Below are 47813 nucleotides of genomic sequence, written 5' to 3' on the forward strand. Positions count from 1 at the left end.
ATGACAAGGAGCATCTGGAATTTTCAGACGATAAGGGCAATGACTACGAGGTCTACTTCGTAAAGTCTGATGACGGAAACGACAAGACTACCGTTCCTGTACCTGCAGGTGTAAGATACGATATCTCAGGCAATAATGTAGACGGCTTCATAGTGACTGTATACAAGGGACAGAAGCCTATCGTGGAAGAAGCTCCCACAAAAACATTTGAGGACGCTTCCGAAGAAAATACCGAAAACAACACCGATGAAGGTGAAGATGAAAATTCGGAAGATACTGACGATTACAGCGAATATTAATGACAAAGCGGACGACTCAGATCGTCCGCTTTTTGCGTTGGATACAGTCAGTGCAAAGCCTGCGTCCCTCCCCCTGTTGTTGCTTGCAAGCATTGACGGGACGTCGAGGATGCCGTCCCCTACATATCATATCTTGTCTCTTGCATCGGGGTTGACGGGCGGATAATATCCGCCACTACAGTGCTGCTCACTTGCTAACGGCTAATGGCTAAGGGCTAAGGGCTAAGGGCTGCAATTATGAATTAAAAGTGCCGCTCCATTACGAAGCGGCACTTGTTTATATTACTTAATATCAGCGTGATGAGCCTGAAGTGACTTAACGCCGAGGTGAGTATTGTGCTTGATAGCCTTGATACCCTCTGCACTTGCCTTTGCAGCAGCCATAGTTGTCATGTATGGTATTCTGTGCTTGATAGCAGCCTTTCTGATATAGCTGTCATCGTGTACACTTGTCTTGCCGGCAGGTGTATTTATTATCATCTGAATCTCGCCGTTTGCGATCTGGTCTGCAATGTTCGGACGTCCCTCGTAAAGCTTGAATATCTTATCGCATGGGATACCTGCTTCCTTTATCATCTCGTAGCTTCTGCCTGTTGCAATGATGTGGAAACCGAGCTCGTTGAATGACTTAGCGATGTCTACAAGCTCAGGCTTGTCTCTCTCACATACGCTGAGGAGAACTGTTCCCTCAAGCGGGAGCTTGTTCTTTGTAGCTTCCTGTGCCTTGTAGTATGCTTCACCGAATGATGGTGAGATACCGAGAACTTCACCTGTTGAACGCATCTCAGGTCCGAGGAGAGGATCTACCTCAGGGAACATATTGAACGGGAATACAGCTTCCTTAACGCCGTAGTGACCGATCTGCTTGTCCTTGAGCTCAGGTACAGGAGAAGGTCTGCCTGTAAGTGAAGATGTGATTATATCTGTAGCGATCTTTACCATGTTGATATCGCATACCTTTGATACAAGCGGAACTGTTCTTGATGCACGCGGATTAGCTTCGAGCACGTATACTGTATCGCCCTCGATAGCGTACTGCATATTCATAAGTCCGCATACGTTCATCTCTACAGCTATCTTCTTTGTGTACTCCTTTATAGTTGCTACCTGCTTCTCTGTCAGGTTCTTTGAAGGAAGTATACAAGCGGAGTCGCCAGAATGTACGCCTGCAAGCTCGATATGCTCCATAACAGCAGGAACAAAGCAATGTGTACCGTCTGAGATAGCGTCAGCCTCGCACTCTGTAGCGTGGTTGAGGAAACGGTCGATGAGGATAGGTCTGTCAGGAGTTACGCCTACAGCAGCGTTCATGTATACTCTCATCATCTCGTCATCGTGTACTATCTCCATTCCGCGTCCGCCGAGAACGTAGGAAGGACGAACCATTACAGGATAACCGATCTTGTTTGCAATAGCGATAGCTTCGTCAGCATTTACAGCCATTCCAGCCTCAGGCATAGGTATGCCGAGCTTGTCCATCATTGCGCGGAAGTGATCTCTGTCCTCTGCAAGGTCGATAGTCTCGGGAGTTGTACCGAGGATATTTACACCGTACTTCTTGAGGTCGTTTGCAAGGTTAAGAGGAGTCTGTCCACCAAACTGAGCGATAACGCCTACAGGCTTTTCCTTTTCGTGGATAGCGAGAACATCTTCAAGTGTAAGAGGCTCGAAATAGAGCTTATCTGATGTATCATAGTCAGTAGAAACTGTCTCAGGGTTGCAGTTTACGATAATTGACTCAAAGCCAAGCTTTTTAAGTGCAAGTGCAGCGTGAACGCAGCAGTAGTCGAACTCGATACCCTGACCTATTCTGTTAGGACCGCCGCCGAGGATCATTATCTTTGGCTTATCTGTATTTACAGGGCTCTTGTCAGCATCAAGGTGATATGTTGAATAGTAATATGCAGCATTCTGAGTACCGCTTACGTGAACACCTTCCCATGCTTCCTTAACGCCGATAGCTGTACGTGCGTTTCTTATCTCTTCCTCTGTTACTTCAAGGATAGAGCTGAGGTAACGGTCTGAGAAACCGTCCAGCTTAGCCTGCTTGAGTACGTCATTTGCAGGAACAGCACCCTTGTTCTTGAGGAGTGCCTCTTCTTCGTCAACAAGCTCCTTCATCTGCTCGATGAAGTACTTCTTTATCTTTGTAAGGTCATGGAGCTCATTAACAGTTGCACCCTTGCGGAGTGCCTCATACATGACGAACTGTCTCTCGCTTGTTGGGAAACGAAGCTGTGAAAGGAGCTCTTCCTTTGTCATATTGTTGAAGTTCTTAGCAAATCCGAGACCATAGCGTCCTGTTTCAAGTGAACGGATAGCCTTCTGGAATGCTTCCTTATAGGTCTTGCCGATGCTCATTACCTCACCGACAGCCTTCATCTGTGTACCAAGCTTGTCCTCTGCGCCCTTGAATTTCTCAAATGCCCAGCGAGCGTACTTGATAACTATATAATCACCATCGGGAACGTACTTGTCAAGAGTGCCGTACTTTCCGCACGGGATATCTTTAAGTGTGAGTCCGCAGGCAAGCATAGCGGATACGAGAGCTATCGGGAAGCCTGTAGCCTTTGAAGCAAGTGCGGAAGAACGTGAAGTTCTTGGGTTGATCTCGATAACAACGATACGTCCTGTCTCAGGATCACGGGCGAACTGACAGTTACAGCCGCCGATAACTTCGATAGACTCGATTATCTTGTATGACATCTCCTGTAACTGAGCCTGTACGTCCTCAGGAATAGTGAGCATTGGTGCAGAACAGAAGGAATCACCTGTATGTACGCCGATAGGATCAATATTCTCGATGAAACATACTGTGATCTTGTTGTTCTCAGCATCACGTACTACTTCAAGCTCAAGCTCTTCCCAGCCGAAGATACATTCTTCAACAAGTACCTGTCCAACGAGAGAAGCCTGAAGTCCTCTTGCACATACGACTTTGAGTTCGTCAACATTATATACCATGCCGCCGCCTGCGCCGCCCATAGTGTATGCAGGACGCAGAACAACAGGATATTTCAGCTTTTCAGCTATCTTTACAGCCTCGTCTACGGAATAAGCAACTTCACTTCTCGGCATACCGATACCGAGTGCGCTCATAGCATTCTTGAATTCGATACGGTCCTCACCGCGCTCGATAGCGTCTACCTGTACACCGATTACCTGTACATTGTACTTTTTGAGTACGCCTGCCTGATCAAGCTCGGAACAGAGGTTAAGTCCCGACTGTCCGCCAAGGTTAGGAAGGAGAGCATCAGGACGTTCTTTTTCGATGATCTGTGTAAGTCTTTCGAGATTAAGAGGCTCAATGTAAGTGATATCCGCAACATCGGGGTCTGTCATGATAGTTGCAGGGTTTGAGTTAACAAGAACGATCTCATAGCCCAGCTGACGCAGAGCCTTACAAGCCTGTGTTCCCGAATAATCAAACTCGCAAGCCTGTCCTATGATGATAGGACCTGAACCGATGATCATGATCTTGTTAATATCCTGTCTTTTTGGCATATTATTCTCCTGACTCGTACAAAAACGTACGTTTATATATTTGCCATGTAACGTCATGGCGCAACTTCTTACCTTATATAATAACACAAATCTCCACAAAATGCAATATAAAAATTAGCTTTTACGATCAGTACAATTTTGGGAAATATGTGAAAAAGGCCGCCGTAAATGCATTGCTTGTATAGAAGTTTATAGTTATTTATCGGGGAAAACCTTTCTGAGGAAAGGTTCTTCCCCGAACCCCTTTCCAAAGACTTTTATCTGATTTTTTTCGGATAGGGCGCGCGAAAAATAAAAAAGACCTGCCGATTTGCAGATTGCGCCCTATCCGAAAAAAATAAAAACAGAAGTTTTAGGAGGGGAGTTTGAGGGGAGACCCTTTTTCAAAAGGGTCCTCCTCAATAGACAACCGTAGATTTCTTTACAGGCATTGCACTTATGACAGTCTTTTAGCATCACAGCTCCGAAAGAGCGTCGTTTATTATCTCTTCGGGGAAACCGATAACGCTCAGGAGCTTTATAGCGTTGCTTGAACGGCATATGCCCTTATGTATCCTGTAATCGAATACAACATCTTCCTCATCAAGCTTTTCGCAGAAATAATAGTTTTCGTACTGACCTTCAAAGGCTTCCGCAAGCTCGATATCATGCGTAGCCACCATGAGCATACAGTTTGACCTGTCAAAATAGCGCAGTATCGCCTTTGAGGCGGCTATCCTCTCCTTGGTGTTAGTTCCTTTGAGTATCTCGTCTATGGCAAAGAAGAGCAGTCTGCCGTCCTTTGCCGCCTCAGTCATACGTTTCAGATACTTTATCTCGCGGATATAGTAACTCTCCCCCGAAGCAAGGTCGTCGCGGACTGCCATTGACGTAATGACTCCGCAGTGGGGTATTGAAGCATGCTCCGCTGTACAGGTAAATATGGACTGTCCGAGGATAAGATTTATAGCAGCAGCCTTTATGAATGTGGATTTTCCCGAAGCATTCGAGCCTGTAAGGAGCATATTTTTCTCCTGTGTCAGGTCATTTGCAACAGGTTCGGAGATAAGCGGATGAAAAAGTCCTCTGTATTCTATACGCTTTTCGCTGTTTATTTCGGGTACGCAGTAGCCTTCAAGGCTTCTTCTGAACGAAGCAATGGCGATAGAACAGTCGATCTCGCCTACAAATCTGAATATTTTCATGTAATCCTGAGTTTTTCCCTCAAGCTCCTTTAAGCCTATGTTGTAAAGTATAAAATCTATCATGAACGGACCTGTAAAATATGCCATAAGCATAGTCAGTCCGTCATCTGACTTTGACATTGACTTTTTCATATTCAGAAGATTCATTATGGTTGCGGATCTTTTCAGCTTTTTAAAGCTTTCGTCCGCTTCCTTTGACAGCTCGGGAACTATTTCCTTTATGCCAAAGCCTGCATTGATAGTCATTCCCATTGAAAAAAGAGTTTCAAGCTTTCTGTCAAAGCTGTTTTTGAGGAACATATGAACTACTAAATTAAAAAAGTAATTGCATATGCCAAGCATCAACAGCAGCGGATTTTTAAGAACAATTCCAAGAATTACCAGTGTGATCAATGATATCAGCAGCAGCGGATATACGAACTTGTACGGAAGGTACTCCGAGTCGATATCCTCAGCTACATCTACCGAATAATAGGCACTTATAGGCTTGCCCACGCCGTGAAGGATCTTCCTTACCTTGTTGCGCTTTTCCTCGTTTTTATCAAAGAACTCCACCGTCTTATTGCTCAGCAGTCCGTCCGTATCTCTGTCGCTGAGAATATGCATGGACGAATAAAGGCACTGTTCACCTGCATAGCTGTCGGTATGGTCTGCACGGAAAAACACCGTTTTCATGTCAAGGTCTTCCCATGTTACATCATCTACAAGCTCGGACTCGGGATACTTCTTTTTCTCACTTTCAAACAGGCGCGAGATAGCTTCTAACCTGTCCATAACATCGTCCTTTACGCGGCTGCTGTCACCAAAGGAATGTCTTATGTAATAGTCAACGGCTCTTTTATTCCTTATACTGAATACGATCATGCAGATAACAAAAAGTGCTGCGATAACTGATATGATGATTACTACTTCCATTATTATTCTCCCTATATCAATACAAAATCAATTCCCGTTTCTTATAAAGCCCATGAGCTTTTCCATGTCGTCAAACTCATCATAATCGCCCATAATACCCTCGCGATGATAAACTATTCCTGCTTTCTCGTTGCGTTCAAGGCAGTCCAGCAATTCGTCAACACCGTATCTCCTTGCGAATTCCGCAAATGCTCTTGCCTTGATCTTCTCGGCATACAGACCTTTTCTACAGCTTGCAGGCTCACATTCATAGCAGCCTCTGAGTCCCTTTGCTATAACGCATTTTCTGTTCTCGCACCATTCAGCGTCCCTGCACCATGAGAGCTCCTTAAAGCCGTCACGCTTACAGCCCTTGCACTCAGCATTTTCAGAGCAGAGACAGCAGGCAAGTCCGCACCTTGCTATACCTAATTCACGTTTCATAGTTCATTCCTCCGTATAAGTTCAGACAGTTATTTCGATAAGATTTCCCTCAATTGCAGCGATACAGCTCTCATAGTACCCGTCACCCGTAGTGCGCGGACCGCTCTTTACTTCGTAGCCTGCCAAGCGCAGACGCTCAGTAAGTTCATCAACTTTTTCCCTGCTGCCTACGCTGAACGCAATATGGGTATACCCCATGTGCTCGGCTGAAACATCTGCATTGGCTACCTGCGGTTTGTTCATCAGTTCAAGCCTTGCGCCGTCATCAAAGGTGATAAAGTAAGATCTGAAATCAGTTGTTTTATTGAGATAGCCGCTGTTTGAGTGTCCACCGAGATATTCCGTAAAAAAAACACGGGCAGCTTCAAGATCTCTCACAAACATGGCAATGTGTTCTATACGCATTTTTTCCTCCATTCCGGAACTTAGCCGTTAGCCATGAGCCGTTAGCCTAAAGTGTTCGCTTACGCTCACATTATTTAAATAATTCGCCGAAGGCGACACATTGGCTAATAGCTAAAGGCTAACGGCTAAGGGCTCTATTTGATATCATTATACAGCAATGCACGGAAAATTTCAATATATATGCTTGACGAACACTATATAGTTAAATTAATTCATCAAGCCACAGAAATAGCTCTTCTTTGTGAATGATGTGTAAAAATTTGTAATACTGTTGACATTCGTTTGTTAGCATGATACAATTATTTTAGGATATTATTGGAAAGGTAGTCAGATAAAATGGATAAAGAGATTATTATTGACAAACTTAAACACAAAAATGAGATCCTGCCTAATGAATTTGACGGAACATACCGCTCGGTACAGGAAGCGGTAGAATGCTATGCAAAGGTGAGAAAAACCGCTATAATCGACTACAATGACCTGGAACTGATGTATTATCTCTCACTCGGACTATGGAAAAGCGATAAAAAAGAACTGAAGCACTATATACAGAAAAGCCACCTGCTACACAACGACAAGCTGATTTTTGAGAAAAAGCTTGAAAAGATATGGAGCAAGGGCGCAAGGATGCTATACGGTCATGTCGTTGAAAAACAGGAAATGGAATTTCTTACATCTCATGTTTCATTCAAAGACCTCCACAGTACCAAAAATTCCGAGGCAATACAGTTCTTTTTCAAGATGTGCATAAACATCTCAGGCCTAGAAAATGACGGCAAGCTGCTTGATACAGCTCAGCAAATGCTAAATTCCAAAGTAAGGGATTCGGGACTTCCTGTATATGCTGTATCAAGGATACTTCACTGTCTGAAGCCATTCACTTTCGCTATCCTCTGCGAGAGTGTAACTGATTCCAATATATATAAGGCTCTCGATATAGGTGTCTGCTGTTTTGATGACATAACGCAGTATATCACAAACTGCCGCAAGATACTGGATTTCCGCAATTCTATCTTCAAATTCCAGAACATGAGAGTCTTTGATGTCATGTCTTGGGAAATGCTCTACGCTAAGGACGAGTTCGACGAAGACAATGCACAGTCCAGAGTGCGTCACCGAAAAAAATCTAAAGCTTCTCTCAATCAGATACTGTACGGACCTCCAGGCACAGGTAAGACCTACAATATTGTGAAATATGCGGTCGAGCTTATCGAAGGCGAAAAGATAGCCGAGGGCGAGACTTATGCAGCAATAAAGGAACGCTATGACAAATACGCTTCTTCGGGACAGATAAAGTTCACCACATTCCACCAGTCATTCAGCTATGAGGAATTTGTCGAAGGTATACGCCCTGTTGTAGTTGATAAATACGGCAACGATACAAATATCGCCCACGCTGATACTACTGTAGTTTACCGCCCTTATAACGGAGTTTTCAAGACATTGTGCGAGAAGGCTGCAAAGAGTCAGCACATGAACTTTGTAGCTATCATAGACGAGATAAACCGCGGTAATATTTCAAGGATATTCGGCGAACTAATCACCCTTATCGAAGAAACAAAACGCGGAACCGCTGTTATCCTTCCGTATTCGCAGGCTGAATTTTATGTACCTCAAAATCTGTATATCCTAGGTACTATGAATACTGCCGACCGTTCTATAGCTATGCTTGATACCGCTCTGAGAAGAAGATTTGATTTCATTGAGATGATGCCTGAACCATGGCTTCTCTCAAACTGTGAAGGAGTTGACCTTTGTGAATTGCTTACCGCTTTGAACGAGCGCATAGAATATTACTACGACCGCGAACACGCTATCGGTCATGCATACTTCATGAACAGCAAAGGCAGTATCAAGACCCTTGATGAACTGAGAGATGTCTTCGCCACAAAGATAATACCTCTTCTTCAGGAGTATTTCTTCGATGACTATGAGAGGATAAAGCTTATACTGAATGACAAAAATACTTTTATAGAGTGTATTACTCCGAAGTATATCAAAAAGTTCGATTCAGGACAAAAGCTTTACCGTCTCGGCAACCCAGAAAACTGGGATATGGATCACTTCATAAACATCTACCGCGATATTACCTGACGAACGGAGATCATTATGTATACAAGACTCTTTTGCGTATCAGTCAATGAAAAGATCGCGGACTTTTCTTCCGAAAACGGCGATCTTTCCGAAATGCTCGGTGAATTCGCCGAGAACTGTGCAGCTGACGGCAGAAAAGCCGTTGCTGTCAGTCACAGAAATGGCAAAAAATACTTCAAGGCAGGCTCTTACTGTGGATTTGCAAGTCTTATCGACGGTACTCTTGTGGAGATACTCCCTCATACAAAAGGCAGTATCGCTGATGCAAGAAAAGAGCTGTGTGCCGAGTTTTGCAGACGGTGCGGCTTTGCGTTCGATCCCTCAGGACTTGATCCCGAGATGAACTTCATGGAGTACTTCATATCAGTTTTTGCAGGAGAAACAATGAAGATCATCAAAAGCGGCGTGCTTTCAACATATGCAAGCCGCGAAGAGAACATGACAACGGTACACGGAACTATCCTCTTCCCTGAGAATATACGCCGAAATCTTATACACCGCGAACGTATTTACGTAAGACATGACGTTTTTACTCCCGACCGTGCGGAAAACCGCCTCATAAAAGCCGCTGCTGCAAAGCTCATAAAGGTGACAGGCAATGCACACAGCTCACACCTGCTGAAAGAAGCTCTGTCCTTTCTTGATGAGGTATCAAAGCCTTATAACATTGCCGCGGAGTTCAGCAAGTGCATAAATACCCGCAACACAAAGAAGTACAGCACCACCCTCAATATATGCAGAATGCTTCTGGATAAAAGAGAGGGAACTGCTTTTTCGGGTAAGTACATTTCCTGCGCTCAGTTCTACGATATGCCTGTTCAGCCGTCAGGCAGACATAAGGCATCATAAGTTAAGATGTAAAAGAAAAGGTCGGGCAAATGCCCGACCTTAAATAATGTCAATATATTGTTCCGTTTTTATGGTATCTTATCTGAGCTTCACTAAGCTTCATTCCATTGCAATGACTGACGTGATCTTCATCAAGTCCGTCATCTTCCCAATCACAAACAGGACATATAAAATATTGACCTCTCTCCGACAGGGTATTATTATGACAGCACGGACAAACGTATAATTTACGATCATCAGCTTTATCAGGATCAGTGATACCTACAGTTATTCCCGTATAAGCACGGTACATCTCAATAAGCTCTTTGTTATTTGCTTCCGATAATTCAGAAGCAATAATGTCCTTTATCAACGGAGCATAAAACTCACTCATTATATCATGCTGCGGAAAATATTCATTCAATAATTCTTCTTTTAGTTCATAAGGATAGTCTTTCCAAGCTGCCTCATCTGCTGTCAAGCCCCAGTTGTTATTGATAATAAGATCACGTTCATCATGATCTGCTTCCTTATATTTTATTTCAAGAAGTTCATTGATAAGTGTTTTTCTGTCTTTATTGTTTTCCATTGTTTAAACCTCTGGCAAATTCATTTGCAGTTGAAAATGGAGCATTTCAATTCAGAATACTTTCTATAAGCTCTTTGCTGCATACTATTTCCATTCCTGTTATTTTATTACCAGATATGTCAAATGCAATATACAGCTCTTCACTTGGACTATAAATATACCTTGTGCAGCCTGTAATATGATCTTCCGTAAAGTCTTCTCTTCCGAATGCTTTATAAATATCACTGATATCAGAATTGAACGAAACAGGAAATCCCATCTCTTTCAAAATCGAATTACAAAGCTCCGCCTCTTCTTCATCTTCTATATCAAACAATCTTATTGCATCAAAACAGGTACTGTTTTTATCCATTCTGAATAAAACTATCTTCCAGCCAATTATTTCGGCAACGCCCTTTTTCTCTGCATATTCAAATTCCGACTCATGATATATCATTTTTTCATCAAAGAGATCTGAAAGCTTTATATCCTTTTTTATCATGGTTTTACCCTTCCGCGACCTGTATGTTAATTATGCAGTAAAATTTCCAACTATATTATTTTACCACATATCCACATAAAAAGCAAGAAAATGGTCGGGCATTCGCCCGACCTTATATAATTTCAGTTTCATATGGAAGCTTCAAGTCCTACCGCAATATAATATGCGCATTTAAGACTTTCCGCAAGGTATGTCTTGTCCTTTCCGTACTTTTTCCTATACAGTATAGCCACTGCTTTTTCGCTGCACAGCTCTTTCAGAAAATCCGCAAGAGTTGCTTCATTTTCTTTCAGCTTCAATCCATATACTGTCTCACCGTTCGCAGTTCTTTCTCCCAAAGTTACCTGTTCAAGGGGATCATCAGAATAAAACATACTGAATAAATATTCGTATATATCAGAAAAAGCTTTCTGGTCTTTAAAGATAGTCCCCTTTTTATGAGACTGCACTTCGCTCAGTATATACGGGATAAAAATACTGTTGTACTGTATTATCTCTTCTCCGTCAAACATCGCTCTCTGCTCATCGGTAATACCGAATATACTGTCAAGTCTGACATAAAAGATCTCAAGTTCATACATTAAAGCAAAAGCAACATCAATAAACGCACATATCTCAGCTTCTGTATATCCGCCGAGTGCAGCGCAGAGCTTTTTTCTGATAGAGCTGAAACTTTCAAAGCGATAAGAAATATCAGATAAAATATCCTCAACAGACATTACCGACGTTCCCGGCATATATCTTGTATTATTATCTTCGGTATATCTTTTTATACTGATATGCCTGAATCCAAGCTCCAAAAAAGTTCAATCAGCGTCTTTAAGATCAATGATACTTTCACTTTTGTATTCTGAAACAACACGCATTTCATCTGAAATAACCCTGCAATTGCAAGCTCTGTCATTAAAACGCATTATTGCTTTTAACAGTTCTTTATTTTCCATATTTTTCGCCTTAACCTAAGTTAAACTAACTCTGTTGATTCCAAAAAAGCGTCTTGCAGGCTGTCTTCGACCTCGACATCATCTATTCTCAGTTTTATTTCATGTTCAAAATCACCGAGCGAAACATTTCCGTCTATTATTCCAAGAATATTTGAGATCGTATCGATCATTACCTGCTTAAAGATCTCAATAATTGTAAGCTTTTTATCCTTATCAACCAAGTTGTACAAAGTTATAACTTCCTGCCAGTATTTATCAGTAACTTCTGTTAACGGAGTATCTAAAATTTCTTTGTACATTGTTAGGTTTTCCTTGACTATACCGTCAAGCAAACAATCAACAAATTTTTCTTCCATTTACTTTTCCTCATTTCAGGATACTATTTTTAGATATATGCTAAAAACACGCCTAAAAACTCAGTCTTGCATATTAAATAGTTTGCGACCACAAAACGGACATATCCTCATATCTGAATTATCTGTGTAAACCTTACAGTATGCGCACCATTTTCCCTGCTCGTTAGTATTAATATCATGCTGCTCAGGTTCTAATTTCTTAAAGATATAATCAGAACAGTATTCATACCAATAATAATATTCTGGAGACAATTCATAAGAAACCGTGATATGTTCCCATTTCAAACCATTATGATAAACGGCTTTTTCTTCACTTTCCTTGATTATTTCATCAATATCTTTTTCAGGCCAATCCGTATCATCAAAGAATTCTTTTTCAAATACTGCCCAATCTTCCCATGAATTAACGGTACTCATTCTTTTTTCTAAATATGTAATATCTAAATTATAATTATCCATAATCATTTTAATCTCGGAAGCCTGGAAGTTCCCTTATCAGGAAGTCCGTTTGTTTTTAATCGTTTATCAAAACACTTTTTTATGTGCTCAATTACTATTTTAACACTTAATAGCGGAAAAAGCAAGAAAATGGTCGGGCATTTGCCCGACCACAATTTCAGATAATCATTTTTCTGTGAGGTAGATTTGTAAGCTTTAATTTTTCTTCCTGTTCCTTGACGATAACTCTCATTTTTTCACACTCGTCAATACTCTGTGGCAGAGTCTCTGTAAATTCTTTTCTTACAGCTTCAGTCCCAAACATTTCAGAACAATCATTAAGTTTATTCTCAATAAATCGTTTTACATCATTGAATACTTCTTCTACCCCAGACCATACAGCAAGATAAGCCATTATTTGCAGCAAATTTGACTTAAAGCAAGTTATGTCAAAATGTTTTTTTAAACTTTCTATAAGAGCTATCAGACTGACATCACCATCAATCGGAATATACGAAGATTCTTTAAACTTTTTTGATACTTCGAGATACTCATTTCTTGTATCATCAGCATAAATGTACAAAGCATCGATCGGTACATTTAATGATACCGCCTCTGAATCCTTGCATAGATTATGTATATGAAAGACAGGCTCATAAACCGTCTTATCTGATTTTACAAGCAAAGCTATTCCAACAGCCAATGGTCCACATATATTCATTAGCCACATTGGTTTGTATACACCCATACTCGGGAACTGTTCATTCCATTTTTGAGTGATCTGTTTTTTTAATGATAATGTCAGTGATTTTCTCATTATGGATTTATCTCCTTTACTGTCAATAAAAACAGTATTGCCGTTTGCATCGCGGAGCATATCTCCTGCTTCAAGGAACTTAGCCTTTGTCCAGCCCTGTCCCCCTACCCGAAATGGGTGCTCCTTTGCAGTTTATGTGCTCAACTATCATTTTACCACATATAGCCACAAGTTGCAAGAAAAAGCAGCAAAGCACTCGGCTTTGCTGCTCAAAATCAAACATTAATAGTTGGAGTCCATTTATTATCGCCCAACAGTCGGTCTATGATATGCTCCAATTCCCATACAGCACACACTTCCAGCTCTTTACATTCTTCATAATCGGAAGGTATTATCATACCCTCCTTATAAATAGAATACTCACCTGAAATCGGATCTTTTATGCTCATCGAAGGTGCCGTTACCTCCTCAATTGAACTGTACGCCCTTTTTTCAACAAGCTTCATTTTTCTAACTCCGCTGTCGTATACTCCTACAATAAAAGCATAGTCCTCAGTCTGAGGTATATCTCCTTCGGACACACCGATATGCTTGTAAAAAGCTACAGCAGTTTCCTGAAATATCCTACCGAAGCCGTATCTTCCGTCAGGCATTTTGAAGCAACCTATATTACCGACTATTCTTCTCAAAGCTTACCAAACTCCTTTATTGATACAAGTACATATCATGAACCCAAAACTTCTTTAATATAAGCGTATGCATCAAAGCTGTTGTTAAAAAATAATAGATAATTATAATTTGCATAATAAGGCGTTTTTATCAACATCGCTGCATTTAAAGAAAGCACTTTATCTATTCCGACCAGATCATTACAATAAAACTCAATGTCCTCAAAGTCTTTAAATGATAACTCTTTTTCGGATATAATAAAACCACTAAAACTATCTGTATCGGAATATAAAACATCTTGTGAGATTTTCTTATTATCATATATTGAATATACATGATAACCCATTCTCTTTGTTATATTATAGATAGTTTCTTCAAAGCATATATCCGAATTGTTAAAGCCGATATCAAAGTCACTATCAATAGGATCGGGTTCGGTAATATTTGAATACATAAGATAGCATAGATTAAATGCGGCAAACTGCTTTTCAAACTCCTTGAAATGCGGATTAGGCTGCATTTGATTTCCTTTGCTTTTTATCAAACATTTTCTGTGATAAGCACAGAATATGATCTGAAACATATCAGCAATATTCGGATCATAAATATTTACATTATTGGCAATGCAATAATCAATCCTATACTTATCGTTTTTAGTTAAACATTGTAAGTTCATGTTTTTTTCCAGTTTTCAATTTCTGACATAAAATCGTCCCACATTCCATTTCTTTTTATTTTATCCTTCAAGAAAATATGTCCAATTGTTTTTCCGCCATCCATAGAATAATTAATATGCGGAAATCTTGAAAGACCATCGCCCGTCATCCAATCGCCATGATTCCAATAAGCCTTATTTCCATTTTCCAGATTACGCCAACCCTGCCAAACTTTATTTGAGCTTTTAGCAGAAGGTAAACCCATAATTTTTTCAGTATTATTACCAACTATATTTTTTCTTGCATAATTTTTAGCACTTCCTAAATCATCAGCAAGGTAATTGACTTTATGATAACCTTTTTTAGTGTATTTTTCGGCTATTTCCTCAACACATACATTATGCACCAGAATACTTGAATCAGTTACATAATATGTATGGAAGTCAGCAACTTCGAGATTATATACAAGAGTATACTGATCTGACGGAAGCGGAACTATCTCTACGCTGTCAATAGCAACAGTATTGCCGTTTGCATCGCGGAGCGCATCTCCTGCTTCAAGGAACTTAGCCTTTGTCCAGCCCTGTCCCTCTACCCAGAATGGGTGCTCCTTTGTAGTTTATTTGCTCAATACTATTTTAACACTTATCAGAGCAAAAAGCAAGAAAATGGTCGGGCATTTGCCCGACCTTATATCATTTCAGTTTCATATGGAAGTTTCAAGTCCTGCCGCAATATAATATGCGCATTTAAGACTTTCCGCAAGATATGTCTTATCCTTTCCGTACTTTTTCTTATACAGTATATCCACTATTTTGTCGCTGCACAGCTCTTTCAGAAAATCCGCAAGAGTTGCTTCCTTTTCCTTCAGCTTCAATCCGTATACTGTCTCACCATTTACGGTTCTTTCTCCGAACGTTATCTGTTCAAGAGGATCATCAGAATAAAACATACTGAATAAATATTCGTATATATCAGAAAAAGCTTTCTGGTCTTTAAAGATATCTCCTTTTTTATGGGACTGCACTTCACTCAGTACATACGGAACAAAAATACTGTTGTACTGTATTATCTCTTCACCGTCAAACATCGCTCTCTGCTCATCGGTAATACCGAATATACTGTCAAGTCTGACATAAAAGATCTCAAGTTCATACATCAAAGCAAAAGCAACATCAATAAACGCACATAGCTCAGCTTCTGTATATCCGCCGAGTGCAGAGCAGAGCTTTTTTCTGACAGAGCTGAAACTTTCAAAGCGATAAGAAATATCAGATAAAATATCCTCAACAGACATTACCGACGTTCCCGGCATATATCTTGTATTATTATCTTCGGTATATCTTTTTATATTGATATGCCTGAATCCAAGCTCCAAAAAAGTTCGATCAGCGTCTTTAAGATCAATGATACTTTCACTTTTGTATTCTGAAACAACACGCATTTCATCTGAAATAACCCTGCAATTGCAAGCCCTGTCATTAAAACGCATTATTGCTTTTAACAGTTCTTTAGTTTCCATATTTTTCACCATTTTTATATACTGTTTTAGCGTCTCTTTTTGACATAACCAACGCTGGTAACTTTCTCATTGAATTTTGAAAGCAAATCATAGCCAACGCCCATAGCACCATTTTCGGTGGTTTTGAATATGACCTTGTTCATAACACTCTTTTCATCCCCGATAAATTCGTGAAGAATTCCGTTATCTTTCAGCCACTGAGTAGTTCCTTTTTTAACTTTGATAGTAACCATGCATTCTCGACCTGATTTACCCCAACTCTTAGCGATCTTACTGCCGTATTCGCTTCCGCTTTCTGCGATCCACTTAGCACCCTTGCTGCCATTCTTACCGGGAACAAGTCCTTTGGCATTTTTCATCGCCTTTGCCTCAGCTTCACTACAGTATCTTACAAGCTCTTCGCACGCATTATGTACAAGGATAGAAGAATCTGCAACATAATATGTATGGAAGTCAGCAACTTCGAGGTTGTATACAAGAGTATACTGGTTTTCATGAAGCGGAACTATCTCTACGCTGTCAATAGCAACAGTATTGCCGTTTGCATCGCGGAGCTCATCTCCTGCTTCAAGGAACTTAGCCTTTGTCCAGCCCTGTCCCTCTACCCAGAATGGGTGCTCCTTTGTAGTCTCGATAGTTTCACCGTTTACGTTAACGTATACAAGAGTATCCTTGACATAAGTATATGTTTTCAGTACTTCCTTGTATGCTGTTGCGCCTGTTTCAGGATCAGAAGCAAGTACCTTATCGCCGACCTTTATGGTCTCGATAGCCTTGCTGCCGTGAATAGTTGCGACCAGAGTTCCGGCAACGAAACAACCCTTACCTGTTACGGCACACTTAGCCTTGTTGAATACAGCAGGTGCCTTTGCCATTGCAGCCTTGCCGATTGCACCTTCGACTATTCCGACAGAAGCTCCGCCCAATGCATATGCAGCCTTGTTCGCGACGCTCTGCCAGTCTCCGTTTCGTATATCCTTATAGAGAGCACAAGCAGAATTGTACTTCTCAACTACCGCGCTCTTTACAGTGCCTACAGGGTCATTTACAAACGACTTTACGCCGCTTACGACTGATTTAGCCGTCTGAACAGGGTGCCTTACAGCACTGATCTGCGAACCGAGAGTATCGACTACGCCCTGACTGTAGCTTGCAAATACCTGTCCCGCAGGGCCGCTGTTCTGGAGAGATTTTATACCTGTTTTCCAGTCGTCAGCTCTGTCCTTGCCCCACTGCTTTATAGCCTTGCCTGCACTTGAAGCAGCCTTAGTCACCTTAGAAGTGACCTTTTTAGCTGTACTTGTGACCTTCTTAGCAGCCGACTTAAAGAAGCTCTTGATAGAGTGTCCGCTTGGATCACAGTTGAGTATCGGGTTGTTATGGCAGTATGTGTAAAGGTTAAGGCTGAGCGGATCGCCTGCTGAACCGCTTACACTGTCGCGTGTGATAAATCTTCCGTTATCAGGTGAATAATATCTCGCTCTGAGATATATAGTATCAGATTCTGTATCAAAGTACTCTCCGCAGTATCTGAATACGTTTACATCGCTCTCGTCAATGTTCTTCTCAACACCGAAAGCATCGTATCTGTAAGTCTTGACATTGTTTGCAGAAGCATCTGTAATGCTTACTACATCGCCGTGAGCATTCTTACGGTAATAGTTGTAATCCGACTTTACGCCGTTTGCATAGTTGTATTTTGCTGTGATGCCTGCTCCGAAGAAATAGCATTTTGCAGAATACGGGCCTGATTCATTGACATCAGCGATTATCTGCTGATTGCCGTCCCATACATGACCTACAGTATGACCGTTTACAGTCTTTGTAGCTCTGAGACCGTTTGCGTCGTAAGTATAGCTTGCAACATCTTCACCGTCAGTATATCCGATAAGCTGATCGAATACGTCGTATGTGAAGTTCTCGGTCTTTTCGTTTGATATCTTTGTGAGCTGATTGCCGTTTGCGTCGTAGGTATATGCAGTTATCGCTGTTTCTTCAGTGTCTGTTTCCTCATTGATACCTGTCTTGGTCTCGCTCTGGAGAAGAGCTGTGTACTTGCTGTCGGGATCATTGTAATTATAGACAGTAGTGAAGTTCTCTGAACCTGTTGCTGTCATTCTTAAACGGTTGCCGTGATCGTCATAAGCATATGTATACTTATCTGTCAGAGCGCCGTTCTCGACTTTTTCCTCAGTTAACTGACCAAAACCGTTATAAACATAAGATGTCTTTTCTATTATATCATTTTCTGATACAGTTTTGCAAGAGTCTGAACCGTCAAGATAATATTTATATGTTGATGAAGCTATTTCATCTTCGCCGTTGAAGCTTCTTATGTCAACAACAGCGTTCACGCAGTTATATGCGTATTTTGTGGTTATGCCGTTTGCAAGTATTTCCTTGCTCTTGTTGCCGTTTGCATCGTATTCATAGGATACGATCTCTTTGCCTGATTCGGATATGGTTGAGATACGCATCTCATCATCGTATGTGTAATTAACATCTGAATAGATGATAAGATTTCTCTGACCTGTTATGGCTCTGCTGATATAGTCAGAAATACCAATGTAGAAATATCCCTTGAAGTTGCCGTTGCCGTCAGTCTCGCTGACAACACGTCCCATTTTGTCGTATTCATATGATGTTGTTGCACTGCCGACCTTTGCCATAACGGTTCTGCCCATTCTGTCAAAGCGATACTCTGTAATAACTGTATCATCTTCGTCTGAACCGTTTGTAGCCTCTGATCTTATTATCCTATCAAGGTCATCATATGTATTTACAGTGATATTGCCGTTAGGATCAGTTGATCTGATAACATTGCCGTTTACATCGTAAACTACTGTGCCTGAGTCATAGCCTGTGCTGTCTGTTGTTTTAAGAGGTCTGAGATACTGGTCATACTCATACTCTGTGATAAGGTAATCTGTGTCATTTTCAGATGACATACCTGTGTATCTCTTTGTGACGTTTCCTGCATCATCATAGAAATACTTTGTGATGTTCTCGTTATTGCTTGCAGGATCAACAAGCTTTACCTCGATAAGGTTGCCTTCTGCGTTGTACTTGTTTTCGGTTATCCTGTACTTTTCTGTTGCAGAATCCTGCTCAGCTGCGGGCTCGATAGTCTTGATAACATTGCCGTTCTTGTCGTACTGTATCTCGGCAACTGCATATCTTACATTTCCGTCGCTGTCCTTTGTGAAAGGAGTATAGGTCTTTGTAAGTGCGCCGAGGAAGCCGTACTCATACTTTTCAGTATTGCCGAGAGCGTCTGTCTGTCTTGCAAGAGTACCGTCTGCATAGTAGCAGCTCGTTCTCTTTACGACACCGTTTACAGATTCGGAAACTGTGTTTCCTCTGAAGTCCTGAACTGTTTCGGAAACCACCTGCTTATCAGCTGTGATGTAAGCATAGCTTCTTTCCTTGAGCCCGTGGAGATGCTTTGTTGTGTATTCATCGAGAGATGTGTATACGTCGTAATCAGCCTCTGTATACTCATACTCGTTCTTTGAAATTATCTGTCTCGGTGAAGAAGCACCGTCCTGGAAGTATTCAGCTAACTCTCTCTGGAGAGCATCATACTCTGTACTGCTGATAGAACCGTCAGGGTTGATAGTTCTTACAGCATTGCCGTATGCGTCATACTCATAGTATGTAACATTGCCGAGATTGTCCTTGATAGAAACAGGAAGGTTTCCGCGGTTGTAGGTATATTTCGAGCCTACGCTCTTGTCTGCGGAATGTTTGGGAGTATATTCAGCTGTCTTTCTGCCCAGCTGGTCGTACTCAAATACTGTGACTATACCCTCTGTGCCAGTACCGTAGGAAGTTACCTTTGTGATATTGTTGAGTGCATCGTATTCATATACATCTCTTGTGTATACGTCATTTGCAATATCGGTATACTCTCTTACCTCAGCAGGCTGGAGAGACTCATTATAAGTATATGAGATCTTGCTTACTAAATTGCCGCTGCTGTCCTTTGTAACAGCTGTCTCAACAAGTCCTTCTGCGTTATAGATGTTCTCGCAGACATTGCCTTCGGGATCGGTAGTCGATCTGATAAGACCTGCAATTACTGCTCCCTTATCTTCGCTGAACTCATAGTAGTCATATGTTGTTACAGCATAGCCGCTGAGATCTACCTTGCTGAGATCAAAGCCCGATGCAAGCATATCATATGCATTGGCAACAGGGTGGATACTGTTGCTTTCCTTTACAACATTGATACCATTTGCATCGTACTCATAGATAGTAACGTTCTTGACTTCGTCTATCTCTACAAGAGGATTGTTCTTAGCGTTATATCTTGTACGTGTATATGTGCCGTCAGGATTTATTGTCTTTGTAACATTGCCGTTTGCATCATACTCATACTGTGTAACGTTGCCTGCAACATCAGTTGCTTTCTTTATCTCGTCGTACTTGTTCTTGCCATCTTCATTCTTGTAGTATTCGGTCTTGTCAATGTATTCCTTGCCGTCAACGAATGTGTGGTTTCCGACGATAGCATAATCCTCATCATAGTCGTATGTTACCTTTTTGAGGAGCTTGATTCCGTCATACTCCTCCATGCCTGTCTGGCAGTTTTCCTTGTCGTAAACATATACCTGCTTCAAGCCCTGCTCGTTGACAGTATTGTCAACTCTGCCGTTGCTGACATAAGTAACGTTGAGTGTTACCTCATTGAAGCAGTTAACGATCCTGTTCAGCTTGCCGTTGTTGTCATAGTAATATGACTCCTTTGCGCCCTTTTCATTTGTATAGGACATGAGCTGATTTTTGTCGTTATACTCATAGGTAACTTCCTTATGAGCTGAAGGATCTTCGATCTTTGTTATCCTTTTGTGGCCGCCGTTATCGGTATAGTAGATATAGTACTTTCTGCCGATAGAGTCGGTAATAGTTCTCTTGTTGTCAACGATAGAAGATATTTCAAGCTTGTTGCCGTTTTCATCATATATCTTGTCGAGCATACCCTCTGCATTGAAGTGATACTTGCTGAATGCGGAGTTTGTAAGTGTATACTCGCCGCCTGACTTTTCAAGTGTGCTGTGAGCGTTTATGCACTTGAAGCTGTTTTCGCCCTTCTTCTCGAATGTGGTATTTGAGCCGTCGGGAAGAACTACCTGAACGTAATCGCTGTATTCGTTTGCAGCTATCTTGCTCACATCAAGGTTGAATTCCCAGCCTGTACCGAATGAGCCTTCCTCAGGACTTGTAGAATTATAGGAACGTAAAAAGTCTGCTCCTACACCGGGGGCTGTAACGCTGTAATCTTCAAAGTCTTTCTTATAGTTACCTGTTGCAGCGTTAACGCCGTCTGCACCTTCCCATGCCTTGCGGTAAGCTGTAAGATCACCGTCAGCAGGCTTGAACCACGGTCTGAACCAGTACATCTCTGTGGAATAGCCGTAAGGGAAGATAACGCCGAGGCTGTTGCCGTTTACATCCTTATAGTCGAAGTTGAAGCGTCTGCCTGTTGAAGTGTTTCCTGCGTCATCAGTGTATGTCTCTGTATTTGCCCAAAGAACAGTCTGAAGTCCGTTAGGATTGAAGAACTCAATGGAATGTGTTCCCGATGAGTAGATAGACTTGTCGCCCGAAGCTTCGTTTACATTCCAGTTAGCTCCGTAGAAGTGTATCTGTCCTGCTGTCCACTTGCCTTCCATATCTGTATCTGTAACGTATGTCCAGTTTCCGCATATAGTAAGTTCGTCGGAAGGATTTGTCATAAGGATAGTATCAAGACAGTGAGGCTGTCCGAAGTCGAAATTTCCACCAATGAAGATCGAACCGCCGTTCATATCGAGAGTCTGTCCCGGCTTTGAGTCTCCCCAGCCGTCAGGAGAAGCTGTTCTGAATACGAAATTGCGTCCTACCTGAAGCGAACCGCCGTTGAGATCAAGACGAGCACCAACGCCGTCTGACCAGTACTGCGGAATATCGGTATTGAACGACATATACTCTGCAACAGCGAGAGTATGACCGTTCACATCAAGGTCAGTATCATGGAGATTGAAGCTGTACGGGAAGCTTGCTCCGCTCTCAAGTCTCAGATACTTCTTGAATGCCTGATCACAGCCAAGATCGCTGCTGTATGCAGCCTCGAACCATGCAAGGTCATCTGTTCCGATAGTGCCGTCACAGTTCTTGTCCATGTACTCGAAGTAATTATCAGAGCGTTTGGAAAGATTTGCATAATATTCAAGACCGCTCTGGTCATCGGAGTTTACAACTCCGTCATGATTGAGGTCGAGATCATACCATTTAAGGATATCCGCACCTGCACTGCCGAAGATAAAGCTGTTGTATGCAGTACAGTCATCGTGATCTATGTCGCCGTCACCGTCAAAATCTCTTGCATTGGGAAGTGATGTGATAACATTGTCGACGTACTTTTCAAAGTCGGCAAAGTCGTTGGAATTTATCATTCCATCGCCGTTGAGGTCGTATGAAGCAGCCGCAGCACTTACAGTGACTTCTTCATCATTCTCGCCCATTTCGATAAACTTATCCTGCCAGTAGCTAAGCTCTTCCTGAGATACATTGCCGTCACCGTCATTGTCAAGGGCAGGAGAAAAATCACTTGCTCCCTTTATTGCACCAAGACAGCTTTCAACGTATTCAACATCGTAGGTGTTGAGCCAGTCATCGCTCCACTGGTTATCACAGTCAGGGTTATTTTTAGTATCACCGGGTACAAGTGTAAGTGTATCCTGTGAACCGCCCGAACCGAGGGCAAATGAGCCTGTGCCGAAATCCTTGAGATAGAACGGCAGATAGCCGTCACACTCAAACTTGACATGGTAAACATCAGATGAACCGCCTGCTACGGATATGCTGTAGCTGTCACCGTTATGGCAGGTGCGGTGTGTAAGCTCCTCCCAGTTACCGTTGAAAATGCGGATAAAAATAGGCGGATCGTCATTTCTGCCTACTCCTGCCACTTCGCCGAGAGCTACCTTACCTGCAATAGTCAGCGATGTGCTGATATCGCTTCCTGCTCCTGCGTAAGCAGATTTTGCCAACGTTCTCTTTGCAGACCTTGTGGAAGCTGATGTGTCAGTTGTTTCAAAGTAATCAACTGCTCCAAGCTCTGATGCAGCCTGCTTGAATTCAGCGGAAAGCTCTTTCTGACTTTTCCACTCTTCGACGAGCTCTGCCGCGCGGGCGATATTCTCGGGACCGAGAATGCCCTGTGCATTGCCGTCACCGTTGATCAGCACCTGTCCGACAAAAACAGCCGAAAGAGAGGCAGCGATCACACGATTGATTTTCTTGCTCATTAGATCAAACCTTTCTGAATAATTACTGTGCCTGTGATATGGATAATAGAAAAATTATTTCTGAAACACGGAATGTATATTGCGCGGTCTTAGCTGCGCATTATGTTACACATTCGTTAAAAGAATGAATTGACCGATCATATTTCACATCTATATCAGTATTTTTTTCCTACAGCCAAACAGTCACAAAGAACATTCTATCACAGCTGCCGCTCATTTTCAAATGTTTATTTTTTATCGGTATATATTGAAATAATATGATTTTACACAAGGCTGTATTTAGCCAAAAAATGAACTGTAGTCATTAATTTGCGACTCAATCCAAACATACGTTTCGGCATTTTTACGCAATGCACAAAAATGTATATCTGTAAAACTTCGCATCACTGTCGCAAATTTCACATCACAAAGTGACACTTATCGTCATTATTCACCTTTATCTACGTTATACGGTTAAATGAGCGGTCAGAACACCAAGTTTCTTACACATTATATATATAATCAATTCACATAATATACATCAGAAGCAATGTTTTCTGTAAAATGAGCAGCACATTGTCAATATGCTATATCAGAATAATGCATGGGTAAGCCATTTGTATTTTTGTGAAATACAGAGATTTTTGATTTATATATTTATCCCTAATCGCAAACAAAGTTGACAATAATTATGATTAAATGTATAATAGTAATTGCTGTGTAAACAGTAAATTTTTTATAGGAGGTTGCTTAAATGATAAAACGAGTCATTGCAGGAGCACTGAGTGCAGCTTTATGTACTACAATGGTCCTGTCAAACGGCAACAAATTCATCACAAGTATCGATCCTGAAAGCAAAAACAATGCTTCGATCGACCGTGTAAGCAATCTGGACTTTGAATCCTCCAACTCATTGGGTAACTTTATCACCCATGCGGCGGAAGAAGACCAGACTGTGAAAAAGCTCGCCAATACTGATGTCAGTGACAGCGATTACATGGTTACAGGTCTGGATTATGACCCTGCCACAGGAAAGATAGTTGTGACATCCACACAACCTTACGACAGCAAGTTCGTTATCACTTTCGTTGACGAAAAAAACGGTGAACTGTTCGCTTCCGTTGAGGGAACTGCCGAGGCAGGACGTTTAAAGCGAAGCGAAGCTTCTGTTGACGCTTCCAAGCTTGGAGAGTACTTTATTATAAAGGTACAGCTCTTCGACTTATTCAATCATCCTGTCGGCGATACTTTCGTAGTCAAAAAGTATACCGAGGAAGTTGCTGATATCCTTTCTAAAACTACTAAGGATTTCTCACAGGACAGAGTCGTAAACTTCGATGACGATGAAACAAACAACTTCGTTGTTCTCAGTGATGACACAGTTATCGCTGAAAGTGCGGACGGTAAGAACGAACTTGTTTCTTCCGACTTTGATAATAACGTTTTCGTTTTCAGCAATGCAGACGATACGGTCAAAAACCTCGAAAAGGGTGAATTCTTCTACATTCAGCCAAGTCCCGAAGCTATCGTATCTATTGCAGTTGAGGACGTAAAGATCGACGGCGATACAGTTACCGTATCAGGTAACAGCAACATTGACGATATGCTTGCATTCGTTAAGTTTGAGTCACATTCCGATCCAAGAGACGCTGTTCTCGATATGGAAACTGCTGATGAAGGTATCGTTCGTACAGATACAGATTTTGAAGAGACAGGTGTCATGACATTCGATATGGCACAGTATCTCCTTTCATATTCAAAGACCGCAAGCGAATCTTTCACTCTCAGCGGCGATATCCCGCTTGGTAATTCGGGTATCAGTCTCGGCGCAGAGGCAGGAGTTTCATTTACTCAGTCCTTTGAGTTCTACAAAGAGTGGGGATATACATACGCTTATTTTGAATTATCCACTGAGTTCTCATTCTCTATACAGCTCAGTGCTGATAACGGTGACAATGATGTCCTCAAAAACCTGAAGGAGAAGGAATGCGAGCCAAGAATAGGCAGCGTGGTCATACCTACAGGTATCCCTGGTGCAACAGTAAAGATATCTGTTGATTTCGTTCTCGAGCTTGAAGGCTCACTTGGCGTAACATTCTCGGGAACTACTACCCACGGCTTCCAGTACGATACAGATGACGGTATGGAGCCTATCGACAAGACTGAGGAAAAATCAAAGGGTATCACTGTAAAGCTTGAGGGTGAAGCATTTGTCGGTATCAAGCTCTCAGCTTCACTTGACGCAGTAGACCTCGGCTTTATCACTCTTCTTGAATTCTCACTCTATGCAAAGGCAGGTCTTGACATAACAGGTTCACTTGAATTCTCTTATGCAAAAAGCGGCGAGTCAAAGTCGTTCTCAAACACAGCCTTTGTATGCTTCGATACATCGGGCGATACGAAACACGCTTGTGATACGTGTCTCTCAGGTGATGTAAGCTTTGTCGTAACGGCAGGCGTTGAATTCAAATGCCTGAAGATCGTAGATATCGAATGCGAGATCGCATCATTCAGTATAAAGCTTTTTGACTGGTATCTCAGCCTTGATAATCTCGGACTTGTAGCAGGTGCAGCAGGTCTTCCTGCTTCATGGATAGCTGCCGCAGGTCTTGCAAAGTTCGGCATCGGTTCGTGCCCGAATATTGCATATAAGACTACATTCAATGTTACTGCTACGAATTCAGACGGCGATACATTCACTCCGAATGTTGAGATCATTGTTGACGGCGATGTTTCAACAGGCGTTGTCGGCGGCAGCAACGTAGTTGTATACTGTAAGAGCGGCAGCCATACTGTTGACGTTATTATAGACGGCAAGAATGTAAAGCATACTTCATTCCATATCAACAACAAGACAAAGGAACTGAACTACAGCTTTGATCTCAGCGATGAGGGCAACTACAGTTCAGACGGTGCAAGCAGCAGCGATGGTGCTCCTATCGTTACTACTACAGCTACAACAAATCACGTAAAGCGCAGCGTTACAACTGCAAAAGCACCTGATCCCGATCATTACTGCCTCGAATCAGGCTCGCTCGGCGACCACATAGTATATATGCTCTATCCTACAGGATATATGTATATCTTCGGTCATGGCGATATGTATGATTTCAACTATACACCTATCAGAAACATATCCAAGGTAAAGAACGTAGTTATGGAAAACTACGACACAGAGCACGGTTATGTTATCAATAACATCGGTGCTTCTGTATTCTACGGCGGTTCTAACATCGAGACCGTTGAAATGCCTAAGTCAGTAAAGAGCTTCGGCGACGCTGCTTTCTACAACTGCTCAAAGTTCAATCATATCATCTATGACCATGAGCACGATGATGATCCCGAGTCATTCGTACTTCCATACGATACTACATACATCGGAAACAATGCATTCTATAATTGCAGCTCTGCAAAATTCGGTGATGTAAAGTTTGCTGATACTCTTACATACATCGGAAGCAGTGCATTCTATAACTGTGTAGGCATTACAGGCATTACAGTTCCTAAGACTGTTACAAGCATAGGAGACAGTGCATTCAGATACTGTACTTCTATGGTATATGCAGATGTCAAGGACGGCGTAGGCAATATCGAAAGAGCAGCTTTCGCTAACTGTACAGCTCTTGAATCACTTACACTTCCTTACGCAGGCAGAAGCCTTGCTGAGGTAAATGAAGGCGAAAGTCCTTACCCTGTATCGTTCCTGTTCTACTACAGCGGTACAGGCACATACTCAGGCTACTACAGCGGTATCCCTGCAACTCTCACAAATATCGTTATCACAGGCGGTACAAGAGTACCTGACAATGCTTTCTACGGATTTACTTCTCTCAAGACAATTTCACTTCCCGAGAGCGTAACATCTATAGGAAATAATTCATTCTACAACTGTTCGAGCCTTGAATTCAACAAGGGACTTATGACAAACAAGCTCGTATCCATAGGACACAGTGCTTTCTATAACTGCTGCTCCGCTAAGTTCGACAATATCGAATTCCCGACATCACTTAAAACTATCGGAAACAGCGCATTCTATAACTGTACAGGCATCACAAGCCTTTATATCCCCGGCACAGTTGAAAGCGTAGGAGACAGTGCATTCAGATACTGTACTTCTATTAAGAGCATTGTTGTTGATAATGGCGTAGGAACTCTCAGCAGAGCCGTATTCGCTAACTGCACATCTCTTGAATCACTTACACTTCCTTATGCAGGATTAAATCTTGCCGAGGTAAATGAAGGTGAAAGTCCTTACCCTGTATCGTTCCTGTTCTACTACAGCGGCACAGGTACATACTCAGGCTACTACAGCGGTATCCCTGCAAAACTCAGCAAGATCGCTATTACAGGCGGTACAAGAGTACCTGACAATTCATTCTACGGATTTACTTCTCTCAAAACAATTTCACTTCCCGAGAGCGTAACATCTATCGGAAACAATTCATTCTTCAATTGTACAAGCCTTGAATTTAACAAGGAGCTTATGACAAACAAGCTCGTATCCATAGGACACAGTGCTTTCTACAACTGTAATTCAGCTAAGTTCGATAATATCGACTTCCCGACATCACTTAAAACTATCGGAAACAGCGCGTTCTACAACTGCACAGGCATCACAAACATCACTATCCCGGGTACAGTTGAAAGCGTAGGAGACAGTGCATTCAGATACTGTTCTTCTATTAAAAGCATAGTTGTTGACAAGGGTGTGGGAACTCTCAGCAGAGCTGTATTCGCTAACTGTACATCTCTTGAGTCTCTTACACTTCCTTACGCAGGCTTAAACCTCGCTGAGGTAAATGAAGGCGACAGTCCTTACCCTGTATCATTCCTGTTCTACTACAGCGGCACAGGTACATATTCAGGCTACTACAGCGGTATCCCTGCAACTCTTACAAATATCGTTATCACAGGCGGTAACAAAGTACCTAACAATTCATTCTACGGCTTTACTTCTCTCAAGACAATTTCACTTCCCGAGAGCGTAACTTACATAGGAAGCAATGCATTCTTCAACTGCACAAGCCTTGAATTCAACGAAGGTCTTATGACAAACAAGCTCACAGCTATCGGAAGCAGTGCTTTCTATAACTGTAATTCGGCTAAGTTCAACAATATCTGCTTCCCGACATCACTTACAACTATCGGAAACAGTGCATTCTATAACTGCACAGGTATCACAAGCATCATTATCCCCGGTACTGTAAAGACTATCGGCGACAGTGCGTTCAGATACTGTTCCAACATTAAGAAAGCTGTCGTAGAGGACGGTGTTGAAAGCATAAGCAGAGCCGTATTCGCTAACTGCACATCTCTCGAATCTCTTACACTTCCTTATGCAGGCACAAGCCTTGAAGAAGTAAACAAAGAGGACAGCAACTGCCCTGTATCTTATCTGTTCTACTACGGCGGTGAAGGTACATACTCAGGCTATTACGGCGGTATCCCTGCAACTCTCACAAGCATTACTATCACAGGCGGTACAAGAGTACCTGACAATGCATTCTACGGCTTTACAAACCTTGTTAATGCAACACTCCCAAGCGGACTGGATTCTATAGGAAACAATGCATTCTACAATTGTTCAAACCTTGAATTCAGCAAGGGGCTTATGACAAACGATCTTGAAACTATCGGAAATGCTGCATTCTATAACTGTAGCTCGGCTAATTTCAATAACATTGAATTCCCGACATCACTCAGAACTATCGGAAACAGTGCGTTCTATAACTGTAAAGGTATCACAAGCATCATTATCCCGGGTACTGTAAAGGCTATCGGCGACAGTGCGTTCAGATACTGCTCAAATATGGAAGAAGTCGTTGTAGAAAACGGTGTTGAAAGCCTGAACAGAGCAGTATTTGCTAACTGTACATCTCTTGAATCTCTCACACTTCCTTTCGCAGGCACAAGCCTTGATGAGGTCAACGGAGACGGAAGCACAAGCTGCGTATCTTTCCTGTTCTATTACGGCGGCGAAGGTACATACTCAGGCTATTACAGCGGTATCCCTGCAACTCTCGCAAACGTAACTATCACAGGCGGAAATAAGATACCAAGCTATGCATTCTATGGTTTCAGCAAGCTCAAGCACATTTCAATTTCCGACAGTGTAACATCTATCGGCAATAACGCATTCTACAACTGTTCAGATCTTGAATTTGATACAGATATCTTCAAAAACAGACTCGAATCTATCGGAAACGATGCATTCTACAACTGCTCATCTGCTAAATTCGGCGATATCGAGTTCCAGCCACCTCTCAGCTACATAGGTTCATCTGCATTCTATAACTGCACAGGTATCACAAGTATATATGTAAACGGCACAGTCGAGACTGTAGGTGACAGTGCTTTCAGATACTGCACAGGCATGACGACAGCTGTTATTGACAACGGTACAGGCAAGATTGAAAGAGCTGCATTCGCTAACTGCACAGCTCTCGAATCACTTACACTTCCTTATGCAGGCACAAGTCTTGATGACGTAAATGCTGAGAACAGCAGCAGTGCTGTATCTTATCTGTTCTACTACAGCGGTGCAGGTACATACTCAGGCTACTACAGCGGTATCCCTGCAACTCTTACAGATATCACTATCACAGGCGGCGAAAGAATACCAAACAACGCATTCTATGGATTAAGCAAAGTAAGCAGTATAACTATCCCGAACAAGATCAAGACTATCGGCAGCAATTCATTCTATAACTGCTCAGGTCTTGAAACACTTTACTACACAGGTACTGAGGAAACATGGCCAAACATTGCTATCGGCGGCGGCAATACTGCTATCGACGGCAAGGTGGTTTGCCTCGGTGCTAAGATCATCAATCATCCTGTCGGCGCAATTGCTGAGGACGGAAGCGATGTTGAATTCACTGTTGAAGCAGAGGGTGAAGACCTTCTCTACAGCTGGTCCTACTCTGTACAGAGCGGTATCAACTGGCAGGATATAAGAAACAAGAACTCCGATCCTTCAACTTTAGTTGTTCCTGCAAGTGCAGATAACAATGGTTATTCTTATCAGTGTATGATCGTCGACAAGTACGGCAATCAGATCTTCTCAGATGCTGCTAAGCTCACAGTTGTTCCTGCTGAGGATAAAACTCAGGAAACAGAAACACCTGATGAAACAGAAACAGTTATCGAAACCGAATCTGAGGAAAACGAAGAAGACACAGCTGCATGATATCTTCTCTGAAAGACAGATATCATAAAGCAAAATATCAATAAAAAGATCTCCCGTGTTACGGCAAGTACACGGGAGATCTTTTCTGCGTTTTTAGTTGTAATATAATAAATACGATATGTCATAGAACGATCAATTATTAAATTATTATAAATATTACCTGAAATAATATTGACATTTGTTTAAACGAGCAGTATAATAATATTGCTATTAATATTAGCAAATTATCTATTAATTCAGGAGGAAAAACACATGAAACTATTTAAGCACTTGACTTCAGCAACGCTCGCACTGACAGTTGCAGCAGGCGCAGCAGCTGCATCTATCCCTGCAAAAGCAGATGCAGCAGACGGACAAATCATCTATGATACTGTTCTCAACGAATGGCAGCAGCGTATCGACGCAGAAATGGTAAAGTTTCCGCATCTTTCATACTGGAACTACAAACAGACAGGTGTGATCAGTGAGGATACCTATTCCGAATACACACCTGACAAAAGGTACAGATCCTACCTTACCGAAGAAAAAGTAAAAGGATTAAATTATGACAGCAAATTCTTCTGCCGCAAGGCATATTACACAGACTGGACAAAAACTACAGAACCGGAAGTTGACAACGGTGAATGTGTAGGATTTGCACGAAAGCTTTCCAATGATATATGGGGACCTGTTGTACTTATCCGTCACAAAGTAAAAAAGAACACTTATGGTGCAAACAGCAATCAGGATCCAATGGCTGAGGACTATATACCTCAGATAGGTGATATCGTTCGTCTGGATTACAAGGTATCGACAAGTAAGGGCGATAAAACTCCCGGACACAGTATCTTTATTACTGATATCGATTCAAACGGTAAAATTACTTTTGCAGAGTGTAACGGTGAAATGAACGATTGCCAGATACGCTGGGGACGTGACCGCTATTATCACGCACTCAACTGGAAAGCTGTTGATCTTCCGGACCAAAACGGTAACCCTGTTAATATGATCATGTTTACAGGCAATACAAACTCTCAGGCAACTGTTACAAGAGAATTCTTCCTTGATCACGCAACATATTTCGAGCGTCCCGGCATCGCAGGCGATCTTAACTTTGACGGTCAGTTCACCGGTGAAGACGCAGAAATATTTGAAAGTACTGTTATGTATAACGGCTATACAAGCAACTCAGATCAGGCTCCATTAGCTTTCTATGATGTTAACGGCGACGGATACGTAAATGATGCTGATATCAACGCGATCCGTTACGGCAATCCTGAACGCAGACTTGTTAAGCTCAGTGAAATTTATAGTGACGTAAAATGCAAGTGGAACCGTATTAACAATGTAAGCGGATTCCGTTTTACTGACGGCTGCTACTATGTCAAGAACAACATTGGCGGAGTTTCATGGATCGGTACTGTTGATTCAGAACTTACCAGCGTTTCTGTTCCGTCAAGAGTATATTCTTCAAACGACAACTGCTGGTACACCGTTAATGAGATAGGTTACTATTCACAATTCAACAACAGTGGAAACAGATATCCTACCTGCACAGAAAATTGCGGCATAAAAACACTTACTATCCCTGATACTGTAAAGAGGATACATGAATATGCTTTCTCAAAGGGCGCACTTACAACTCTTAAATTTGCAGGTAATAATTCTCAGCTTGAAGAGATAGACCAGTGTGCTTTTTCTAACTGCAAATCACTCAGAACACTCGATCTTCGCCCTGCTAAAAATCTGAAGGTTATAGGTGCATTTGCATTTGACGGCTGCTCCAATCTCAATTACATAGACCTTCCTTATACAAAGCAGAATCTTTCACTTGGTACTTTCATGAACAGTGCAACCAGTCAGAGTATTTTCGGCAGCAATTTGACAAAAACCATTACACTGTATATCAATGATGAAGACAGGACCCTCACATCATCAAGCACTATCCAACCACTGATATTCGGAAGAAGCGACTACGATTACATGAAGAATAATAAAGTAAGAGTATACGGCAAAATGTTCAGGGCAAAATGCCGTGGTAATAACAACAACTTTATAGATATCGGTCAAAGAGGTATAACAAACGGTTTTCTGTATGTTAACTAAGACAAAAATAGGGACTTTCCGAACGGAAAGTCCCTATTAGTTTTAAAGCCTATATATTATTTATTATTATCATTATCTTCCGGCCAGGGCGACGTATAGTGAAATTTGCCTGAGTTCATATCCATAGCTACATAATCATCTAAACGCCTCATTAAATTGCCCTTGGAATCCATGCCCATTTTATTGTCAAACGGCATTATAAAATCATTATCATTATAATCAAAAACTGCTGCACACATATCGGATCCTCCTTCTTATAGCTTTGGATCTGCCATTAACGGAAATACGCGCATTATCATAGCTGTTTTTATTCAATAAACATTTAAATCACCCCTATACAAGTTCTGCTTTATATTGTATATTTATTATATCACATTTCCACATATTTGTCAATATATAGTTTGATATGCACAATCAGCATTAAGAAGGATAATTTATCAGCAGTTTCAGACGCGATCTTATTTTCTGCGCTTATTGTCAGCTTCTACAGAGCACTTCCAAGTCTTATTCAGTCCCTTTTTTGCTCTTACGCTGCTTACTGCGCAGCCTACTGCTTCGTAAAGCACTTCCGTACCGCAGCAGTCAGCATGATAGTCAACTGCATTCTCAGCTCTGATACCGATAGAGCCTGCGGTCTCGGCAGCATCGATATTAGCTCCGAGGAAAACGAACTCCCAGCCCTTTTCCTCCTGCACTTTTTCGATGAGCTTCTTCACGTCCTTGTGGCTGTACTTTCTGCTGGCGTTCTCCATACCGTCAGTTGTAATAACAAACAGCGTCTTTTCGGGCACGTCCTCTTCACGGGCATACTTATGGATATTTGCGATGTGGTGAACTGCGTCACCAACTGCGTCAAGAAGAGCAGTACAGCCTGAGGGAACATAATCCCTGTCGGTAAGCTTTGGAACGTCATTCAGCTTCACTCTGTCATGTATCACTTTGGAATCATTGCTGAAAAATACCGTTGATACAAGTGCTTCGCCCTCTTCTTTCTTCTGCTTTGCAATAAGGGAATTGAAGCCGCCGATAGTATCAGCTGTAAGTCCGCTCATTGAGCCGCTCTCGTCAAGGATAAATACCAGTTCAGTTAAGTTCTTTTTCATAATAAAACCTCCGTTTTGATGTATTTTGCGGAACCGCTTTTGCGTTTCCTTTACTGTAATTACAGTATACATCATCACGGAGGTATTTTGGTCGCTTCAAAGGCGACAAATCACGAACCTATCAAACTCTGGTCAAAGGCGAACAGTGCCTCGTTTATCTCGTAGATATTATAATTGCTGTGCTCGATAAAATAGCGGATTATCAGGTCGAATTTCAGACTGTCCGACAGTGCAAAGCCCGCCTTTTTCAACAGTTCTTCCGTTTCACTGAGGTCAAGTTCAAGAGCTACTGCAAAAGCCACAGCGGTCTGCTTTTTAGGCTTGTAGTTCTTGTCGCTGCGAATTTTTGAAAAGAGCTTGCGGTCAATATTGGCTTTTTTATAGGTCTCAACGTCTGTCATGCCCTTTTCGTCTATGAGCCGCAGCAGAGCTTCCGAGAAAGACTCGTCATGTGCTTTGAGCATATTTTCAAGGTCAGCACTTGTTTCACAGCAAGCATCTTCTTCGAGCATGATATTTGCGGAGCTTTCTTTCATGCTCTCCTTTTTTCTGCCGAATAACAAGCCTGGTTTAGCACTTGAAAACTGGTGCATTTCGACTGCACCAGGTCTGCCCCTGTTTCTTCTGTCATGTTCAGCACATTTCTTTGCGTAAGCATCGCTTATATACTGCCTTATTTCGCCGACAATGCCCGAGCTTACTTCAAAGGAGTCCTTATCGAATATGACAAGTGTTATCTCCATATCATTTTCTTCAAGGAAGCTTCTGAATTCGGACACAGCCGCGTCCAGAGCCTTGTCCTTGGGATATCCGTATATCCCCGAGGAAATAAGGGGAAAAGCCACGCTCTCGCAGCCCTTTTCCTTTGCAAGCTCAAGGGAATTCCTGTAGCATGAGCGCAGGAGCTCTTCCTCGCCGCGGTCGCCGCCGTGCCACACAGGACCTACCGTATGTATGATATATTTGCAGTCAAGAGCATAGCCTTTTGTAAGCTTTGCCTGACCTGTTTTGCAGCCGCCGAGAGTCCGACATTCCGCAAGGAGCTGCGGACCTGCCGCATGATGTATAGCTCCGTCAACTCCGCCTCCCCCAAGCAGTGAGGAATTTGCAGCGTTTACTATGGCATCGGCTTTGACTTTGGTTATATCGTTCCTGATGATATTGAAAGGCATACAAGCGACCTCCTTTTCACTCTGATTTATAAAATTATACCATATCTGACGCAGATTATCAATACTTATGCCGATATACAGCATTGCCTGTATACGCATATGAACTATCTGTTATCTTTGATTTTTTGTATTGTATTTGCAGCAAAAATGTGCTATTATATAAAGTAAGTTGTTATTCAACGGGCAGAGTGAACATAAATGAAGTTCCCTTGCCCACTTCGCTCTCAGCCCATATCCTGCCGCCGTGGGACTCGACTATGAACTTGCATATAAACAAGCCAAGTCCAGTGCCTGTTTCGGAGTGCTTTCCCTTGTAGTAACGCTCCCAGATATGCGGCATATCCTCTTCGGAGATACCGCTTCCCGTATCTTTTACGGTAGCTTTGATAAAATTGTCCTCTTTTTCTGCCTTTACGAGTATCGTACCGTTTTTCGTATGCTTGAGAGCGTTGGAGATAAGATTTACGAATACACGCTGCAATCTCGAACTGTCAGCCTTTACCTGCGGCAATTCAAGCGGAATACGAAGTGCGAGCCTGTTGTTGTTCTTGTTGAGCACGGCAAAATAGGTCTCAATGGTCTCGCGCACAAGGCTGTCCAGATCGCAGGGAGTAAGCTCCAGCATCATTCTGCCTTCCTCTATTCGGGTTGCGTCGAGTATCTGCGTTACCATAAGAGCCATACGGTTGGCTTCCGACGAGATACGTTTCAGTTTTTCCTGTACAAGTGCGGTATCACCGCTGTTTATAAGCTCCATTTCAGCATTCTGAGCATAGCCTGACATAGCTGCCAAAGGAGTTTTCAACTCGTGGGAAGCATCTGATAGGAAGGCTGTTTTCATTGCGTTTACCTTTATCAGCAGGTCATGCTCGGAAACAATGGGATCTGACAATTTCTTGGAAAGAATTACAAATACAATGGTGAAAAGGATCAGAACTCCGATTATCGAACTTACCATGATGAAAATGTACTTTTTGAAGAGATCGTCCATGTAACCCAGAAGTTCGGCGTTCTTTGCATTTACGCTTTCCTTTACAGGAACGATCCAGTCATTTACATCGTACATGACTACTCCAAAACAATGTTTGTAATATGAAATTGTAGAAGTATTAGTCCATGCAATAATATATCCGTTTCCGTTTTTTGTGTAAGCACCGCGTTCTTCATTAAAATGCTCATACATATAGTCGGAAAGATCAGGCTGATCTTCGTAATAATCCGATTCATACAGCTTGCGTTCATACGAAGAAGGCGAATGTATAGTATTATCACTGTTAAATGCAGCAAATACCTCGTCCATATCATAGACTGATTCATCAAAAAATGTCAGGCTGTAGGTCTGAAATGTTACACCGTCAAAAGTAAAAAAGAAGCGAGGATCGTCACTTGACAGCTCAGCCTGTGCCTGATTTCGCAGAAAGAAGCGCATATTTCTTTCAATACCCTCAACTTCACGCCAATTGGCATTTACATCAAACGGCTCAAAATCGTCAAATTCTTCATTGTATAAACATTCAGACATATATGAAGCGCTGCACAGGTTGTTCAGCTCCATCTGCAAAGAAGATACAAGCTGCTGATAGTAAATGTCAGCGGTCGTATTGAAAGTCTCATCGGTAAGCTTTGAAGTATTTGTGGTGACTGCATCGGCGGTCTTTCGATAAACCATATTAAAGATGAGAGTACATATAACCAAAACTGTCATAAGACAAATTATCATAGTCACTAAAAGCCGCCGCCTGAGTGTGCGGCTCTTGGATAAATTCTTTTTCATCTCATTCTGCTCCTTTCAGGATATAATTGCCTGATCTGTAAGGGCGTATAATTTCCTTTAATAACATTATACCACATATTTATGAATAAGTGAACAAAATTACAGGATTGTAATCACAGGGGGATACATTATGTCACACATATTATTAGTAGAAGACGACTCAGACATCATGCGTATCAACAGAACATTTCTCGAAAATGAGGGATATACCGTACATTGTGCGGACTCGGTACAGACCGCATCGTTTATGCTGGAGGAGTGCGTCCCCGATCTTGTGCTCCTTGACGTTATGCTGCCTGACGGCGACGGTATGGATTTCTGCAAGATACTGCGGCAGAAAACACAAGCTCCTGTTATATTCCTTACAGCCCGTGACGAGAACGACAGCGTTGTAATGGGCTTCAGAAGCGGCGGTGACGACTACATAACCAAGCCCTACGACCTTAACGTACTAAAGGCGCGTATAGAAGCTCAGCTGCGCCGCAATGTCAAGCAGTCTCCACAACACCCGAAGATAGAGCTTCCTTATCTTACTGTAGACCTTTTTGCGGGAACTGCAACGCTTGACGGCAATGAATACTCCCTGCCGCAGCGTGAATTGCAGATACTGTATATGCTGGCTTCGCAGATAGGCTCGCGTACAAGCTATCACGACATATACAAGACTATTTACGGCTGCGACATGGAGGACAGCAAAAATACCATAAGGGTAAATATATCCCGTCTGAAAAAGCATCTGAATATGGACGATATGAGCACATATGAGATAGCGTCCACCTCCGAGGGAGAGTACGTTCTGAGACGTGTCATGTTTTGAAAGCCTTTCCTGACTGCAATATGCTTTCTCAGACAATGAACATATATCCCGGAATAAAAAGTATAAAAGGAATGTGATAGCTGATATGAAAAAATTGTTTTCCTTTCTTGCAATGGTCTCAATATTTTCAGCAATGGTCTCGTGCAGCAAAATAAATAAAGATGATAATGCCAAAGCAAAAGAGTCTGTGTCTGCTGTAACAGCTACAGCATCGGGAGCTGAAAGCGCGTTAATAACAACGGCTGCACCCGACACAGAAAAAAAGGCTGCAAGAACGACTGCCAACAACGCAAGACACGGACAGGTCGAGATAACCAATGATATTCAGGAAATTACAGGCATCTGGCTCGAAGAAAATGTATTTTATCCGAGAACTCTTACTATAAATGAGGATGGCAGTTTTGAACTTAAAGACAGCGAAGGTTATATAAACGGGACCGTAAGGCTTATAACGGAAATATATCCCGAGGATTCTCTTAGCTATTATCAATTCTGTCACTCGGACGGAGAATTATGGGAATATTTCTTTAAAGACATCACTGACACAGAGAATGACCGTATTACAGCAGGTCAGGGCGAACTCTGCTTTATCCGGAAAACGTAAAGCCCTGATTCGTTCCTTTTTGATCTATATACTGCATTTTGTCTTTTCGGGTATATTCTTGGTATATTAAAAATAGACTAAAAATATCCTCAAAATATACCAAAAAAAACTTGTCATAAAATGAGTCTGTATGTTATAATGCGAATGTACTGAACAAGCTAAATGATCGTTTACTTATGTTTGATAACATTTTATGTCAATATCTAAGGTATCAGGTACTAAAACAATTCAAACCAAAAGCCATAGGCCGTAATAAATCAAAAAGGAGAATAAATATGCTATCAACTAATACTACCATTAACGAAAAAGAGATGTATCACTTTCCGACCGATACATATATGAGAAACACAGAGCTGCGCACAGATCAGCAGGAAATGGCTGTTATCAGATTTGTTCAGAAACTCGGGATACGTCCCAATCTTATCGGGTATCATCTTCTTATAAAAGCAATTCTCATGGCTTTAAGATCACCCGAGCTCCTGAAATCACTGACAAAGGAACTTTACCCCAAGATCGCAGATGATTACGGCAAAAACGTAAAAGCTGTCGAACGTAATATGAGAAAGGCGATAGACTCCGCTTACGAGTATGATCCGCAGCGTATCCGTTCCGTTTTTTATTATAAAGTGGACAAGCCTTATATCTCCGAAGTTCTTTCAATGGCTGTCGAGTCAATACGTCATGAGCTTTGAGCATTGATAATGATAGAAAAATATCTTAATTCCCACTTATCACGAAACTAAGCCTTTAGGCGTTAGATGTTAGCCTGATGTGTCGCCTTCGGCGAATAATTTATATAATGTGAGCGTAAGCGGACTCTTTCGGCTAATGCCTAATGGCTAACGGCTGTATTACATAGTGTGTCCTCGTAAAAGGTCAAAAGCCATAGTAATTCTGAGCCTTCTTTCAGAATCCTATGGCTTTTTAATTGACAATCCGCGTTATTTATGGTATGATGAAAACTAATCTGTATTTATGTATCATAAGATCATTTTGATAAGAAATTGTCTCATTTTTTCAAAAAAGCTGATTTAACATTAAATACAACAAGAAAACCGCCAAAGGAGTAAATACAATGGAAATCAACAAACTGAAACGTGATACCGTCGAAAGGCTTCGCAAGCTGAAAAAGGATAACGGTCTTACCAATTCACAGATCATGGATATGCTCGAAAAGAATAATTGTTATATTTCCGAAGCAACTATCAAGAAAGTATTCTCTGAAAACAACGATCCGGAAAGCTTTAAGTATCAGAGCACTATTGCTCCCCTTGCCGATGTGCTTCTTGATATGTACAGTGATGACAGCAGTTCTGAGGATATTGCAGTTTTAAAAGCACTGATACATGATAAAAATCAAATGATAAGTATTCTCGTGGTGAAAAATGAGGAGATCCGTGCTGACTATGAAAAACGCCTGAACCATTTGCAGAAACAGATCGGAATGCTTGAAGATCATTTGATATTCAGAGAAAAGCAGATAGATAAAAAGGATGAGATCATCTCTAAGCTGCTTAATAAGGTCATAGATTGTCCCGGTTCATGTAACAAGTTATGATTAATCCCCCCCTGTATCATTCTGAAAAGATACAAGGGGGATTTTTTCTGACCTGATATTTGTTTATCTGTTATCAGATGACATTATTATTGCAGCATTCTCAGAAGCCGCTGCTTTTATTACTCTTACTCTTGTTCTTCTTTTTTGCGGAGCTTTCCCGACATTATTACAGCACCAAGACCAAGAAGTGCAACAGCTGCTGCTCCTGTTAATGTACCTGTAAGTACAAGGGAATTAACGCCTGTCTGTGGGAGATTGACTGTGCTGCCGTCAGAGAATTTCTCGCCAACACCTGTATCGGGATCAACTGTGTATGCGTCAAAATCTTCGCCTTTTTCATCTGTGAATACAACAGTGACAGAACCTTCTGCGTTAGTCATTGAATGTGTATCAGCAGGTTTGATACCTGTTTTTTCTTCGTAATCCTTTGCAGCCATTTTCTGAAGCTCATCTGATGAGTATTTGTGCTCGGGCTCTATATAGCGGACAAAGTGTTCTGAGCCGTCCTGACCTGTATAAAGGTCATTGAGGGGAGTCAGTGAAGTTGCTTCAAAGCCTGTATAGAACTCATTGTTTTCGTCGTAAAGATTGAACCATGTCTGTATGCCGCCATTGGGATAACCTATATCTTCCACCCTAACAGTACCGTACATTGCTCTTCCTGTAATGAATATAAGGGTAAATGAACCGTCGTTTCTTATAACGAGTTGTCTTGGATAAAGTGTATCAACTTCGTCCCATGTACCTGATATCTCGGAAACATCGTGTCTTTCGACTCCGTAAAAATCACCGAATTCATATCTTTCGATATGCCATTTGCCGCTTACGCATTTGAGTACGGCTCTGCCAACACCGAAGAGTTCATCGCCCTTATTAGCTGTAGCTGTGCAGTAGTCCATAGCAGGGTCTGTGATGGTAACACCGTTCTCTGTATGGAACTGATAGAAAGAACGCGGTATAAATTGTACATAGAGCGAACCGTCCTTCTCAATGAAATAGCCATCAATGTATCTGATAAAAACTTCTTTTGCTTCTCCTGTGAAATTATCTGCAACAAATTCATTTAGATCAGCTATAGAAGTAAAACGGCTGTCAGTTACCTTTACATAACCGTTTACTTTTCCGTCATCGGTAGTATAAGCAGGACTCGCACCGGTTAATGCCATAATTACATTGAAGTTTTCCATAACTCTTATAGCACCCTTAGTCTTATCCTCTTTATCAAATGATGCACTCTCGTTCTTGTCATCAGTCTTTCCGCCTTCTGATTGCTCCTGATCAACATTAGCATTTGTATCGGCGTTTTTGCGTCTGAGAGTAAACTCGCCTGCCTTTAACTCATTGACTGTTTCGCTGTCAGTCTTTGGGAAACCTATCCATGCTTTTCCGCTTGCATTATAGAAATTGTAAAATTTTCCATCGCTGTTTTCGCTGAACATCTCGTTACCTATCTTGATAAAGCCCTGATCTGTTTTAGTATCAGGATATGTAACAGTATAACCACCGTTTGCGCTGATATCGAAAACTCTGCCGTCTCCGTTCACTTCTTCCCATTCGCCTGTTATTGCGGAAAAGTCAGCGTTTACTGATAAGAGCTGTGCCATTCCGCCGTTTCCGATGAGATATGTATTGGGGTTGTTCTGCTGACAGTAGCAGCCGATAAAGAACTCTTCGCCCTCATAGAATGCAAAGAACGGAACTTTGAACTCTCCCCCGAATGTATCATAATCTATCTTTACAGTTCCCGAATGTGTTTTGCCGTCAAGGTCGGTATATGTATATGTACCGTCCTCCTTTACGGTTATAATGCCGTTGTCAACTGCGCTGACATCAACGTTTTTGTTTTCAGCAGCAAGCTGATACTTCCACTGTCCAACAATGTTACTGATATCTGTTTCATCATAAGCTGCTTCTGCCGATACTGATACAGGTGCGGTGTCTGCTGCAAAAGCTGTAGCTGTAGGTACTGCTGCGAGCATTGCAAGAACTGCGAGACAAGAAATCATTTTTTTCATAAAAACTACCTCATTCCTTTTAAAATTGTTATATTTCGGCGTGTGCCTTTACTGTGATTATATAATAGCATATTTTTTCAGCCTTGTGTGCAGAATTACAAAATTGTAATTGGTAAAGCCATTTCACGGCGATATGCGCTATGAACTGATTTTTATACGTTTATCTTGCGTTTTCCATACCATCGTCAACTGTAAAGGAGCTTGCCTTCCAAAGACCATTATCCTTGACAGCTTTGACTGTTATATTGGAATATCCGCCGAAATTATCAAATTTTGCCATTATCGTGAAAGAAGTGTCGGTAACATCTTTAACAACAACATCGTCCGTGTACGGGAAGCCTGAACCTCTGCCGATCTGCATGAAATAGAGTGCTCCGTCTATTTCCTTAAATAAAGCTTCTTCACCCTCATAGAAACTGCTGTATCTGTTAAGAAGTGTGCCGCAGATATTATCGGTAATATATTTCTTTACATCTTCAACCGTTGTAAAACGGCTGTCTGTTACCCTTTCATAGACAGCATTGCCTTCCTGCTTTGAATCGGACGAATCTACAGCAACAGCTCCTCCGCCTCCGATCATATCAATGTCATTCAGGCTCTTGAGTATAGCAGAAGCCTCGTTTATCATCGCAACGTTGCTGCCTATGCCCTGATCGCTTGATTCTATCTCCTTGATATATTTTGCGCTTACATAACCCGATTTGCCGTTATAGCTTGTACAGTACCAGTCAGCTTTTCCGCATGAGTAAATATTTATCTGAGTTTTGTCTGGGATAGTGCCGATTATATCTGCTGTGGGGAAGGGCTCGTTTCTGAGGTTGAGAACGTCTCCCTGAGTATCAACATATGCGCCGAATAAGCGATCGGCTTCATTGAGGACAAGTGTATTTTCTCCGCTGTCTTTGGCTGATGCATCGGTTTTTGCGGAGTCCTTGGACTTTTCTGTAGCATTTGCAGCTGTTGTTTTTTCCTCTTTTGATGTATCAGCTGTAGTTGTTACAGCTGAAGATGTGGTTGATGATTTAGATACGTTTTCAGATGTTCCGCTGTTATCGGTACTTCCGCATGATACCATAGAAGCTAACATTGTAAGTATTGCAATACAAGAAATCATTTTTTTCATAAAAACTACCTCATTCCTAAAAATATTTTTCGGCTTTGTGCCTTTGCTGTGATTATATAATAGCACAGATCTTTCACTTTGTGTGCAGAATTACAAAATTGTAATTGCTTTTTCAGCAGCCTGTGAATACCATTTCGTCAGCTACGTTTGCGTAGTAGTCGTGCCACAGGAGATTTCCGTTATTATCGGTGTAGAACATTGCACTGCCGTTGTTATAGTTCTCCGTATGTGAGCTCTGACCGTCTTCGGTATAAACATAATCCACGTTTACTCCCGAACCGCTGCAAACGAGAGCGTCATTCTCTGCGTCATATGTACAGATGTATGTCCATGCACTGCCCTCTGCCGCGCTGGAGCTCCACTTTACATCTGCATTGTATGTTCCGTCGCCATTGCTGCTGATACTGATATAGCATCTTCCGCAGCTCCAATTACCCATAAATCTCTTGACTGCCGCCAGACTGTTGTCAGGCTCTCCTGATGAGTCGCCGTCACCTAATCCAAATACCGTCGCGGTATTGTCAAATCCCGAAACAAGTGCAGGAGACATATTTTCACGGGCTGTAAGACGGAAGCTCTCCCACAAAGTACCGTCCTCTCTGTAGAAGCAGTACCAGATATTTGTGACATCATCAGCACCAAGCACCTGACGCTCTATCTGAATATTGCCGTATTCACTTCCACCGCCGCGGTATGAAAGCTTATATGTTCCGTCGCCGTCAATAGTAAGAGCACGGGTATCAAGAACGTTTTCCTCATACCATACACCTGCTATCTGCATATAATCGGTCTTTGTCACAGGTGAAGCTCCGATATTGTCATCAGCTACGACTGTTGTGCTGTTTCCGTTGCTTTCGGCTTTTTTATTGTCAGACTTTGCATTTGCAGCTGTTGTTTTCTCTTCTTTTGATGTATCTGCTGTAGTTGTGATTGCAGCTGATGTTGTGGCTGACACTTTCGATACGTTTTCAGATGTTCCGCCGCTTTCGGTATTTCCGCATGATACCATAGAAACCAACATTGTCAGTATTGCAATACAAGAAATCATTTTTTTCATAAAAACTACCTCATTCCTATAATTGTTTTTGCTTTGTGCCTTTACTGTAATCATATGATAGCATGGATCTTTCACTTTGTGCGCAGAATTACAAAATTGTAATCGCCGCACTCATATCTCGCAAATTTCTGCACATAAAGCCTGATCAATGATGTTTTGAGATGCTGTTTTTAAACACATTTCCTTATTGACCTTATCTATAACAAACAATAAAAAAGCGGTATATGCCGAAATATTGACTTCCATCGCTCCAACATCTATAATAATGATAGGAATTGATACCAGAAAGGAGCAATTGTAATTGGACACTTTTGAAGACAATATAAACAGTATAGTGAACGATCTGATAGACGATTATCATAAAGGAAAAGAGATCGACAAAACAAGGATTTTCAATCACCCTAATAAAGAGGTGATAATAGATATTCTTTCAAGCCTGAGAAAGGTTATTTTTCCCGGATATTTCAAGAACGGCTCAATAAAGGTGTATACGCTGAGAAATAATCTGTCTATGCTTATTGAGGACGTTATGTTCAAGCTTACCAAGCAGATAACCATAGTTCTGGGCGGTGAAAGAAGAAACGATGATGATATCATTGAAAAAGCAAGGCAAATGACTCTCGATTTTACGAAGCGTCTCCGTAAGATAAGGGAATACATAGAGACCGACGTTCAGGCAGCTTATGACGGAGATCCTGCTGCTTACAGCAAGGACGAGATAATATATTCCTACCCCGGACTTTTTGCTATCCTTATCAACAGGATAGCTCATGAGCTTTATACTCTGGGAGTCCCCATAATCCCCCGTATGATGACGGAATACGCTCACAGTGAGACAGGTATCGACATTCACCCCGGTGCTACCATTGGAAAATACTTTTTCATAGATCACGGTACAGGTATCGTTATAGGCGAGACCACCATAATAGGCGATAACGTGAAGATATATCAGGGCGTTACACTCGGTGCGCTGTCCACAAGGGGCGGTCAGGCACTAAAAAGCAAAAAGCGACATCCTACTATCGAGGATAATGTTACTATATATTCGGGAGCTTCCATTCTGGGCGGAGATACTGTCATAGGTAAGGACGTTGTTATAGGCGGTAACGCATTCATTACACGTTCGGTTCCCGACGGTGCAAAGGTAAGCGTTAAAAATCAGGAACTCCGCTACAATTACGACGCTTCAAAGCCTGTTGAACGAGTAGAAATAGAGGAGGACGACAGCTGGTTCTATATAATCTGACCTTTAAAAGTGCAGGTTATAGAAAACAACTATAGCCGATACTAAGTTATTTATCAGGAAAAACTATTGTGTTTTTTGTCACATAGTGCTATAATACATACATTGACGTTGTATATTAAAACCATAGTATTTATATATGATAAATATGACATATAAGCTTTGGTCGATTACATAAAAGCCGTATAAAGGAGGCTGCATATGGCAGTTACAGTAGTTATTCCGACAACTCTGAGGCTCTTTACCGAGCACAGATCCGAAATAGAGCTTGAGGGCAGGACCGTAGGCGAGATACTTGATCTTCTTTCCGCGGAATATCCCGAAACTAAAAAGGCACTGTTTGACGAAGAAGGTCAGCTCAGAGCTTTCATAAATGTATTTTTGAATGACGAAATGGTCGATCCTGAAGTATTTGATACAGAAGTCAAAGACGGAGACGAGGTAATACTTATCCCTGCTATCGCAGGAGGTTCGGGCGTTGAAAGCGTTATCGGAGACAGAAAAGGCGAAAAGCTCACCAATGATGAGATAAACCGTTACAGCCGTCACCTGCTTTTGCAGGAGATAGGTGTTAAGGGACAGAAAAGACTCAAAGCCGCAAAGGTACTCATCGTAGGCGCAGGCGGCCTCGGCACTCCCCTTGCACAGTATCTTGCAGCAGCAGGCGTTGGTACCATCGGCATTATCGACAACGACGAGGTGGAGGAGTCAAATCTCCAGCGTCAGGTAATGCATAGTACTCGTGATATCGGCAGACCTAAGGTAGCTTCCGCAAAGGACAGCATACGCCAGATAAATCCGCTGGTAAAGGTAGAGACATACAATATGCGTCTTACAGCCGAAAACGCTGAGGGTATCATCTCCGAATACGACGTTGTGGCTGACGCTTCCGACAATTATCCCACACGATATCTTGTGAACGACACCTGCGTACTTCTTGGAAAGCCCGATGTTTTCGGAGCCATGTACCAGTTCGAGGGACAGGTCTCCGTGTACTATGCAAAGGAAGGTCCGTGCTTCAGATGTATGTACCCTGCACCTCCCCCGGCAGGACTTGTTCCTTCTTGCGCAATGGGCGGCGTAGTAGGTGTACTCCCCGGAGTTATCGGTACTTTGCAGGCTAACGAAGTAATAAAGCTTATCGTTGGCGGAGGAAAAAACCTCATCGGCAGAGTTGTCACCTTTGACGCATGGAATCTCAAATGGCGAGAGCTGAAAATACATAAAAACGATAACTGTCCGCTCTGCGGCAAGAAGAGGACTATTACCGAGATAGAGGATTTCGATTACGAGGATTTCTGCGGACTTACTCAGCAGAAAGAGGAAGAAGCAGAGGTAGAAGGAATTGAGCCTAAGGAGCTCAAACGCCGCATTGACGATGGTGAGAAGATAACTATCGTTGATGTCCGCGAACCTCACGAAAGAGCTATCGCAAAGTTCCCCGATGCCATAGTTATCCCTATAGGACAGCTTGAAAGACGTCAGAAGGAGCTCGATACTTCTGTTGATACAGTCTTTGTCTGCAAGGAGGGCAAGAGAAGCATACTTGCTGTGAATACTCTCCGCGAAGCAGGCTATACAGGTCCGCTTTACAACTTAAAGGGCGGTACAAACGCATGGGCAAGGGAAGTTGATAAGGATTTCCCAATCTATTGATTATCGGACAGAGAAAGCTTTGAAAAATATACATGGACTCAATACCCATGTATCACGCCATACTAAAGCTTACTAAATCTGTCTGTAATATATACATTAATAAATGGAGGTAGACATTATGTCTAAGGAAACAAAAAATGACACCATAGTTGCACTTGGCAAAAAAGCGGCATATAACCTTGCCGACGTTAACAAGACCAGACCTCAGTACGGTGCACTGACACCAAAGTGGATCACAAAGGTACTCGAATTCAAGGGACTTGACTCAGGTATTTACAGAATAAACAAGGTTAAAGAGGGCGAAACTCCTCTTGACGTTCTTTGCAGCGTTGAGAAGAAGTCTGACATAATTCCTCAGGGTTATGTTGAGTATGAGGAAGAGCCAAGAGAGCTTCAGCTCGCTTCTATCTCAACTATCATAAACGTAAACACAGCAGTGGCTGATGTATACGGTTCGCCATACGATCAGGTAAAGGAGCAGCTCGACCTTGCTATCGAGAGCCTTCGTGAGCGTCAAGAGAGCCAGCTTATCAACAACGATGATTACGGCCTTTTAAAGAACGTTCCTGATTCTCAGAGAATCCAGACAAGAAACGGTGCACCTACACCTGATGACCTCGATGAGCTTATCACAAAGGTTTGGAAAGAGCCTTCATTCTTCCTTGCACACCCAAGAGCTATTGCAGCATTTGAGAGAGAATGCACAAAGAGAGGCGTACCGCCCGTTACCACAAACATCGCAGGCGGCACATTCATCGTATGGAGAGGAATCCCGATTATTCCAACAGATAAGCTCCTTGTTGACGGTCTCAAGAATCCAAAGAGCAAGAGCGGAAAGACAAATATCCTTCTCGTTCGTACAGGTGAGGCTAAGAGAGGCGTTATCGGTCTTTTCCAGCGTAATCTGAAAAACGAACAGTCAAGAGGACTTTCAGTTCGTTTCAGAGGAATTGATGATAAGGGCGTTGCTTCTTATCTGCTTTCACTCTACTGCTCGGCAGCTATTCTCTCAGACGACGCTATCGCTGTTCTCGAGGATGTCGAGGTAGGTGAATACTATGACTACGACTAATTACGGTATA

At 42.0% G+C, this 47813-nt stretch carries 34 protein-coding genes and 1 pseudogene (1 of these 35 running past the window's edge); 12 read left to right on the forward strand and 23 right to left on the reverse strand.

The window, feature by feature from the left end; genetic code table 11:
* Positions 1–299: the final stretch of a M15 family metallopeptidase gene (locus QZZ41_RS03050; protein WP_295067979.1), read on the forward strand. It extends 832 nt beyond the left edge of the window; 299 of the gene's 1131 nt are visible here — the last part of the coding sequence; its start codon lies beyond the left edge, outside the window; its stop codon occupies positions 297–299.
* Between the two features lie 282 nt (positions 300–581).
* Here the strand turns inward: QZZ41_RS03050 and carB are convergent, their stop codons facing one another.
* From carB to QZZ41_RS03070, 4 genes are all read right to left on the reverse strand, one after another.
* Positions 582–3803, reverse strand: a complete 3222-nt coding sequence (carB, locus tag QZZ41_RS03055) for a carbamoyl-phosphate synthase large subunit (RefSeq protein WP_295067982.1) — start codon at positions 3801–3803, stop codon at positions 582–584.
* Positions 3804–4258: 455 nt separating this feature from the next.
* A complete protein-coding gene (locus QZZ41_RS03060; RefSeq protein WP_295067985.1) occupies positions 4259–5902 on the reverse strand; it encodes a DNA mismatch repair protein MutS in 1644 nt (547 codons plus the stop codon).
* A gap of 27 nt (positions 5903–5929) precedes the next feature.
* A complete protein-coding gene (locus QZZ41_RS03065; protein WP_295067987.1) occupies positions 5930–6325 on the reverse strand; it encodes a DUF3795 domain-containing protein in 396 nt (131 codons plus the stop codon).
* Between the two features lie 21 nt (positions 6326–6346).
* On the reverse strand, positions 6347–6730 hold the full coding sequence (locus QZZ41_RS03070; protein ID WP_295067989.1) for a VOC family protein: 384 nt from the start codon (positions 6728–6730) through the stop codon (positions 6347–6349).
* Between the two features lie 336 nt (positions 6731–7066).
* Between QZZ41_RS03070 and QZZ41_RS03075 the strand changes: the two genes are divergently transcribed.
* Positions 7067–8824 (forward strand): AAA family ATPase, encoded by a 1758-nt coding sequence (locus QZZ41_RS03075; RefSeq protein WP_295067992.1) that lies wholly within the window; start codon positions 7067–7069, stop codon positions 8822–8824.
* A gap of 15 nt (positions 8825–8839) precedes the next feature.
* Positions 8840–9673: a hypothetical protein gene (locus QZZ41_RS03080; RefSeq protein WP_295067995.1), complete on the forward strand. Its 834-nt coding sequence runs from the start codon at positions 8840–8842 to the stop codon at positions 9671–9673.
* Between the two features lie 49 nt (positions 9674–9722).
* Here QZZ41_RS03080 and QZZ41_RS03085 read toward each other — a convergent pair whose 3' ends face one another.
* From QZZ41_RS03085 to QZZ41_RS03140, 12 genes and pseudogenes are all read right to left on the reverse strand, one after another.
* The gene (locus QZZ41_RS03085; protein WP_295067998.1) at positions 9723–10241 is read right to left on the reverse strand and encodes a CPCC family cysteine-rich protein; all 519 of its coding nucleotides are present in this window, start codon (positions 10239–10241) and stop codon (positions 9723–9725) included.
* A 46-nt stretch (positions 10242–10287) separates the two neighbouring features.
* A complete protein-coding gene (locus QZZ41_RS03090) occupies positions 10288–10722 on the reverse strand; it encodes a hypothetical protein (protein WP_295068001.1) in 435 nt (144 codons plus the stop codon).
* A 128-nt stretch (positions 10723–10850) separates the two neighbouring features.
* Positions 10851–11522, reverse strand: coding sequence for a hypothetical protein (locus tag QZZ41_RS03095; RefSeq protein WP_295068004.1), 672 nt, complete (start codon positions 11520–11522; stop codon positions 10851–10853).
* Positions 11523–11528: 6 nt separating this feature from the next.
* Complete coding sequence (locus QZZ41_RS03100) at positions 11529–11666, reverse strand: hypothetical protein (protein ID WP_295068006.1); 138 nt, start codon at positions 11664–11666, stop codon at positions 11529–11531.
* Between the two features lie 20 nt (positions 11667–11686).
* The gene (locus QZZ41_RS03105; RefSeq protein ID WP_295068008.1) at positions 11687–12022 is read right to left on the reverse strand and encodes a hypothetical protein; all 336 of its coding nucleotides are present in this window, start codon (positions 12020–12022) and stop codon (positions 11687–11689) included.
* 60 nt (positions 12023–12082) lie between these two features.
* Positions 12083–12481: a hypothetical protein gene (locus QZZ41_RS03110; protein WP_295068011.1), complete on the reverse strand. Its 399-nt coding sequence runs from the start codon at positions 12479–12481 to the stop codon at positions 12083–12085.
* Between the two features lie 157 nt (positions 12482–12638).
* Positions 12639–13277 (reverse strand): hypothetical protein, encoded by a 639-nt coding sequence (locus QZZ41_RS03115; RefSeq protein WP_295068014.1) that lies wholly within the window; start codon positions 13275–13277, stop codon positions 12639–12641.
* A 215-nt stretch (positions 13278–13492) separates the two neighbouring features.
* Entirely contained in the window at positions 13493–13906 is a 414-nt protein-coding gene (locus QZZ41_RS03120; protein WP_295068017.1) for a hypothetical protein, read from the reverse strand.
* 35 nt (positions 13907–13941) lie between these two features.
* Complete coding sequence (locus tag QZZ41_RS03125) at positions 13942–14406, reverse strand: hypothetical protein (RefSeq protein ID WP_295068020.1); 465 nt, start codon at positions 14404–14406, stop codon at positions 13942–13944.
* 152 nt (positions 14407–14558) lie between these two features.
* Positions 14559–15149 (reverse strand): annotated as a pseudogene (locus tag QZZ41_RS03130) (polymorphic toxin-type HINT domain-containing protein); the annotation flags it as partial.
* 99 nt (positions 15150–15248) lie between these two features.
* Positions 15249–16064, reverse strand: a complete 816-nt coding sequence (locus QZZ41_RS03135; RefSeq protein ID WP_295068023.1) for a hypothetical protein — start codon at positions 16062–16064, stop codon at positions 15249–15251.
* Positions 16065–16090: 26 nt separating this feature from the next.
* Positions 16091–23356 carry a polymorphic toxin-type HINT domain-containing protein gene (locus QZZ41_RS03140; RefSeq protein WP_295068026.1) on the reverse strand — a complete coding sequence of 2422 codons (7266 nt, stop codon included), beginning with the start codon at positions 23354–23356 and terminating at the stop codon, positions 16091–16093.
* A 733-nt stretch (positions 23357–24089) separates the two neighbouring features.
* Here QZZ41_RS03140 and QZZ41_RS03145 point away from each other — a divergent pair.
* Positions 24090–30524, forward strand: a complete 6435-nt coding sequence (locus tag QZZ41_RS03145; protein WP_295068028.1) for a leucine-rich repeat domain-containing protein — start codon at positions 24090–24092, stop codon at positions 30522–30524.
* A 252-nt stretch (positions 30525–30776) separates the two neighbouring features.
* Entirely contained in the window at positions 30777–32609 is a 1833-nt protein-coding gene (locus QZZ41_RS03150; RefSeq protein ID WP_295068030.1) for a leucine-rich repeat protein, read from the forward strand.
* Positions 32610–32665: 56 nt separating this feature from the next.
* Here the strand turns inward: QZZ41_RS03150 and QZZ41_RS03155 are convergent, their stop codons facing one another.
* The 4 genes from QZZ41_RS03155 to QZZ41_RS03170 form a co-directional block, all read right to left on the reverse strand.
* Positions 32666–32848, reverse strand: a complete 183-nt coding sequence (locus QZZ41_RS03155; RefSeq protein ID WP_295068032.1) for a hypothetical protein — start codon at positions 32846–32848, stop codon at positions 32666–32668.
* Between the two features lie 219 nt (positions 32849–33067).
* On the reverse strand, positions 33068–33712 hold the full coding sequence (locus tag QZZ41_RS03160) for a vWA domain-containing protein (protein ID WP_295068035.1): 645 nt from the start codon (positions 33710–33712) through the stop codon (positions 33068–33070).
* A gap of 110 nt (positions 33713–33822) precedes the next feature.
* Entirely contained in the window at positions 33823–34884 is a 1062-nt protein-coding gene (locus QZZ41_RS03165) for an O-acetyl-ADP-ribose deacetylase (protein WP_295068038.1), read from the reverse strand.
* A gap of 172 nt (positions 34885–35056) precedes the next feature.
* Entirely contained in the window at positions 35057–36658 is a 1602-nt protein-coding gene (locus QZZ41_RS03170; RefSeq protein WP_295068040.1) for a sensor histidine kinase KdpD, read from the reverse strand.
* Between the two features lie 130 nt (positions 36659–36788).
* Here QZZ41_RS03170 and QZZ41_RS03175 point away from each other — a divergent pair, with 130 nt between their 5' ends.
* From QZZ41_RS03175 to QZZ41_RS03190, 4 genes are all read left to right on the forward strand, one after another.
* The gene (locus QZZ41_RS03175; RefSeq protein ID WP_295068043.1) at positions 36789–37475 is read left to right on the forward strand and encodes a response regulator transcription factor; all 687 of its coding nucleotides are present in this window, start codon (positions 36789–36791) and stop codon (positions 37473–37475) included.
* Between the two features lie 85 nt (positions 37476–37560).
* Entirely contained in the window at positions 37561–38079 is a 519-nt protein-coding gene (locus QZZ41_RS03180) for a hypothetical protein (RefSeq protein ID WP_295068046.1), read from the forward strand.
* Positions 38080–38354: 275 nt separating this feature from the next.
* On the forward strand, positions 38355–38771 hold the full coding sequence (locus QZZ41_RS03185) for a sporulation initiation factor Spo0A C-terminal domain-containing protein (RefSeq protein WP_295068049.1): 417 nt from the start codon (positions 38355–38357) through the stop codon (positions 38769–38771).
* Between the two features lie 383 nt (positions 38772–39154).
* Positions 39155–39637, forward strand: coding sequence for a hypothetical protein (locus QZZ41_RS03190; RefSeq protein WP_295068052.1), 483 nt, complete (start codon positions 39155–39157; stop codon positions 39635–39637).
* 125 nt (positions 39638–39762) lie between these two features.
* On the opposite strand, the gene QZZ41_RS03195 is transcribed toward QZZ41_RS03190, so the two are convergent.
* From QZZ41_RS03195 to QZZ41_RS03205, 3 genes are all read right to left on the reverse strand, one after another.
* Complete coding sequence (locus QZZ41_RS03195) at positions 39763–41652, reverse strand: hypothetical protein (protein ID WP_295068055.1); 1890 nt, start codon at positions 41650–41652, stop codon at positions 39763–39765.
* Positions 41653–41812: 160 nt separating this feature from the next.
* Positions 41813–42775, reverse strand: a complete 963-nt coding sequence (locus QZZ41_RS03200) for an SH3 domain-containing protein (RefSeq protein WP_295068058.1) — start codon at positions 42773–42775, stop codon at positions 41813–41815.
* 112 nt (positions 42776–42887) lie between these two features.
* A complete protein-coding gene (locus QZZ41_RS03205; protein WP_295068061.1) occupies positions 42888–43832 on the reverse strand; it encodes a hypothetical protein in 945 nt (314 codons plus the stop codon).
* A gap of 301 nt (positions 43833–44133) precedes the next feature.
* Between QZZ41_RS03205 and epsC the strand changes: the two genes are divergently transcribed.
* The 3 genes from epsC (at position 44134) to QZZ41_RS03220 (ending at position 47803) form a co-directional block, all read left to right on the forward strand.
* Positions 44134–45078, forward strand: a complete 945-nt coding sequence (epsC, locus tag QZZ41_RS03210) for a serine O-acetyltransferase EpsC (protein WP_295068064.1) — start codon at positions 44134–44136, stop codon at positions 45076–45078.
* 198 nt (positions 45079–45276) lie between these two features.
* Positions 45277–46731 (forward strand): molybdopterin-synthase adenylyltransferase MoeB, encoded by a 1455-nt coding sequence (gene moeB / locus QZZ41_RS03215; protein ID WP_295068067.1) that lies wholly within the window; start codon positions 45277–45279, stop codon positions 46729–46731.
* A gap of 118 nt (positions 46732–46849) precedes the next feature.
* Positions 46850–47803 (forward strand): family 2A encapsulin nanocompartment shell protein, encoded by a 954-nt coding sequence (locus QZZ41_RS03220; RefSeq protein WP_295068070.1) that lies wholly within the window; start codon positions 46850–46852, stop codon positions 47801–47803.
* Positions 47804–47813 lie beyond the last annotated feature (10 nt).

It is taken from the genome of Ruminococcus sp. (assembly GCF_016283395.1).

Coding starts and splice junctions, on each gene's coding strand:
- QZZ41_RS03150 (WP_295068030.1), top strand. CDS start 30,777: ATGAAACTATTTAAGCACTTGACTTCAGCAACGCTCGCACTGACAGTT.
- QZZ41_RS03090 (WP_295068001.1), bottom strand. CDS start 10,722: ATGATAAAAAAGGATATAAAGCTTTCAGATCTCTTTGATGAAAAAATG.
- QZZ41_RS03185 (WP_295068049.1), top strand. CDS start 38,355: ATGCTATCAACTAATACTACCATTAACGAAAAAGAGATGTATCACTTT.
- moeB (WP_295068067.1), top strand. CDS start 45,277: ATGGCAGTTACAGTAGTTATTCCGACAACTCTGAGGCTCTTTACCGAG.
- QZZ41_RS03195 (WP_295068055.1), bottom strand. CDS start 41,652: ATGAAAAAAATGATTTCTTGTCTCGCAGTTCTTGCAATGCTCGCAGCA.
- QZZ41_RS03080 (WP_295067995.1), top strand. CDS start 8,840: ATGTATACAAGACTCTTTTGCGTATCAGTCAATGAAAAGATCGCGGAC.
- QZZ41_RS03085 (WP_295067998.1), bottom strand. CDS start 10,241: ATGGAAAACAATAAAGACAGAAAAACACTTATCAATGAACTTCTTGAA.
- QZZ41_RS03110 (WP_295068011.1), bottom strand. CDS start 12,481: ATGGATAATTATAATTTAGATATTACATATTTAGAAAAAAGAATGAGT.
- QZZ41_RS03125 (WP_295068020.1), bottom strand. CDS start 14,406: ATGCAGCCTAATCCGCATTTCAAGGAGTTTGAAAAGCAGTTTGCCGCA.
- QZZ41_RS03070 (WP_295067989.1), bottom strand. CDS start 6,730: ATGCGTATAGAACACATTGCCATGTTTGTGAGAGATCTTGAAGCTGCC.
- QZZ41_RS03060 (WP_295067985.1), bottom strand. CDS start 5,902: ATGGAAGTAGTAATCATCATATCAGTTATCGCAGCACTTTTTGTTATC.
- QZZ41_RS03115 (WP_295068014.1), bottom strand. CDS start 13,277: ATGAGAAAATCACTGACATTATCATTAAAAAAACAGATCACTCAAAAA.
- QZZ41_RS03180 (WP_295068046.1), top strand. CDS start 37,561: ATGAAAAAATTGTTTTCCTTTCTTGCAATGGTCTCAATATTTTCAGCA.
- carB (WP_295067982.1), bottom strand. CDS start 3,803: ATGCCAAAAAGACAGGATATTAACAAGATCATGATCATCGGTTCAGGT.
- QZZ41_RS03140 (WP_295068026.1), bottom strand. CDS start 23,356: ATGAGCAAGAAAATCAATCGTGTGATCGCTGCCTCTCTTTCGGCTGTT.
- QZZ41_RS03200 (WP_295068058.1), bottom strand. CDS start 42,775: ATGAAAAAAATGATTTCTTGTATTGCAATACTTACAATGTTAGCTTCT.
- QZZ41_RS03190 (WP_295068052.1), top strand. CDS start 39,155: ATGGAAATCAACAAACTGAAACGTGATACCGTCGAAAGGCTTCGCAAG.
- QZZ41_RS03135 (WP_295068023.1), bottom strand. CDS start 16,064: ATGGAAACTAAAGAACTGTTAAAAGCAATAATGCGTTTTAATGACAGG.
- QZZ41_RS03220 (WP_295068070.1), top strand. CDS start 46,850: ATGTCTAAGGAAACAAAAAATGACACCATAGTTGCACTTGGCAAAAAA.
- QZZ41_RS03160 (WP_295068035.1), bottom strand. CDS start 33,712: ATGAAAAAGAACTTAACTGAACTGGTATTTATCCTTGACGAGAGCGGC.
- QZZ41_RS03100 (WP_295068006.1), bottom strand. CDS start 11,666: ATGGAAAATAAAGAACTGTTAAAAGCAATAATGCGTTTTAATGACAGA.
- QZZ41_RS03155 (WP_295068032.1), bottom strand. CDS start 32,848: ATGTGTGCAGCAGTTTTTGATTATAATGATAATGATTTTATAATGCCG.
- QZZ41_RS03065 (WP_295067987.1), bottom strand. CDS start 6,325: ATGAAACGTGAATTAGGTATAGCAAGGTGCGGACTTGCCTGCTGTCTC.
- QZZ41_RS03170 (WP_295068040.1), bottom strand. CDS start 36,658: ATGAAAAAGAATTTATCCAAGAGCCGCACACTCAGGCGGCGGCTTTTA.
- QZZ41_RS03105 (WP_295068008.1), bottom strand. CDS start 12,022: ATGGAAGAAAAATTTGTTGATTGTTTGCTTGACGGTATAGTCAAGGAA.
- QZZ41_RS03075 (WP_295067992.1), top strand. CDS start 7,067: ATGGATAAAGAGATTATTATTGACAAACTTAAACACAAAAATGAGATC.
- QZZ41_RS03145 (WP_295068028.1), top strand. CDS start 24,090: ATGATAAAACGAGTCATTGCAGGAGCACTGAGTGCAGCTTTATGTACT.
- QZZ41_RS03205 (WP_295068061.1), bottom strand. CDS start 43,832: ATGAAAAAAATGATTTCTTGTATTGCAATACTGACAATGTTGGTTTCT.
- QZZ41_RS03165 (WP_295068038.1), bottom strand. CDS start 34,884: ATGCCTTTCAATATCATCAGGAACGATATAACCAAAGTCAAAGCCGAT.
- QZZ41_RS03175 (WP_295068043.1), top strand. CDS start 36,789: ATGTCACACATATTATTAGTAGAAGACGACTCAGACATCATGCGTATC.